The 57,671-nt window shown below is 68.3% G+C and carries 49 protein-coding genes, 1 tRNA gene and 1 pseudogene (1 of these 51 running past the window's edge); 22 read left to right on the top strand and 29 right to left on the bottom strand.

Annotated features, from left to right (window positions below; all coding sequences use genetic code 11):
- Positions 1 to 1,895, bottom strand: partial view of a VWA domain-containing protein gene (locus ACFVJX_RS27590; protein ID WP_384124677.1) — the 5' portion only. It extends 64 nt beyond the left edge of the window; 1,895 of the gene's 1,959 nt are visible here — the first part of the coding sequence; it begins with the start codon at positions 1,893 to 1,895; its stop codon lies off the left edge, out of view.
- Positions 1,896 to 2,047: 152 nt separating this feature from the next.
- Positions 2,048 to 2,182 (bottom strand): DLW-39 family protein, encoded by a 135-nt coding sequence (locus ACFVJX_RS27585; protein ID WP_003958712.1) that lies wholly within the window; start codon positions 2,180 to 2,182, stop codon positions 2,048 to 2,050.
- Between the two features lie 306 nt (positions 2,183 to 2,488).
- Between ACFVJX_RS27585 and ACFVJX_RS27580 the strand changes: the two genes are divergently transcribed.
- Positions 2,489 to 2,860, top strand: coding sequence for a DUF6344 domain-containing protein (locus ACFVJX_RS27580; RefSeq protein WP_384124679.1), 372 nt, complete (start codon positions 2,489 to 2,491; stop codon positions 2,858 to 2,860).
- A 442-nt stretch (positions 2,861 to 3,302) separates the two neighbouring features.
- Here the strand turns inward: ACFVJX_RS27580 and ACFVJX_RS27575 are convergent.
- From ACFVJX_RS27575 to dnaA, 9 genes are all read right to left on the bottom strand, one after another.
- Positions 3,303 to 3,376 (bottom strand) — tRNA-Ile (locus tag ACFVJX_RS27575).
- A gap of 70 nt (positions 3,377 to 3,446) precedes the next feature.
- Entirely contained in the window at positions 3,447 to 4,058 is a 612-nt protein-coding gene (locus tag ACFVJX_RS27570; RefSeq protein ID WP_384124681.1) for a DUF3566 domain-containing protein, read from the bottom strand.
- A 93-nt stretch (positions 4,059 to 4,151) separates the two neighbouring features.
- On the bottom strand, positions 4,152 to 6,794 hold the full coding sequence (gene gyrA, locus ACFVJX_RS27565) for a DNA gyrase subunit A (RefSeq protein ID WP_384124683.1): 2,643 nt from the start codon (positions 6,792 to 6,794) through the stop codon (positions 4,152 to 4,154).
- A 67-nt stretch (positions 6,795 to 6,861) separates the two neighbouring features.
- Positions 6,862 to 8,949: a DNA topoisomerase (ATP-hydrolyzing) subunit B gene (gene gyrB, locus ACFVJX_RS27560; protein ID WP_384124684.1), complete on the bottom strand. Its 2,088-nt coding sequence runs from the start codon at positions 8,947 to 8,949 to the stop codon at positions 6,862 to 6,864.
- A gap of 392 nt (positions 8,950 to 9,341) precedes the next feature.
- On the bottom strand, positions 9,342 to 9,920 hold the full coding sequence (locus ACFVJX_RS27555; protein ID WP_384124686.1) for a DUF721 domain-containing protein: 579 nt from the start codon (positions 9,918 to 9,920) through the stop codon (positions 9,342 to 9,344).
- Positions 9,917 to 11,047, bottom strand: coding sequence for a DNA replication/repair protein RecF (recF, locus tag ACFVJX_RS27550; RefSeq protein WP_384124688.1), 1,131 nt, complete (start codon positions 11,045 to 11,047; stop codon positions 9,917 to 9,919). Before recF ends, ACFVJX_RS27555 begins: the two co-directional genes overlap by 4 nt.
- Positions 11,048 to 11,147: 100 nt before the next feature.
- Positions 11,148 to 12,026, bottom strand: coding sequence for a phosphogluconate dehydrogenase (NAD(+)-dependent, decarboxylating) (gnd, locus tag ACFVJX_RS27545; RefSeq protein WP_384124690.1), 879 nt, complete (start codon positions 12,024 to 12,026; stop codon positions 11,148 to 11,150).
- 131 nt (positions 12,027 to 12,157) lie between these two features.
- Positions 12,158 to 13,288, bottom strand: a complete 1,131-nt coding sequence (gene dnaN / locus ACFVJX_RS27540) for a DNA polymerase III subunit beta (RefSeq protein WP_384124922.1) — start codon at positions 13,286 to 13,288, stop codon at positions 12,158 to 12,160.
- Between the two features lie 993 nt (positions 13,289 to 14,281).
- Entirely contained in the window at positions 14,282 to 16,087 is a 1,806-nt protein-coding gene (gene dnaA / locus ACFVJX_RS27535) for a chromosomal replication initiator protein DnaA (RefSeq protein ID WP_384124692.1), read from the bottom strand.
- 381 nt (positions 16,088 to 16,468) lie between these two features.
- Between dnaA and rpmH the strand changes: the two genes are divergently transcribed.
- The 9 genes from rpmH to ACFVJX_RS27490 all read left to right on the top strand — a co-directional run bounded on the left by rpmH (position 16,469) and on the right by ACFVJX_RS27490 (position 23,259).
- Positions 16,469 to 16,606 carry a 50S ribosomal protein L34 gene (gene rpmH / locus ACFVJX_RS27530; RefSeq protein ID WP_010985740.1) on the top strand — a complete coding sequence of 46 codons (138 nt, stop codon included), beginning with the start codon at positions 16,469 to 16,471 and terminating at the stop codon, positions 16,604 to 16,606.
- Positions 16,607 to 16,627: 21 nt separating this feature from the next.
- Positions 16,628 to 16,999, top strand: coding sequence for a ribonuclease P protein component (rnpA, locus tag ACFVJX_RS27525; protein ID WP_384124695.1), 372 nt, complete (start codon positions 16,628 to 16,630; stop codon positions 16,997 to 16,999).
- Positions 16,996 to 17,355 (top strand): membrane protein insertion efficiency factor YidD, encoded by a 360-nt coding sequence (gene yidD / locus ACFVJX_RS27520; protein ID WP_384124697.1) that lies wholly within the window; start codon positions 16,996 to 16,998, stop codon positions 17,353 to 17,355. Before rnpA ends, yidD begins: the two co-directional genes overlap by 4 nt.
- A gap of 3 nt (positions 17,356 to 17,358) precedes the next feature.
- Positions 17,359 to 18,621, top strand: a complete 1,263-nt coding sequence (gene yidC, locus ACFVJX_RS27515; protein ID WP_384124699.1) for a membrane protein insertase YidC — start codon at positions 17,359 to 17,361, stop codon at positions 18,619 to 18,621.
- Positions 18,622 to 18,635: 14 nt separating this feature from the next.
- Positions 18,636 to 19,145 carry a protein jag gene (locus ACFVJX_RS27510; protein ID WP_384124701.1) on the top strand — a complete coding sequence of 170 codons (510 nt, stop codon included), beginning with the start codon at positions 18,636 to 18,638 and terminating at the stop codon, positions 19,143 to 19,145.
- Positions 19,146 to 19,253: 108 nt separating this feature from the next.
- Positions 19,254 to 19,970, top strand: coding sequence for a 16S rRNA (guanine(527)-N(7))-methyltransferase RsmG (gene rsmG / locus ACFVJX_RS27505; RefSeq protein WP_384124703.1), 717 nt, complete (start codon positions 19,254 to 19,256; stop codon positions 19,968 to 19,970).
- Positions 19,971 to 20,261: 291 nt separating this feature from the next.
- The gene (locus tag ACFVJX_RS27500; protein WP_384124924.1) at positions 20,262 to 21,338 is read left to right on the top strand and encodes a ParA family protein; all 1,077 of its coding nucleotides are present in this window, start codon (positions 20,262 to 20,264) and stop codon (positions 21,336 to 21,338) included.
- On the top strand, positions 21,335 to 22,423 hold the full coding sequence (locus ACFVJX_RS27495) for a ParB/RepB/Spo0J family partition protein (protein WP_384124705.1): 1,089 nt from the start codon (positions 21,335 to 21,337) through the stop codon (positions 22,421 to 22,423). Before ACFVJX_RS27500 ends, ACFVJX_RS27495 begins: the two co-directional genes overlap by 4 nt.
- A 218-nt stretch (positions 22,424 to 22,641) precedes the next feature.
- Entirely contained in the window at positions 22,642 to 23,259 is a 618-nt protein-coding gene (locus tag ACFVJX_RS27490) for a GNAT family N-acetyltransferase (protein ID WP_384124707.1), read from the top strand.
- Between the two features lie 81 nt (positions 23,260 to 23,340).
- Here ACFVJX_RS27490 and trxA read toward each other — a convergent pair whose 3' ends face one another.
- The 7 genes from trxA to ACFVJX_RS27455 form a co-directional block, all read right to left on the bottom strand.
- Entirely contained in the window at positions 23,341 to 23,673 is a 333-nt protein-coding gene (gene trxA / locus ACFVJX_RS27485; RefSeq protein WP_384124709.1) for a thioredoxin, read from the bottom strand.
- A 42-nt stretch (positions 23,674 to 23,715) separates the two neighbouring features.
- Positions 23,716 to 24,678, bottom strand: coding sequence for a thioredoxin-disulfide reductase (gene trxB / locus ACFVJX_RS27480; protein ID WP_384124711.1), 963 nt, complete (start codon positions 24,676 to 24,678; stop codon positions 23,716 to 23,718).
- 134 nt (positions 24,679 to 24,812) lie between these two features.
- The gene (locus ACFVJX_RS27475; protein WP_384124713.1) at positions 24,813 to 25,790 is read right to left on the bottom strand and encodes an anti-sigma factor family protein; all 978 of its coding nucleotides are present in this window, start codon (positions 25,788 to 25,790) and stop codon (positions 24,813 to 24,815) included.
- Positions 25,787 to 26,494: an RNA polymerase sigma factor SigM gene (gene sigM / locus ACFVJX_RS27470; RefSeq protein WP_384124715.1), complete on the bottom strand. Its 708-nt coding sequence runs from the start codon at positions 26,492 to 26,494 to the stop codon at positions 25,787 to 25,789. Before sigM ends, ACFVJX_RS27475 begins: the two co-directional genes overlap by 4 nt.
- Before the next feature lie 70 nt (positions 26,495 to 26,564).
- A complete protein-coding gene (locus ACFVJX_RS27465) occupies positions 26,565 to 28,283 on the bottom strand; it encodes a serine/threonine protein kinase (RefSeq protein ID WP_384124716.1) in 1,719 nt (572 codons plus the stop codon).
- A 128-nt stretch (positions 28,284 to 28,411) separates the two neighbouring features.
- Positions 28,412 to 30,583 carry a murein biosynthesis integral membrane protein MurJ gene (murJ, locus tag ACFVJX_RS27460; protein WP_384124718.1) on the bottom strand — a complete coding sequence of 724 codons (2,172 nt, stop codon included), beginning with the start codon at positions 30,581 to 30,583 and terminating at the stop codon, positions 28,412 to 28,414.
- A gap of 49 nt (positions 30,584 to 30,632) precedes the next feature.
- Complete coding sequence (locus ACFVJX_RS27455; RefSeq protein WP_384124720.1) at positions 30,633 to 32,930, bottom strand: DUF6049 family protein; 2,298 nt, start codon at positions 32,928 to 32,930, stop codon at positions 30,633 to 30,635.
- A gap of 181 nt (positions 32,931 to 33,111) precedes the next feature.
- On the opposite strand from ACFVJX_RS27455, the gene ACFVJX_RS27450 reads away from it, so the two are divergent.
- Positions 33,112 to 34,554: a CCA tRNA nucleotidyltransferase gene (locus ACFVJX_RS27450; protein WP_384124722.1), complete on the top strand. Its 1,443-nt coding sequence runs from the start codon at positions 33,112 to 33,114 to the stop codon at positions 34,552 to 34,554.
- Positions 34,555 to 34,688: 134 nt separating this feature from the next.
- On the opposite strand, the gene ACFVJX_RS27445 is transcribed toward ACFVJX_RS27450, so the two are convergent.
- The 4 genes from ACFVJX_RS27445 to ACFVJX_RS27430 form a co-directional block, all read right to left on the bottom strand.
- Complete coding sequence (locus ACFVJX_RS27445) at positions 34,689 to 35,453, bottom strand: hypothetical protein (RefSeq protein WP_384124724.1); 765 nt, start codon at positions 35,451 to 35,453, stop codon at positions 34,689 to 34,691.
- Positions 35,454 to 35,501: 48 nt separating this feature from the next.
- On the bottom strand, positions 35,502 to 36,770 hold the full coding sequence (locus ACFVJX_RS27440) for an MFS transporter (RefSeq protein ID WP_384124726.1): 1,269 nt from the start codon (positions 36,768 to 36,770) through the stop codon (positions 35,502 to 35,504).
- A gap of 124 nt (positions 36,771 to 36,894) precedes the next feature.
- Positions 36,895 to 37,977, bottom strand: coding sequence for an inositol-3-phosphate synthase (locus tag ACFVJX_RS27435; RefSeq protein ID WP_384124728.1), 1,083 nt, complete (start codon positions 37,975 to 37,977; stop codon positions 36,895 to 36,897).
- Positions 37,978 to 38,038: 61 nt separating this feature from the next.
- Positions 38,039 to 38,749 carry a PadR family transcriptional regulator gene (locus ACFVJX_RS27430; RefSeq protein ID WP_384124730.1) on the bottom strand — a complete coding sequence of 237 codons (711 nt, stop codon included), beginning with the start codon at positions 38,747 to 38,749 and terminating at the stop codon, positions 38,039 to 38,041.
- A 402-nt stretch (positions 38,750 to 39,151) separates the two neighbouring features.
- On the opposite strand from ACFVJX_RS27430, the gene ACFVJX_RS27425 reads away from it, so the two are divergent.
- Together ACFVJX_RS27425 and ACFVJX_RS27420 are read left to right on the top strand one after the other, a co-directional pair.
- Positions 39,152 to 41,878, top strand: coding sequence for a transglycosylase domain-containing protein (locus tag ACFVJX_RS27425; RefSeq protein ID WP_384124732.1), 2,727 nt, complete (start codon positions 39,152 to 39,154; stop codon positions 41,876 to 41,878).
- Positions 41,879 to 42,013: 135 nt separating this feature from the next.
- Complete coding sequence (locus ACFVJX_RS27420; RefSeq protein ID WP_384124734.1) at positions 42,014 to 43,510, top strand: glycosyltransferase family 87 protein; 1,497 nt, start codon at positions 42,014 to 42,016, stop codon at positions 43,508 to 43,510.
- 55 nt (positions 43,511 to 43,565) lie between these two features.
- Here the strand turns inward: ACFVJX_RS27420 and ACFVJX_RS27415 are convergent, their stop codons facing one another.
- From ACFVJX_RS27415 to ACFVJX_RS27405, 3 genes are all read right to left on the bottom strand, one after another.
- Positions 43,566 to 44,597: an alanine racemase gene (locus ACFVJX_RS27415; RefSeq protein WP_123524850.1), complete on the bottom strand. Its 1,032-nt coding sequence runs from the start codon at positions 44,595 to 44,597 to the stop codon at positions 43,566 to 43,568.
- Positions 44,598 to 44,736: 139 nt separating this feature from the next.
- Complete coding sequence (locus ACFVJX_RS27410) at positions 44,737 to 45,855, bottom strand: lipid II:glycine glycyltransferase FemX (RefSeq protein ID WP_384124737.1); 1,119 nt, start codon at positions 45,853 to 45,855, stop codon at positions 44,737 to 44,739.
- A 191-nt stretch (positions 45,856 to 46,046) separates the two neighbouring features.
- Complete coding sequence (locus tag ACFVJX_RS27405) at positions 46,047 to 46,361, bottom strand: hypothetical protein (protein ID WP_384124739.1); 315 nt, start codon at positions 46,359 to 46,361, stop codon at positions 46,047 to 46,049.
- A gap of 278 nt (positions 46,362 to 46,639) precedes the next feature.
- On the opposite strand from ACFVJX_RS27405, the gene rpsF reads away from it, so the two are divergent.
- From rpsF to rplI, 4 genes are all read left to right on the top strand, one after another.
- Positions 46,640 to 46,930: a 30S ribosomal protein S6 gene (gene rpsF / locus ACFVJX_RS27400; protein WP_018101872.1), complete on the top strand. Its 291-nt coding sequence runs from the start codon at positions 46,640 to 46,642 to the stop codon at positions 46,928 to 46,930.
- Between the two features lie 74 nt (positions 46,931 to 47,004).
- Entirely contained in the window at positions 47,005 to 47,637 is a 633-nt protein-coding gene (locus ACFVJX_RS27395) for a single-stranded DNA-binding protein (RefSeq protein ID WP_384124741.1), read from the top strand.
- 44 nt (positions 47,638 to 47,681) lie between these two features.
- On the top strand, positions 47,682 to 47,918 hold the full coding sequence (gene rpsR, locus ACFVJX_RS27390; protein WP_003967857.1) for a 30S ribosomal protein S18: 237 nt from the start codon (positions 47,682 to 47,684) through the stop codon (positions 47,916 to 47,918).
- Positions 47,919 to 47,936: 18 nt separating this feature from the next.
- Positions 47,937 to 48,383, top strand: coding sequence for a 50S ribosomal protein L9 (gene rplI / locus ACFVJX_RS27385; RefSeq protein WP_145764537.1), 447 nt, complete (start codon positions 47,937 to 47,939; stop codon positions 48,381 to 48,383).
- A gap of 125 nt (positions 48,384 to 48,508) precedes the next feature.
- Here the strand turns inward: rplI and ACFVJX_RS27380 are convergent, their stop codons facing one another.
- Entirely contained in the window at positions 48,509 to 49,846 is a 1,338-nt protein-coding gene (locus tag ACFVJX_RS27380) for an MATE family efflux transporter (RefSeq protein ID WP_384124744.1), read from the bottom strand.
- A gap of 459 nt (positions 49,847 to 50,305) precedes the next feature.
- Between ACFVJX_RS27380 and dnaB the strand changes: the two genes are divergently transcribed.
- Entirely contained in the window at positions 50,306 to 51,784 is a 1,479-nt protein-coding gene (dnaB, locus tag ACFVJX_RS27375) for a replicative DNA helicase (protein ID WP_384124746.1), read from the top strand.
- A 223-nt stretch (positions 51,785 to 52,007) separates the two neighbouring features.
- Here the strand turns inward: dnaB and ACFVJX_RS27370 are convergent, their stop codons facing one another.
- Positions 52,008 to 52,919 (bottom strand): LysR substrate-binding domain-containing protein, encoded by a 912-nt coding sequence (locus tag ACFVJX_RS27370; RefSeq protein WP_384124748.1) that lies wholly within the window; start codon positions 52,917 to 52,919, stop codon positions 52,008 to 52,010.
- Positions 52,920 to 53,063: 144 nt separating this feature from the next.
- Between ACFVJX_RS27370 and ACFVJX_RS27365 the strand changes: the two genes are divergently transcribed.
- From ACFVJX_RS27365 to ACFVJX_RS27355, 3 genes and pseudogenes are all read left to right on the top strand, one after another.
- The gene (locus ACFVJX_RS27365; RefSeq protein WP_384124750.1) at positions 53,064 to 53,987 is read left to right on the top strand and encodes an SDR family oxidoreductase; all 924 of its coding nucleotides are present in this window, start codon (positions 53,064 to 53,066) and stop codon (positions 53,985 to 53,987) included.
- Between the two features lie 232 nt (positions 53,988 to 54,219).
- The gene (locus tag ACFVJX_RS27360) at positions 54,220 to 54,495 is read left to right on the top strand and encodes a LysR family transcriptional regulator (protein WP_384124752.1); all 276 of its coding nucleotides are present in this window, start codon (positions 54,220 to 54,222) and stop codon (positions 54,493 to 54,495) included.
- Positions 54,458 to 55,180 (top strand): annotated as a pseudogene (locus tag ACFVJX_RS27355) (GNAT family N-acetyltransferase); the annotation flags it as partial. The gene ACFVJX_RS27360 and the pseudogene ACFVJX_RS27355, both read left to right, overlap by 38 nt.
- 246 nt (positions 55,181 to 55,426) lie before the next feature.
- Here ACFVJX_RS27355 and ACFVJX_RS27350 read toward each other — a convergent pair.
- Together ACFVJX_RS27350 and ACFVJX_RS27345 are read right to left on the bottom strand one after the other, a co-directional pair.
- Positions 55,427 to 55,993, bottom strand: a complete 567-nt coding sequence (locus ACFVJX_RS27350; RefSeq protein ID WP_384124754.1) for a dihydrofolate reductase family protein — start codon at positions 55,991 to 55,993, stop codon at positions 55,427 to 55,429.
- A gap of 230 nt (positions 55,994 to 56,223) precedes the next feature.
- Positions 56,224 to 57,129, bottom strand: coding sequence for an NADP-dependent oxidoreductase (locus tag ACFVJX_RS27345; RefSeq protein ID WP_384124756.1), 906 nt, complete (start codon positions 57,127 to 57,129; stop codon positions 56,224 to 56,226).
- 114 nt (positions 57,130 to 57,243) lie between these two features.
- Here ACFVJX_RS27345 and ACFVJX_RS27340 point away from each other — a divergent pair.
- The coding region (locus ACFVJX_RS27340; protein ID WP_385745977.1) for a MerR family transcriptional regulator at positions 57,244 to 57,671 on the top strand (428 nt) is incomplete at its 3' end.

Here is a 57,671-nt window from a genome sequence, read left to right as displayed (position 1 = left end):
GCGACCAGTGCTGCCATGACGGCCGCCCCGGCAGCAGCCGCGATGCCGGTCCATCCTGCCCCTCCGGCACCACCGCTGTCTGCGGACGCGATCGAATCGTCCCTCTTGTCCGCATCATCGCCCTCGTGCTCACCGGTGGCACCGCCGGACCCGGCCCGCACCGGGGCTCCGTGCTGCGGCCCGGTCCGTTCGGCGCCGAGCACCGACACCCGCAGCACCAGAGCGATCTGCGGATTCTCCGCGATCTCGGCCGCGTGCGCGCCCAGTGTCACCGAAATGTAGAAGTCGCCCCCCGCGTGCACCGGCTGGACGTTGCCCCGGTTCTCGTAGCGGTTGGTCCAGGACACCGGGACCCCGCCCATCCGGAGGGCCGACGGGCGGCCGTTGTACATCGTCGTCGAGGTGAACTCGCCGCCGCCGGTGAGCGGGTGGCGAGCCGGCGTGTAGAGCCGGGTCGCCCCGTAGGAGTACGTGGCGGAGGGGCGTTCCACGGTCGGCTCGTTCGCGAACTCCACGTCGTAGCGCACCTGCTGCCCCCAGCCGGCCGGAACCCTGTACCAGAGGGTCTGGGACGGCAGGATCCGGTCGCGCCACACGCCCTGGCCGATCGGCTCGGCGTCGTTGAAGCCGGTGCCGCCCCGCACATCCCGGGGGTCGCCCGCCGGCAGCGTGGCGTCCTTGCCTCCCCTGCCGTACTCCGCCTGCGACTGGGCGGGCATCACACCCGCCTTCAGGGGCGCCTCGACCCCGTACACGAGCTCCAGCGGCCAGCGCGCGGCGTCGGAGCCCCGCTTGCTCCTGCGCTCCACCACCAGCCGGTACCGGCCCGCGCGGTCGCAGCGACGGCTGCTGTCCGCCGAGCGGATACGGGCGAGGGCCGACGTCAGCGGCGCGGCCCCCTCCTTCTGCTGGAAGTGCTCGGTGTCCGTAGCGCAGGAGCTGTGGTCGTCGTACTCGAGCCCCGTGCTCAACGCGTCGAAGGTGTCGATGGCCGCCCCTGGCTGCGGCACCGCCGTCGCCGCGAAGTCCGCGGTGGACACGGCGTCCAGATCCACGGCGTAGTACCGCTTCTCGCCCGGTCCGATGGTGTCCAGATACTGCCCGGGTACGAGCACGGGGGCGCGGTCGGCCGTGGCCGCGCCCGCCACCCGCTCACCCCGGAAGCGGTATCCGTCGGCGGAGAGCTGCGCGGCGCGCTGGAGCTGACGGGTCAGCGCCTTGGCGTCGGGGGCGTCGTAGTAGCGGCCGCTGCCCGCGTTCGCGATGCATTCGAGCTGCTTGCGGGCCGCGCCCTTCACCTGGAAGCCGACGGTGTCGATCCGGAGGCCGACCCCCTCCTTGCCGAGCTGTTCGGCGATCTCGCAGGGCTGTGGCGTACCGCAGTTGTCCTCGCCGTCGGAGATCAGCAGGATCGTTCGCGTACCGATGGCACCACCGGCCGGCTCCGGCAGGTCACGTGCCGCCTTCCTGAGCGACAGGCCGATGGGGGTGTCGCCCATGGGCCGCACACCAGCGACCGCCCGCTTCACCGCGGCCCGGTCGAGCTTCTGCACCGGGCGCACCAGCCGGGTGTCCGTGCAGCCCTGCGGCCGGTCGGCGCCGTACACCCGCAGGCCGGTGGGATAGCCGTCCGGGAGGCCGTCCACGACCGTGCCGACGGCCGTGCGGGCGCTCTCCATCCTGGTCCGGCCCGTGCCGTCGTCGTCCCCCATGGAGCCGGACGAGTCGAGCACCATCACCAGGCTGCCGCTCCCGCCGGAGCCGCTCGCCCCCGAGGCCGCGGGAGCCGCTCCGGGCGCCGCCACGGCCGGCAGCACGCCCGCCACCAGGACGAACAGCGCCCCGACGGTCCATGTCGCCGCCCATGCCGTGCGGCGGTGGTTGCGTGCCCTCATCCGTGCCCCCTCGACCGAGCCCACCGGCTTCTTTGCTCAAGCAACCTATTGATTTGCGTAGGTGAACTCAAGAGCACAGGTGTCACGGTCCCGCAACAGCACGAGGCCCCGGCCGCTCGAAGCGACCGGGGCCCGCGACAGGCTGTTCTGCCTCACACACCCGAACCTGCGGGCACGGAGTCAGTCGCCTCCGTCCACAGATCCTGCTCGGCGCGATCCGCCTGGATCTGGCGGTACACGAGGAGCCCGCCGATGGCGGCCAGTGCGACCAGGAGAAGCTTCTTCACCGCGCGACCTCGTCTTTCGTTGGCGTAGGGGACTTCTGCCGCCCGACTATACACACCGGCCGATATCGACCGGTGACCTCCCCGCAACCCAACTGGGGCCTACGGAAAAGCGATCGTCGGAGGATCGGACCACCCGTGTCAGGCCCTCCGGAGAGGGTCCCGGACCGCCCGATCGGAACCGGTTGAACCATACGAGTGGTGTTCATCTGAACATCGGCGGATCGGCGGCGTCGGTCCACGAAATCGCGGGCCGGATCCACATCATCGGAAAGGTAAGCAAACCGGACCACCTGAAAGTGAGGGGCCATGAGCACCCACACGGCCAAGAACATCTGGACCGCCTTCATCACCGCGTTCTTCGCACTTCTCGCCGCGCTCGGCCTCGCCGCCTCCACGGCGTCGGCCACGGAAGCCACGGTCACGGAGCCGGCGGCCACGACCCACGAGCACACGGGTGCGACCGCCGCAACCGCAACCACACCGTCGGTCCGATGGACCCTTCCGCGTGACCGGGCGCTGCCACCCACGATGAAGCAGCGCATCCGCGCCGAGGCGCACGGCTCCTCACCCGCCACCCGCCACCTGTCCGCAGACACGACGGACACCGCGAACACCACCAGCACCGCCCGCGCCTCGCACGGAGCCCCGGCGGGGGACGCGTCCCTGCTGCCACCCTGAGAGCCCCGCACCTGACCTCCAGAGCCCCCGGGCCGGTTCACACCGGACGGGGGCTTTCCCGTGCGCCCACGACGACCGCCGGGGGCGCCAGGGCGCCGGGGTGCTGGGGCGCCGGGGACTGGGGACGGCGCGGCCAGGCGGTGGGCCAGGGCGCTGAGGGCGGCCGGGCGCAAGGGGCGGCCGGAGCCCCGACACCGCCCCACGCAACCGGAGTTCGGCCCGCGGCGTCCGGGCGCGGGGTCCGCAGAGAAGCACGACGGGAGGGAGTTCACGGGCCTTCCGCCACCCGCACCCGCACCGGGACGCCGGGACGCCGGCACCAGCCCCCGTTCGCGCAGCCCCGTAACGCGCAGCCCCGTAACGCCAGCCCGTACGCCCAGGACCCCGCACACGCAGAAGGCCCGGTCTCTCCGAAGAGAGGCCGGGCCTTCTGTTGTCACTGTGGGGCTAACAGGATTTGAACCTGTGGCCTCATCCTTATCAGGGATGCGCTCTAACCAACTGAGCTATAGCCCCGCCGCGCTGTGCGCTGACTTCTGAAGATTAGCGCACGTCGTGGCCAGTCCCAAAATCGATACCCGCGTCGCTACTCGTCCTCGGCCAGCGTGAGCTCGACACCGCCCACGAAGCCCGCCGACAAGTTGTAGATGAAGGCGCCGAGCGTCGCCAGCGCGGTGGCCAGCACCACATCGATCACCGCGATGACCGAGGTGAAGATGAGGACGCGCGGCAGTGAGAGGAACGCCTGCAGATCGAAGCCGCTGCCCTCGTTGGATCCGGTGGCCTCACTGATCGTGCCGCCCACGGTGGAGAAGACGCCCATCGCGTCCATCACCATCCACAGGACCGCCGAGGCCACCACCGTGCAGATGCCGAGCGCGATGGACAGCAGGAAGCTGACCTTCATCACCGACCACGGATCGGCCTTGGCCACCCGCAGACGCGCCTTACGGGTACGCGGTGTGGTCCGCGCCCCCGTCCGCGGTTTGCGGGACGCCTGTGCCGTGCCAACGCCCGGCATGCCGCCCTGCTGTGCCCCGCGCGGCGGCTGGCCACCCTGTGTCCCGCCCGGGGGCGAGGGGTAGGCCTGGGGCGGGTGGTACGGGCCCGCCTGACCCGGTGCGGGTTCCCGCTCACCGGGCAGCGGCCCGGCCGCGTAACCCTCGTACTGGGGCTGCGGGCCCCGGGTATCCGTCACAGTGCCCCCTTGGGAGTCCGTGGCAGGGCCACGGGCACCGTTCGCGCCGGCTCCGGAAGCGGCCGAACCGGCGCCCGTGGCTCCACTCACGCTCTACTCCTCGTGCTCCCCGGTCGAAGGCGTCGTGCCCTCGACTGTGCTTTCGGCAGCCGCGTCGGCCGTACCGGCCTCGGCGTGCTCGCCGTCTGCGTCCGAGTCGACGGGACCGTCGACCTCTTCGGCCTCGCGACCCGCCTCGGCGTTACGAGCGATCCCGACAACGGCATCGCGCTTGCCCAGATTGATCAGTTGGACGCCCATGGTGTCACGGCCCGTCTCCCTGACTTCATTGACTCGCGTACGAATCACACCGCCGCCGAGCGTGATGGCAAGGATCTCATCCGTAGCCTCGACCACCAGCGCACCGACCAGTGAGCCCCGGTCCTCGACGATCTTGGCGGCCTTGATGCCCAGGCCGCCGCGACCCTGAACGCGGTACTCGTCGACGGGGGTCCGCTTCGCGTACCCGCCGTCAGTGGCAGTGAACACGAAAGTACCGGGCCTGACGACATTCATCGAGAGAAGTTCGTCTCCCTCGCGGAAACTCATTCCCTTGACACCCGAAGTGGCGCGGCCCATCGGGCGCAGCGCGTCGTCCGTCGCGGTGAACCTGATCGACTGGGCCTTCTTGCTGATGAGCAGCAGATCGTCATCGGACGACACCAGTTCCGCGCCGATCAGCTCGTCGTCCGAGCCGTCCGGTGTCTCACGCAGGTTGATGGCGATGACACCACCGGCACGCGGGGAGTCGTAGTCCTTCAGCGCGGTCTTCTTCACGAGACCGCCCTTCGTGGCCAGGATCAGGTACGGGGCGGCGTCGTAGTCGCGGATCGCCAGGATCTGCGCGATCTGCTCGTCCGGCTGGAAGGCCAGCAGGTTGGCGACGTGCTGACCGCGGGCGTCGCGGCCGGCGTCCGGCAGCTCGTACGCCTTCGCCCGGTAGACGCGGCCCTTGTTGGTGAAGAACAGCAGCCAGTGGTGCGTCGTCGACACGAAGAAGTGGTCGACGATGTCGTCTTCCCTGAGCTTCGTGCCGCGCACGCCCTTGCCGCCGCGCTTCTGCGAGCGGTAGTCGTCCGTCTTGGTGCGCTTCACGTAGCCGCCGCGGGAGATCGTGACGACGATGTCCTCCTCGGCGATCAGGTCCTCGATGGACATGTCACCGTCGAAGGGCACCAGCTTGGAGCGTCGGTCGTCGCCGAACTTGTCGACGATCGCCGCCAGCTCCTCGCTGACGATCTGCCGCTGCCGCTCGGGCGACACCAGGATCGCGTTGTACTCGTTGATCTTCGCCTGGAGCTCGTCGTGCTCGGCGGTGATCTTCTGGTGCTCCAGCGCGGCCAGCCGGCGCAGCTGCATCTCCAGGATCGCGTTCGCCTGGATCTCGTCGATCTCCAGGAGGCCCATCAGGCCCTCCCGCGCGATCTCCACGGTGTTGCTGCGCCGGATGAGGGCGATGACCTCGTCGATCGCGTCCAGGGCCTTGAGCAGGCCGCGCAGGATGTGCGCCCGCTCCTCGGCCTTGCGCAGCCGGAATTTCGTACGCCGGACGATGACCTCGATCTGGTGCGTCACCCAGTGGCGGATGAACGCGTCGATCGACAGGGTGCGCGGCACCCCGTCCACCAGCGCCAGCATGTTGGCGCCGAAGTTGGTCTGCAGATCGGTGTGCTTGTACAGGTTGTTCAGTACGACCTTGGCGACCGCGTCCCGCTTGAGCACGACGACCAGGCGCTGGCCCGTACGCGACGAGGTCTCGTCACGGACGTCGGCGATGCCGCCGACCTTGCCGTCCTTGACCAGGTCGGCGATCTTCTGCGCGAGGTTGTCGGGGTTGGTCTGGTACGGGAGCTCCGTGACCACCAGGCACTGGCGGTTCTGGATCTCCTCGACCGCCACGACCGCGCGCATCGTGATCGAGCCACGGCCGGTGCGGTACGCCTCCTCGATGCCCTTGCGGCCCACGACGAGGGCACCGGTCGGGAAGTCCGGTCCCTTGATCCGCTCGATCAGGGCGTCCAGGAGCTCCTCCTGCGAGGCCTCCGGGTGCTCCAGGTACCACTGCGCACCCGAGGCGACCTCGCGCAGGTTGTGCGGCGGGATGTTGGTCGCCATACCGACCGCGATGCCCGCGGAACCGTTGACCAGCAGGTTCGGGAAGCGCGCCGGCAGGACCGTCGGCTCCTGGTTGCGGCCGTCGTAGTTGTCCTGGAAGTCGACGGTCTCCTCGTCGATGTCCCGGACCATCTCCATGGACAGCGGCATCATCTTGCACTCGGTGTACCGCATGGCGGCGGCCGGGTCGTTGCCCGGGGAACCGAAGTTGCCGTTGGAGTCCACCAGCGGCATGCGCATCGACCAGTGCTGCGCCAGGCGGACCAGGGCGTCGTAGATCGAGGAGTCGCCGTGCGGGTGGTAGGTACCCATGACGTCACCGACGACGCGGGCGCACTTGTAGAAGCCCTTCTCGGGCCGGTAACCGCCGTCGTACATCGCGTACAGGACCCGGCGGTGGACGGGCTTCAGGCCGTCCCGCACATCGGGCAGCGCACGCGACACGATGACGGACATCGCGTAGTCGAGATAGGAGCGCTGCATCTCCGTCTCGAGCCCGACGGGCTCGACACGCATGCCCACGCCCTCTACGGGCGGGACCTCTTCGGGCGTCACGGGGGCGGGGGTGTTCTCGTCGGCCATTGCTGGTCAAAGTCCTTTCGCGCTGCGGCTTGGAGGGTCGCCGGACCCTCCTCCTTGTACGGCCGACTCAGATGTCGAGGAAGCGGACGTCCTTGGCGTTGCGCTGGATGAACGAGCGCCGCGCCTCGACGTCCTCACCCATCAGCACCGAGAACAGGTCGTCGGCCTGCGCCGCGTCGTCGAGCGTGACCTGGCCGAGGACACGGTGGTCGACGTCCATCGTGGTGACGCGCAGCTCCTCGGCGTTCATCTCGCCGAGGCCCTTGAAGCGCTGGATCGAGTCTTCCTTGATCCGCTTGCCGTTCTGCTTGCCGAGTGCCACGAGGGCGTCGCGCTCGCGGTCCGAGTACGCGTACTCGAAGTCGTCCCGGCCCCACTTGATCTTGTAGAGCGGCGGGCGCGAGAGGTAGACGTGCCCGGCCTCGACCAGCGGTCGCATGAAGCGGAAGAGGAACGTGAGCAGCAGGGTGTTGATGTGCTGGCCGTCGACGTCGGCGTCCGCCATCAGAATGATCTTGTGATAGCGGAGCTTCTCGATGTCGAAGTCCTCGTGGACCCCGGTGCCGAAGGCCGAGATCAGCGCCTGGACCTCGGTGTTCTGAAGGATCTTGTCGATCCGGGCCTTCTCGACGTTCAGGATCTTGCCGCGGATCGGCAGGATGGCCTGGTACATCGGGTTACGGCCGGACTTCGCCGAACCGCCGGCGGAGTCACCCTCGACGATGAAGATCTCGCACTTCGTCGGGTCGTTGGACTGGCAGTCGCTGAGCTTGCCCGGCAGCGAGGCGCTCTCCAGGAGCCCCTTGCGCCGGGTCAGGTCACGCGCCTTGCGGGCCGCCACGCGGGCGGTCGAGGCGGCGATGCCCTTGCGGATGATGTCGGCGGCCTCGTTGGGGTTCCGGTCGAACCAGTCCGTGAGCTGCTCGTGGACGACCTTCTGCACGAAGGTCTTGGCCTCCGTGTTGCCCAGCTTGGTCTTCGTCTGGCCCTCGAACTGCGGCTCGCCCAGCTTCACCGAGATGATCGCCGTCAGACCCTCGCGGACGTCCTCACCGGTGAGGTTGTCGTCCTTCTCGCGCAGCAGCTTCTTGTCGCGCGCGTACCGGTTCACCAGCGAGGTCAGCGCCGCACGGAAGCCCTCCTCGTGCGTACCGCCCTCGTGCGTGTGGATCGCGTTGGCGAAGGAGTAGACACCCTCGCTGTACTGCGTGTTCCACTGCATGGCGATCTCGGCGGAGAGGAGACGGTCCTTGTCCTCGGCCTCGATGTCGATCACCGACTGGTGGATGACATCGCCCTTGCGGGAGTTCAGGTACTTCACGAAATCGACGATGCCGTTTTCGTAGTGGTACGTGACCGTCCGGTTCGGCTCCTCCTCGGGAACGTCGACCGCCTCGACGCTGTCCGCGCCGGCCGTCGCCTTCGCCGACTCCCGCTCGTCGGTGAGCTTGAGGGTGAGGCCCTTGTTGAGGAAGGCCATCTCCTGGAAGCGGCGCGAGAGGGTCTCGAAGGAGTACTCGGTCGTCTCGAAGATGTCGCCGTCGGCCCAGAAGGTGACGGACGTGCCCGTCTCGTCGGTGGCCTCGTTACGGGCCAGCGGGGCCGTCGGGACACCGAGCTTGTAGTCCTGGGTCCAGCGGTAGCCGTCCGTCTTGACCTCGACGGAGACCCGGGTGGACAGAGCGTTGACGACGGACACACCGACGCCGTGCAGACCACCGGAGACGGCGTAACCGCCGCCGCCGAACTTTCCGCCCGCGTGCAGGACGGTGAGCACGACCTCGACGGCCGGCTTGCCTTCGGACGGCACGATGCCGACCGGGATACCGCGGCCGTTGTCGACCACGCGCACCCCGCCGTCGGCGAGGATCGTGACGTCGATGGTGTCCGCGTGCCCGGCCATCGCCTCGTCGACCGAGTTGTCGACGACCTCCTGCACCAGGTGGTGCAGTCCTCGCTCACCGGTCGAGCCGATGTACATGCCAGGCCGCTTGCGGACCGCGTCCAGGCCCTCCAGGACGGTGATCGCGCTGGCGTCGTACGAGGCTGTCACCTCGTTCGAGGCGACAGCGACGACGCTCTCACCGGGGGTGGACGGGATGTTCTCGTTGGGGTTGCCGGAATCGGCCACGAAGCGCCCTTTCTGGCACAGCACAGGCCGTTCTCCGGGCAGGCGGGAGCGGCTGCGTCGTTCGGCTTGTATCGACGAATCCCGCAAGGACGCGGGATTGTCCACCAGTCTACCGGTAGCGCCGACCCGAATGGGGGTTTGCCGGTACCTGAGTCCGCATGTGCCGCCCTGAATGAGCGCCTGACGACTCCCCATATTCGGGAAGGGGCCTCAAGAGGCTCACACGGGCGTTGAGCGCTTCGGCCTGTCAACCTCCCGCTACCGTGAGGGACGTCCCCTCGGCACCATGCGGTTTCCACGGCCGCGCAGCCGTACGACAAGGGGTCCGACGCCTCGGGAACAACCGGGGTCCACCCGGCCGCCGCCCTCCTGGACAGGGCCGGGACACCACCCCCGGAAAACGGTAAAAGGCCAGGTCAGCCGTAGGTGTCGCCCGGGCCCTTACTGCCCGGAGCACGCAGCGGACCGAATCTGCGCTGGGGGCCGCCCGGCCCCATCACCTTGATCATCCGCACGGTGCCGTGCCCCAGGTCCGCGTTGAGCCGGGCCACCAGCTGAGGCGCCAGCAGCCGCAGCTGCGTCGCCCACGCCGTCGAATCGCACTGCACCGTCAGCACCCGCTCCGCGGGATCGTCGTCGTAACGCAACGGCACACAATGATTGGCCAGATCATCACCTACGATCTGCGGCCAGCGGCCCATCACACCGCCCACCGCCGCCGGCGCCTCCCAGCCCCGTTCGGTGATCAGACGGTTGATCGCCGCACCGAGCGGCAGCGGATCCCGGCCGTCCGCCCGTGCCCCGGACCGCAGCCCGCCGCCCCTTCTGGCCTGCTTCTTCTGCTGGGCGGCATCACCACGCGCCCGCGCCTGCTCCTTCGCCGCACGCAGCGCCACCCGCGCCAGGTCCACCCCCGAGGGTTCCGGCGCCTTCGCCTCCGCGGAGGAGGGCTCGCGCGGCCCCTCCGGTCCTGTGCCCTCTGTGCCGCTGCTCACAGCCGTTCCACCTCGCCGGCGGACACCGCGTAACGCGTGCCCGCGAGCACCCCCGGCACGTCGTCGTCGACCGCGGCCGTCACCAGGACCTGTTCGCCCGGGGCCACCAGCTCCGCCAACCGCTCACGGCGGCGCGCGTCCAGCTCGGCGAAGACGTCGTCCAGGACCAGGACGGGTTCGTTGCCCTCGGAACGCAGCAGATCGTACGAGGCCAGCCGCAGGGCCAGCGCGTACGACCACGACTCCCCGTGGCTCGCGTAACCCTTGGCGGGCATGGACCGCAGCCCCAGCACCAGATCGTCCCGGTGCGGACCGACCAGCGTCACTCCGCGCTCGATCTCCTGCTTGCGCACCTCGGCGAGGGCCGCGATCAGCTGCGCGTACAGCTCCTCGCGCGTACGGGCGGGATCCACCTCCGCACCCACCGAACTGCGGTACTCGAGCGTCACGGGGCCGCCACCGGGCGCCACGTCCGCGTACGCCTTGTCGGTGAGCGGCTGCATCGTCGCGATCAGGTCCAGCCGCTGCGCCAGCAGCTCGGCACCCACCCGGCCCAGGTGCTGGTCCCACACGTCGAGCGTCGACAGGTCCATCGACCGGCCGCCGTGTCTGCGCGCCATCGCCGCCGACTTCAGCAGCGTGTTCCGCTGTTTGAGCACCCGCTCGTAGTCCGAACGCACCCCGGCCATCCGCGGCGAACGGGCCGTGACCAGCTCGTCCAGGAACCGGCGGCGCTCGCCCGGATCACCCTTCACCAGCGCGAGGTCCTCCGGCGCGAACAGCACCGTGCGCACGATGCCCAGCACGTCACGCGGCCTGACCTGCGACGACCTGTTGATCCGGGCCCGATTGGCCTTGCCTGGGTTCAGCTCCAGCTCAACCAGCTGCGAGCGCTCGCCCTGGGTGACGGCGGCCCTGATGACGGCCCGCTCCGCGCCCATGCGCACCAGTGGCGCGTCGGAGGAGACCCGGTGACTGCCGAGCGTCGCGAGATAGCCGACGGCCTCGACCAGGTTCGTCTTGCCCTGGCCGTTGGCCCCCACGAACGCGGTGACGCCCGGGTCGAGAGGCACCTCGACCCGGGCGTACGAGCGGAAGTCGGCCAGCGACAGATGCGTGACATGCATGGTGTACGCCGACCTTTCCGGCTTCCTGCTCCGTGCTGCGTAGTGCGGGCGGACGCTCCGGCCCGGCCCTCGTTGCCGCTACTTCTTGCTCTCGACGCTGCTACTTCTTGTTCTCGACCGCGTGGCCACCGAACTGGTTGCGCAGCGCGGCGATCATCTTCATCTGCGGGGAGTCGTCCTGGCGCGAGGCGAACCGGGCGAAGAGCGACGCAGTGATCGCGGGCAGCGGCACCGCGTTGTCGATCGCGGCCTCCACCGTCCAGCGGCCCTCTCCGGAGTCCGCTGCGAAGCCGCGGAGCTTGTCCAGGTGCTCGTCGTCGTCCAGCGCGTTGACCGCCAGGTCGAGCAGCCAGGAGCGGATGACGGTGCCCTCCTGCCAGGAGCGGAAGACCTCGCGCACATCGGTGACGGAGTCGACCTTCTCCAGGAGCTCCCAGCCTTCGGCGTAGGCCTGCATCATGGCGTACTCGATGCCGTTGTGAACCATCTTGGCGAAGTGGCCGGCGCCGACCTTGCCGGCGTGCACGGAACCGAAGTCGCCGTCGGGCTTGAGCGCGTCGAAGACCGGCTGGACCTTCGCGACGTTCTCCTCGGTGCCGCCGTACATCAGCGCGTAGCCGTTCTCCAGGCCCCAGACACCGCCGGAGACGCCGCAGTCGACGAAGCCGATGTCCTTGATGCCCAGCTCGACGGCGTGCTTCTCGTCGTCGGTCCAGCGGGAGTTCCCGCCGTCCACGACGACGTCACCGGGCGAGAGCAGATCGGCGAGCTCGTCGATCGTGGACTGGGTCGCGGCGCCGGCGGGGACCATCACCCACACGACCCGGGGGCCCTTCAGCTTGCCCACAAGCTCTTCGAGGCTGTGGACATCGGCGACGTCCGGGTTGCGGTCGTAACCGATGACGGTGTGGCCTGCGCGGCGGATGCGCTCGCGCATGTTGCCGCCCATCTTGCCGAGGCCGACGAGACCGATCTCCATCAGAGATTCCTTAAGCGTTGTGCCGATTCGTACCCGAGACCGAGCCTACGCCCGGCCGGGGACAGGACGACGGGCATGCTCGGCGCTGAGCGTGCCCGTCGGGGCCTGCCGTGACAGGACCGGTGGCCGGATCAGCCGGAGAGGCGGACCGGCATGATCAGGTACTTGTACGCGTCGTCCGCCTCGGCGTCCACGGCCGGCCGGCCGCTGAGCAGCGCGGGCTTGGTGGACGTCGTGAAGGAGAGCTGGGCGACCGGGGAGTCGATCGCGCTCAGGCCGTCCAGCAGGAAGGTCGGGTTGAAGGCGATCGAGATGTCGTCGCCCTCCAGGACCGCGTCCACGCGCTCCACAGCCTGTGCGTCGTCGCTGGAACCCGCTTCCAGGATCAGCACACCCTGCTCGAAGCTGAGCCGCACCGGGGTGTTCCGCTCGGCGACCAGCGCGACGCGCTTGACGGCCTCGACGAACGGGGCGGTCTCGATGACCGCGACCGTGTTGAACTCCGTCGGGAAGAGCGTGCGGTACTTCGGCAGATCGCCTTCGAGCAGCCGGGTGGTCGTCCGCCGGCCCGCGCCCTCGAAGCCGATGAGCCCCTCACCGGCGCCGGAGCCCGACAGCGCCAGCGTCACCGTGTCACCGCTGGTGAGCGCCTTGGCGGTGTCCAGCAGCGTCTTGGCGGGCACCAGGGCGACGGCGGATGCGTCGGCGTTCTCCGGCTTCCAGAGGAACTCGCGGACCGCGAAGCGGTAGCGGTCGGTGGAGGCCAGGGTGACGGTGTCGCCCTCGATCTCGATGCGCACACCGGTGAGCACGGGCAGCGTGTCGTCCCGGCCCGCGGCGATGGCGACCTGAGCGGCTGCCGAGGCGAAGACCTCGCCGGGAACCGTGCCGGTCGCCGTCGGCATCTGCGGCAGCGCCGGGTACTCCTCCACAGGGAGGGTGTGGAGTGTGAATCGCGAGGAGCCGCAGGCCACCGTCGCCCGTACACCGTCTGTGGAGATCTCCACCGGACGGTTGGGCAGGGCGCGGCAGATGTCGGCGAGCAGGCGGCCGGAGACCAGCACCGTGCCGTCCTCCTCGATCTCCGCGTCCACCGAGACCTTGGCCGAGACCTCGTAGTCGAAGCTCGAGAAGCTGAGGGCCCCGTCCTCAGCCTTCAGCAGAAGGCCCGCGAGAACGGGCGCCGGCGGACGGGCCGGGAGGCTACGGGCCACCCAGGCCACAGCCTCCGCGAGTACATCGCGCTCCACCCGGATCTTCACCGGAACCGCCTCCTGCTGTTGCTCGCTCGCCCTGCTGGCCTCGTCGTCTGGATCGGGTCGCTCCACCCATGACAGGGGGAGGACGCCGGGGACCAGTCTGACGTACGGCACCGACACTCGGTGCTGCTCGGGGTCAAGTCGCGACAAGAGGTTCGGGGAGCTCCGGCGCCGAGTTGTGCACAGGCCCCACTTCGAAGCGGATTCCGGGCTAACTAGAGGTAGCAGTAGTAGTAGGGCCTGTGGAAACCGTGGATAACCCCGTTTTCGCAGGTCAGGCCCTATTTTTTGTCCACCGACCCTGTGGGCGGAACCGGTGGACAACCCCGGGTTTCTGTGGACACCCGAAAGTTCTGCACAACCGGTGCACAGGGCAGGGGGGTTTCTCCCCAGGTCTGTCCCCAGCTTTACCCAGCTTCCCCACAGCCCAACCGGCCCTCTTGGTGTGACGCCTTTCACTCGGTGCGGTGAAAGCGGGTGTTGCGTTGCCGAACAGTGGACAGAGGTGTGGAGAAGCCTGCAGAAACTGGGGACAAGAGCCTCCGGCCTGTGGGCCGCCGGTGGACAACGACGACGGCCTCCTGTGGACGAATATTTTGTCCACAGGCTGTGGATCATCGTTGACCACAAATCCCCAGGCCTCTGAGCTGGCCTGATGGAGTATCGGCTGCCGTGCCTGTGGAAGCAGTATGGACAACTTTTCAATCCCCAGGCTGTGGAGGGGAAAAACTGCCCGGATCTGTGGAGAACGGCACCTCAGCGGCAGGTATTCGAACAGCCGGGAGGGCCGGAAGCCTCCGCGAACCTCGTGCGCGACGGCTCGGGGCGCCTTCCGAGGCCGATTCGGAGGGCCTTCAGGGCTGCGGGCCGAGAACGGAGAAGGGCGCTGCGGGGACCCGATGGGTCTCCACAGCGCCCTTTCGGTGCGTGGCGGCGTGCTGGTGCCGGTGTGTGGCCGGCGGGATGGCGTGGCGGCGTGCCGGTGCGTGTGGCCCGTCAGCCGTTCTTGATGCGGTTGGTGAGCTCGGTGACCTGGTTGTAGATGGACCGGCGCTCAGCCATCAGCGCCCGGATCTTGCGGTCGGCGTGCATCACGGTCGTATGGTCGCGGCCGCCGAACTGCGCACCGATCTTGGGCAGCGAGAGATCCGTCAGCTCACGGCACAGGTACATGGCGATCTGGCGTGCCGTCACCAGCACGCGGCTGCGGGAGGATCCGCACAGGTCCTCCACCGTCAGGCCGAAGTAGTCCGCGGTCGCCGCCATGATGGCCGTGGCGGTGATCTCCGGGGCGGAGTCCTCGCCGCCGGGGATCAGGTCCTTCAGCACGATCTCGGTCAGACCGAGGTCCACCGGCTGGCGGTTGAGGCTGGCGAAGGCGGTGACCCGGATGAGCGCGCCCTCCAGCTCCCTGATGTTGCGCGAGATGCGGGAGGCGATGAACTCCAGGACCTCGGGCGGAGCGTTGAGCTGCTCCTGTACCGCCTTCTTACGGAGGATCGCGATACGCGTCTCCAGCTCCGGAGGCTGCACATCGGTGGTCAGGCCCCACTCGAAACGGTTCCGCAGCCGGTCCTCCAGGGTGACCAGCTGCTTGGGCGGCCGGTCCGAGGACAGCACGATCTGCTTGTTGGCGTTGTGGAGCGTATTGAAGGTGTGGAAGAACTCCTCCTGCGTCGACTCCTTGCTCGCCAGGAACTGGATGTCGTCGACCAGCAGGATGTCGACGTCGCGGTACCGCTTGCGGAAGGTGTCCCCCTTGCCGTCACGGATCGAGTTGATGAACTCGTTGGTGAACTCCTCCGAGCTCACGTACCGCACCCGGGTGCCGGGGTAGAGGCTGCGGGCGTAGTGCCCGATGGCGTGCAGCAGGTGGGTCTTGCCGAGCCCGGACTCCCCGTAGATGAAGAGCGGGTTGTACGCCTTGGCGGGCGCCTCGGCGACCGCGACGGCCGCGGCGTGCGCGAAGCGGTTCGATGCCCCGATGACGAAGGTGTCGAAGAGGTACTTCGGGTTCAGCCGGGCGTGCGGCTCACCGGGGCCGGGCGCCGGTGCGGGCTGCGCGCCCATCGGTCCCGGTACGCCGCCGGGCCGGCCCGTCCCGCTGCCCTGCCGGTGCTGGGGCTCCTGCATGTCGTGGCGCTCGGGCCGCTGGGACTCGTAGCTCTGGCGCTCGGGCGGCTGCTGGCGGTAGTCGTGCTGAGGCTGCTGCTGCGAGCGGCCGCCTCCGTACGGCTCGCGCCAGTGCTCACCTGAGGTGTCGCGGTCCTGGAACCCGCCGAGCCGGGGCTGCTGCCAGGACAGGTCCTCCTGGGTGCGGGGCCAGGCGCCGGGCTCGGGGCGCTGCTGCTGGTAGTCGGGGTACGCGGGCCGGGCCGTCGGCATGCCGTCGTCCGAGGACCGGTGGCCGTAGTTGTCGTACGCGTCGTTGTGCTGCCGCTCGTCGTGCTGCGGTCCCTGGTAGCGGTGCTGCTGCTGCGGCTGCTGGGACTGGTGCATGGGGGGTGCCGGCGGGGTCGGCGGCTCGTTGGCGGAGTCGTCGACCGTGATCGCGATCCGGATCGGGCGACCGCACTCGCGGCTCAGCGTCTCGCTGATGAGCGGAGCGAGCCGGCCCTCCAGGACGCGCTTTCCCCATTCATTGGGGACGGCGAGCAGTGCGGTGTCGGCCACCAGGGCGAGCGGCTGGCAGCGCTCGATCCACTGCTTGTCCTTCGGTTCGATGCCCTGCTGGCCCTCCCCGAGGAGTTGCTCCAGCACTCGTGGCCACACTGCGGCAAGATCGGCAGGTACGTCAGCCACAAGGCACGCTCTCTCGCTGGTCCCACGAATGTGTGTTTCTCGGGACGGGGTGGGTCGGGATGGGTGAGGACCGGCAGGCGGGAAGAAAAAGAACCGGGGTTCGGCCACGGTAGTCAGGCGGAGCCGCGCGGTTCAAGTCGTTGTCCACAGGCTGTGCACAATGGGGGGTGACGTAAGGCTGGTTTGACCGGATGGCGTAGCCGCGCGTACCGTGACCAGGTCGAGTTGTCGATGGCTGCTGCCGCCTGCCTCCGATGGGCAAAGATCACGATCTGTGATTGTGAAGCGGTGCACTAGGGCGTTTACGCGAGTCTCTCGTGGGCGCACGGTGACAGCCAGGCGATGTCCCGCCAACACACGAATCATTTCTGGAGCCCCCGAGTGAGCAAGCGCACCTTCCAGCCGAACAACCGTCGTCGCGCGAAGACCCACGGTTTCCGCCTGCGTATGCGGACCCGTGCCGGCCGCGCGATCCTCGCGTCCCGCCGCGGCAAGGGTCGCGCCAGCCTGTCCGCCTGATCGCGTACAGGTCGTCATGACGTGCTGCCTACCGAGAATCGGCTGAGGCGGCGCGAGGACTTCGCGACCGCAGTACGACGAGGACGCAGGGCCGGCCGCCCGCTACTCGTCGTCCATCTACGTAGCGGTGCAACGGACCCGCACGTGACTGGGGAGGCTGCTCCCCCGCCGCGTGCGGGTTTCGTTGTCAGTAAAGCTGTGGGTGGTGCGGTCGTCCGCACAGCGGTGAAGCGAAGGCTTCGCCATCTGGTCCGAGAACGACTGGCCCTGCTGCCCCCCGGTAGCCTGGTTGTCGTACGCGCGTTGCCCGGCTCGGGCGACGCCGACCATGAACAGCTGGCCCGAGACCTGGACGCCGCCCTCCAGCGGCTACTGGGAGGGGGCGTGCGATGAAGTACCCGCTGCTGGCTCTCATCAAGCTGTACCAGTGGACGATCAGCCCACTTCTCGGGCCTGTCTGCCGTTACTACCCGTCGTGTTCCCACTATGGATATACGGCGATCGACCGGCACGGAGCGATCAAGGGCACGGCGCTGACAGCCTGGCGCATCCTGCGATGCAATCCGTGGTCACCCGGCGGCGTGGATTACGTTCCGCCACGCAAACGTCCGCGTTGGCACGAACTGCTGCGAGATTTCCTTCGCGGCGGTAAGGGCGGGGACTCCGCCGCTGATGTGCCTCCCGGGGGATCGGCCACCGATCTTCCGAGCTCGGCCGCAGAGACTTCGCCCAATGCTCAAGGAGCCTGATTAGTGGACACGATTGCCAGTCTGTTCAGCTTCATCACATGGCCTGTTTCCTGGGTCATCGTCCAGTTCCACAGTTTGTACGGGGCGATCTTCGGCCCCGACACGGGATGGGCCTGGGGTCTCTCCATCGTGTCCCTCGTGGTCCTGATCCGTATCTGTCTGGTCCCGCTGTTCGTCAAGCAGATCAAGTCGACGCGGAACATGCAGGTGCTCCAGCCGAAGATGAAGGCGATCCAGGAGCGCTACAAGAGCGACAAGCAGCGTCAGTCCGAAGAGATGATGAAGCTGTACAAGGAGACGGGTACCAACCCGTTGTCCTCGTGCCTGCCCATCCTGGCGCAGTCGCCGTTCTTCTTCGCCCTGTACCACGTGCTCTCGGCCATCGCGTCGAACAAGAAGATCGGTGTCATCGACCAGTCGCTGCTCGACAGCGCGCGTCAGGCCCACATCTTCGGTGCTCCGCTGGCCGCCAAGTTCATGGACAGTGCGGACAAGGTCGATGCGCTCGGCGCCTCGCTGACCGACGTGCGGGTGATCACCGCGGTCATGATCGTGATGATGTCGGCCTCGCAGTTCTTCACCCAGCGCCAGCTGATGACGAAGAACGTCGACCTGACGGTCAAGACGCCGTACATGCAGCAGCAGAAGATGCTGATGTACATCTTCCCGCTGATCTTCGCCGTCATGGGCATCAACTTCCCCGTCGGTGTCCTCATCTACTGGCTGACCACCAACGTCTGGACCATGGGTCAGCAGATGTACGTGATCAACCAGAACCCGACGCCGGGAAGCAAGGCGCAGGACCAGTACCTGGGACGTCTGCTGAAGAGCGTGACCACCCACGGTGAGGTTCGCGGCAGGACGAAGCGCAATACGGTCAAGCGGATCGTGTCCAAGGGCGCGGACCGCAATGACATCGAGCGGAAGTTCATCACTGGACTGGCCAAGCTCGGCCTCGCCGCCCAGGAGGACGGCACGGTGGTGAAGAGCGACACCGCTGTGGCCGACGCCGAGGGCGGAGCCGCGCAGCGGCGTCAGCAGCCGAAGCGCCAGACCAAGGCCAAGCGTCATACCGGTGCGGGCCAGCAGGGTGCGGCAAAGGACACTGACTCCAGTGAGTCGGATGCCAAGCCCTCTCTGCAGAAGAAGGCCTCGCAGGACGACAAGCCCAAGCCGGCGGGCAAGCCCACGTCCGGTGCCTCACGCCAAGCCAAGTCCGGACAGCGCAAGGGCCCGCAGCGGCCCAAGCACCCGTCCAAGAAGTAAGAAGGAGTCCATCCGTGACGGAAGGCACCACCTCCACGGCCGCTGAGGGCAGCGACACCTTGACCCGCCTTGAGCAGGAAGGGGAGATCGCAGCGGACTACCTTGAGGGCCTGCTCGACATCGCCGACCTCGATGGCGACATCGACATGGACGTCGAGGCGGACCGCGCCGCGGTTTCGATCATCAGCGAATCGGCACGTGAACTGCAGAAGCTCGTGGGCCGCGACGGTGAGGTGCTGGAGGCACTCCAGGAGCTGACACGGCTGGCTGTGCACCGGGAGACCGGTGACCGGAGCCGTCTGATGCTCGACATCGCGGGTTTCCGGGCGCAGAAGCGCACGGAGCTCGCCGAGCTCGGTGCCAAGGCCGCGGACGAGGTCAAGAACTCGGGTGAGCCGGTGAAGCTGGACCCGATGACGCCGTTCGAGCGCAAGGTTGTGCACGACGCGGTCGCTGCCGCTGGTCTGCGCAGCGAATCGGAGGGCGAGGAGCCGCAGCGCTTCGTCGTCGTCCTGCCGGCCTGACCGGCTCTTCTCCTGTCGGCCCCGTCTGTTCGCAGGCGGGGCCGATCTTTGTCAGCCTGATAGTCAGCCACCCATGGTGCGGTAATGCGGTATGGAAGGACGGTTCCCGTGACGGAGGAAGTAGAGCTTCCCCAGGCGCCCGACGAGGCCCGGGAGGTATTCGGTGAGTGCTTTCCTGAGGCCGTCCGGTACGCGGAACTGCTGGCCGATGCGGGGGTCAAACGAGGTCTGATCGGTCCACGCGAGGTGCCGCGGCTGTGGGAGAGGCACCTGCTGAACTGTGCGGTTCTCTCCGAGGTAGTTCCCGAGGGCGTTACGGTCTGCGATGTGGGCTCGGGCGCCGGGCTTCCCGGGATTCCGCTGGCGCTCGTGCGGCCGGATCTGAAGATCACGCTGCTGGAGCCGTTGCTGCGGCGGACGAACTTCCTCCAGGAGGTCGTCGAGCTGCTGGGGCTGGATCATGTGACGGTCCTCCGCGGCCGGGCCGAGGAGGTACTGGGGACGCTTCAGCCGGTTCATGTGGTGACGGCCCGGGCCGTGGCTCCGCTGGACCGGCTGGCGGGCTGGGGAGTGCCGCTGCTTCGCCCCTACGGAGAGATGCTGGCGCTCAAGGGTGATACCGCCGCCGAGGAGATCAATGGCGCGAGAGCGGCCCTGAGCAAGCTCGGCGTGCTGGAGACCGAGGTGCTGCACGTGGGCGAGGGCGTCGTCGATCCGTTGTCCACGGTGGTGCGAGTGGTGGTGGGTGAGAGCCCCGGTGGTGTGAGGTTCGCCGCAAAGCGAGCCAAGGCCGCGCGCGTCAGCCGGACCCGCCGTCGCCGCTGATCCATCGATCACACTGCGCGCGCGACCGTTACATACCGTTTGATCCTTATATCGGTGATGCTTCGGCTGGTGAGCCGTACGTACCCCGCGCGGAGTGTCGTGCCCCTGTAGCTACGCTGCAGGGGCATCGTGTTTCACGTGAAACGTCGCTCTCTGCTGCATGGAATTATCGGCCGCGGTCGTGCGGCTGCCACGCCTCGCCATCGCAGGCCCGTTAGGGCTACGGAGTTGTCCACAGAAGTGGATTCATCCACAGAAGAGCGGGCCTCGCTGGTTCGCGACCCCGAAAGCATGGCAGGCTCTGCTCATTGCGAGCCTGAAGTCGAGGAGAGTGAATCCTTGCGGTCCGACGCCAACATCGCGGGACCGATGACCGATCCGGTCCCCGGTCCCCGATCCGAATCGGCGGTGGACGGTGTTTCACGTGAAACACCGCCACCGATGGACGACACACCCATCGGTCGTGCGGCCCAGCTGGCGGTCGAGGCCCTCGGCCGCGCCGGCGAGGGGCTGCCGCGACCTGACCAGACACGCGTCATGGTGGTGGCCAACCAGAAGGGCGGGGTGGGTAAGACCACCTCGACGGTCAACCTTGCCGCGTCGCTTGCCCTTCATGGGGCCCGTGTTCTGGTGGTCGACCTGGACCCGCAGGGGAACGCCTCTACGGCCCTCGGGATCGACCACCATGCCGAGGTCCCCTCGATCTACGACGTTCTGGTGGAGAGCAAGCCGCTCTCGGACGTGGTTCAACCCGTCCCGGACGTCGAAGGTCTCTTCTGCGCCCCAGCCACCATCGATCTCGCCGGTGCGGAGATCGAGCTGGTGTCGCTGGTGGCGCGGGAGAGTCGACTTCAGCGGGCGATCCAGGCCTACGAGCAGCCGTTGGACTACATCCTCATCGACTGCCCGCCTTCGCTCGGCCTGCTGACGGTCAACGCCCTGGTGGCTGGTGCAGAAGTACTGATCCCGATCCAGTGCGAGTACTACGCGCTGGAGGGGCTGGGTCAGCTGCTGCGCAACGTCGATCTGGTCCGGGGGCACCTCAACCCGGATCTCCACGTGTCGACGATCCTGCTCACCATGTACGACGGCCGGACCCGGCTCGCCTCACAGGTAGCGGAGGAGGTGCGCAGCCACTTCGGAAAGGAGGTGCTGCGCACGAGCATCCCTCGGTCGGTACGCATCTCGGAGGCGCCGAGCTACGGGCAGACCGTCCTCACCTACGACCCGGGCTCCAGCGGCTCTCTGTCGTACCTTGAGGCGGCCCGTGAGATCGCTCTGCGCGGGGTCGGGGTGCAGTACGAGGCTCAGCAAGCCCACACGGGCGGTCGGAACAGCCAGCAGAACACTTCGGAGGGGATCCAGTGAGCGAGCGTCGTAGAGGGTTGGGGCGAGGGCTCGGTGCGCTGATCCCCGCCGCCCCGCAGGAGAAGCAGGTGCCGTCCCCCGGTGGGGCCGCGTCATCGACCGGGGCGGCTCCGGTTCTGACGGCCGAGCGCGGGGTGGCGGCTGCCAAGGTGACCTCGCTCGGCGCGGTGCCTGAGCCGAGTGCGCCCCCTTCGGAGCCGAGCGCGTCCGCTGGGCCGGGCGAGGTCGCGGGAGCGTTCTTCGCCGAGATCCTTCTTGACTCGATCACGCCGAACCCTCGTCAGCCCCGAGAGGTGTTCGACGAGGATGCTCTGGCCGAGCTGGTCACCTCCATCAAGGAGGTCGGTCTTCTCCAGCCCGTCGTCGTACGGCAGATCGGGCCTGAGCGCTTTGAGCTCATCATGGGTGAGCGGCGCTGGAGGGCTTGCCGTGAGGCTGGCCTGGAGCGGATTCCCTCCATCGTCCGCGCTACGGACGACGAGAAGCTGCTCCTGGACGCGCTTCTGGAGAACCTGCACCGGGCCCAGCTCAACCCGTTGGAGGAAGCGGCGGCGTACGACCAGCTGCTCAAGGAATTCAAGTGCACGCATGACCAGTTGGCCGACCGCATCGGTCGGTCCCGGCCGCAGGTGTCCAACACCCTGCGTCTGCTGAGGCTGTCGCCTCCGGTGCAGCGAAGGGTCGCGGCCGGAGTGCTCTCGGCCGGGCACGCCCGTGCGCTGCTGTCGGTGGACGATTCCGAGGAGCAGGACAAGCTGGCGCATCGCATCGTGGCTGAGGGGCTCTCGGTCCGTGCGGTGGAGGAGATCGTGACGCTCATGGGCTCCAGGCCCACGAGCGCCTCCAAGGCCAAGGGCCCCCGAGCGGGTGGTCGGCTGTCTCCCGCCCTGTCCGATCTGGCATCTCGGCTCTCGGACCGATTCGAGACCCGGGTGAAGGTCGATCTCGGGCAGAAGAAGGGCAAGATCGTCGTCGAGTTCGCCTCGATGGAGGATCTGGACCGCATCCTCGGCAGCCTCGCGCCGGGCGAGGGCCGTGTGCTGGACCGCAGCCCGGAGGAGTCCGCAGAGGACGACGAGAGCTGAGGTTTCTGGCACCGGGCGGGCTGGGTTCCTGAATGATGGAACCCAGCCCGCCCTTTGCGTTCCCTCACTGCCCTTTGCTTTCTCTCGGTGTCGGCTTGATCCCTCGGTGGATACGATGCGTTCTGGGAGGCCACATCCAGTTGATCCACCTCCGAGAACGGAGTGCACCGACCCGTCGCACGGGCTGCGGCGGGCGAGGGAAGTGAGGAACAGCCTTCATGGGGCGTCGGCTCGCACCGCTCACGCTGGACAACCTTTCCGATCTCCCTGAGCGCTGCCGCTCGTGTGTCTTCTGGGAGCTCGATCCGGTACGCGGGGCGGCTGCGGTCAAGGCCGGACGGCCCGGGCAGGAGAAGGAGGCCTGGATCTCCAGCGTTCTGCTGGAGTGGGGATCCTGCGGCCGCGTCGTCTATGTCGATGATGTGCCGGTGGGCTTCGTGCTCTACGCGCCGCCGGCCTACGTGCCGCGGGCGGCGTCCTTCCCGACCAGCCCTGTCTCCCCCGATGCCGTCCAGCTGATGACTGCCTTGATCCTTCCCGGGTACCAGGGGCAGGGGCTGGGACGGGTCATGGTGCAGACCGTTGCCAAGGATCTGCTCAGTCGCGGATTCAAGGCGATCGAAGTTTTCGGGGATGCCCGCTGGAAGGAGCCCGCCTGTCTGCTACCGGCGGACCATCTGCTGGCGGTGGGCTTCAAGACAGTGCGACCGCATCCGTCTCATCCGAGGTTGAGGCTGGAGCTGCGCACAACGCTTTCGTGGAAGGAAGACGTAGAGCTGGCCCTGGATCGGCTGCTGGGGGCGGTCCAGAAGGATCCGGTGCTGCGGCCACTGTGATCCGCAGGTGCGACAACGTGAAACGGGCCCACCCCGAGGGGGTGGGCCCGTTTCACGTGAAACAGCGGACAGCGTTCTTCCTCAGCCGGCGATGAAGCCTTCGAGGTCGCGAAGGATCGCGGCCTTCGGCTTGGCGCCGACGATGGTCTTGGCGACCTCGCCGCCCTGGTAGACGTTCAGCGTCGGGATGGACATGACGCCGTACTTGGCAGCGGTGGCCGGGTTCTCGTCGATGTTGAGCTTGACGATCTCGATCTGGTCACCGTGCTCGGCCGCGATGGCCTCCAGGGAGGGGGCGATCTGGCGGCAGGGACCGCACCAGGCGGCCCAGAAGTCCACCAGTACAGGCTTATCGCTCTTCAGGACGACCTCGTCGAACGAGTCGTCGGTTACGTGCTTCAAGGCGCCGGCCACGGCGGCCTCCTTAACTTCGCGGGGGTGTGGGTGAGGCGTGGATCAGACGGTGGCTGCGGCAGCCTTCTCCTCGTCACCGAGTGCGGCAAGGAAGCGCTCGGCGTCGAGTGCGGCGGAGCAGCCGGTGCCGGCAGCTGTGATGGCCTGTCGGTAGGTGTGGTCGACGACGTCTCCGGCGCCGAACACTCCGGTGAGGTTGGTGCGGGTCGAGGGGGCTTCGACCTTGAGGTAACCCTCGTCGTCGAGGTCGAGCTGGCCCTTGAAGAGCTCGGTGCGCGGGTCATGGCCGACTGCGATGAAGAGGCCGGTGACGGGGAGCTCCGACGTCTCGCCGGTCTTGGTGTTGCGCAGGGTCAGACCGGAGAGCTTCTGCTCGCCGTGGACTCCGGCGACCTCGCTGTCCCAAGCGAACTTGATCTTCGGGTCGTCGAAGGCGCGGTCCTGCATGGCCTTGGAGGCACGCAGTGAGTCCCGGCGGTGGACGATGGTGACGGACTTGGCGAAGCGGGAGAGGAACGTTGCCTCCTCCATCGCGGTGTCGCCACCGCCGACCACGGCAATGTCCTGGTCCTTGAAGAAGAACCCGTCACAGGTCGCGCACCAGGAGACGCCGCGTCCCGAGAGGGCGTCCTCGTTGGGCAGGCCGAGCTTGCGGTGCTGCGAGCCGGTGGTGACGATGATGGCCTTGGCGCGGTGCACCGTGCCCGCCGTGTCGGTGACGGTCTTGATGTCACCGGTGAGGTCGACGGAGACCACGTCGTCGGGGATGAGCTCGGCACCGAACCGCTCGGCCTGGGCGCGCATGTTGTCCATGAGCTCCGGGCCCATGATTCCGTCCTGGAATCCGGGGAAGTTCTCCACGTCGGTCGTGTTCATCAGCGCGCCACCGGCGGTGACGGCACCCTCGAAGACCAGCGGCTTCAGCGAGGCGCGCGCGGTGTAGAGGGCGGCTGTGTAGCCGGCGGGGCCGGAGCCGATGATGATCACATTACGCACGTCGCTCACGGGTTTCTTCCTCGTCTCTGCAGACTGCCTACTGTCCACGCCTACTGGGGGTCGGTTCAACGACTCTCACCCCACCCAACGGATCCTACGGGGGATGCATTCCCGACGTGCCGGGGCGGCATCCTGCGGGATCCTCAAGGGCGCGCGTAGGCGTGGGTCAGCAGGAGCTTCCCCTTGGGGGCAGGGTCTGCGCCGACGCATGCGGCATCGACGATGTAGGCCTCCACGCGGCTCGGGTCCGTGGGGTGAGGCAGGACGACGAGGAAGACGTCTGTGCCCTTGTAGGTGCCCTTGTCGACCGCGAGAGCGGCGGTGTTCCGCCCGATGCCCTGCTCAACGCAGGAAGGGACGGGCACGGCGGGGGCACGGAGCGGTGCCTGCGGCGATGCGGAGCCGGGAGGTGCCGTCTCCGGGGAGGATTTCGTGTCCATGGACGGCGCCTGCTTGCCACCGTCGGATTCCTTCGGGCTCGATGTGTCCGAGCTCAGGAGGCTGTGGACGTGCTCTCCGAGCGTGGACTGCGAGAACGTTTGTGAGGCGGCCTTCGAGGCGTCTTCCTTGCGCTCCGCGGTACTGAGGTCGGCGGAGTTCTGCGATGAGGTGACGTTCTGCAGCAGGAAGACGCTCAAGCCCACCACTGCGGCGCCCAGTGCGGTGCCGAGTACCGCCGTGCGGCGGCGACGCCGTACCGGTCGGCGACCGGGGCCGGTCGCGGCCCGGGGATGCCCGGCGGGACGGTCCGTGGACTCCTGTGCCGTGGCAACGTGCTCTGTTTCACGTGAAACATCAGCTGTCGCTTCACGTGAAACATCGGCCGTCGCTTCACGTGAAACACCCGGCTCCGCGTCGGCCGTGCTGCGGGCCGAACGGGCTTCGTCAGCCAGGGCGGCATCAATGCGGTCCGCTATGTCGACGGGCATGGCCTGCGGGGCAGGCATGGAGCCGAGCAGACCGCGAATCTCCTCCAGAGAGGCCTGAACGTCGGAGCAGAGTTCGCAGCCATCGACGTGGCGGCGGACATCCGCTGTGCGGGACGGCGGGAGTACGCCCTCGGTGAGGTCGGAGATCTCCGAGACATCCGGGTGCTGGGTCATGTCAGCCGTCGATGTCATGTGCGCCCACCTCCGCCCTTCACTCCAGCTGGATCGCTCGTTCCCGCATCTCTTGGTCCCGCTGCCGGTGGGACGGATGGTCTCGCCGTCCGGTTCCTTTCCCCGCCCCTCTCCTTGCTGCCACCGTTCTCGCTGCGGAGATGAGTGAGGAGTGGAGCCAGCCGGGCACGGCCCCGGGCGCAACGGCTCTTCACCGTGCCGACGGGAACATCGAGGATGCGGCCCGCCTCGGCCACCGGGTAACCCTGCATATCGACCAGGACGAGTGCCGCGCGTTGCTCGGCGGGGAGAGTCGCGAGGGCCGCGGAGAGTTCACGGTGCAGATCCTGCCGCTCGGCCGGAGCCTCGGCGGACTCGTGCGGTTCCAGGAGCTGGTCGAGCCGCTCCGGGTCGTTGACGGGCGAGGTCTTGCGTGACGCAGCCTTGCGGACCCGGTCGAGGCAGGCGTTGACCGTGATGCGGTGCAGCCAGGTGGTGACGGCGGACTGGCCACGGAAGGTATGGGCGGCGCGGAAGGCGGAGACCAGGGCGTCCTGCACGGCGTCGGCCGCTTCCTCCCGGTCGCCCAGTGTCCTCAGGGCCACGGCCCACAGCCGGTCACGATGACGTCGTACGAGCTCACCGAAGGCATCCGGTTCACCGGCTACGTGGCGAGCGAGGAGGTCTGAGTCGCTGAGTTGCTCGGACGGCTCGGCGGCGGCCACCTCCCCTCCCTCCCTCTCTGGGTCAAGGTGCGTCTGTCTATCACGTTCCTGCGGGCACGGGCAGGGGCGGTCAGCCGAGAACTGAGATCTCCGAGATACCTCCGCGGTAGCCACTGCCGGTGTCGTCCGACGGAAGCTCCGTGATGTGGATCAGGACGTAGCGGGTTCGGACCGGCTTGGCGAGGGACTTCTTGAGCTTGCCCGCCACCGTTCCGAGCTGGGTGAGGTGCTGCGGGAAGTCCGCCAGGGAAGAGGGGGCGGAGGCATTCTCGTCGGCTGCCAGCACCTCGACCTTCTGACCGCTGCGGTACATGGTGATGTCGAGGCCCGAGACGTCCTTCACGCTGCCCAGGTCAACGACTATGCCGCTGCCGTCCTTGCGCGGGGCGAGGTTGCCGAAGTTCGCGTAGCCCTGGTAGCGCGGAGTGATCCACGAGGTGTCCGGCTTGCCGTCGATGGCGTTCGGTACGTCCTCCTGCTTGATCCCCGACCCGCTGGGCATGAACTCCGCCGCATCGGTGATTCGCAGCGGCACGGCGGGTGGCCGCGCGGCGCCGTCACCGCTCTTCGGGTCGGTCTGTGTGGTGCCCGGGTCGCCGGAGTTGTTGTCGTGTTTGAGGAGCGTCTCCGCGAGCTGCCAGCTACCGAGGCCCAGTGCGGCGATGAGCAGCGCGGACACGGCCCATTTCAGGGCCTTCCCGGTGCGGCTCTGCAGCGGGGCGGGAGGCGCTGTGATCACTGGCTGCGTGACGCCGGGGACAGGACCGGCCGGGCGGCCGTACGTGCCCTGCTGGTAGGTGGTCCGCTGGTATTCGGGCGGTGCGGTGAACGTGGGCTCGGGCGGGCGGATGCGCGGCATCGCCGCGACGGCCTTGGCGAGCTCGTCAGGCGTGGTGCACGGCTGTTCCTGGCGGGAGGCCGTGGCTCCGTCGTTGGCGAGTGCCCGCATGGCGATCTCGGAGAGACCGCGGTGGACGCCGGCCCGCACCTGGTCGGGTGGGATCAGACCGACGCCCTTGGGAAGCCCGGTGAGGCCGTAGGCATCGCTCTCGTACGGCCAGCGCTGGGTCAGCGCGGCGTAGAGCAGGGCACCGATCGCCTCGGTATCGGCACGCTGGGGGCCCTCGGATGTGATGCCGCGCAGCGCTGCGTTCACCGCGAGGCCGCGGATCCGGTACTGGCCCGAGGAGCTGCGGAGCACCGCTCCGGGGGTGAGCCTGAGATGGGCCAGCCCCTCACGGTGTGCGGCCGCCATGGCCTGGGAGATCTGGCTGACGAGCTGGTACGCGTCGTGAGCGTCCATCGGGCCCGCGCCCAGCAGGGCGGTGAGCTCGGTGGCGTCCGGAAGCCATTCATGGACGACGTAGACGAGGTCGTTCTCCTCCACGGCGTCGAGGACCTGCACGAAGCGGGGGTCGCCGAGCAGGGCGGAGGAGCGGGCCGCGGCCAGTACGGAGCGGGCTCGCGGGTGGTCGGCGGGAAGGAGATGGACACCTACCGCGCGCCGCAGTTTCTCGTCGACAGCTCGCCAGCTGCTGAACCCGTCCAGTCGGGTGACGCACTCCTCGAGCCGGTAGCGCCCGGCAAGTTTGTGACCGCTGTGCAGATCAGGCGGTGACATGGCGGCGTCGGAGCCCGCCGGCTCGTCCGCCGCTTCCTGGGAGTCCGCGCCCGTTTGGTCCTGAGCTTCTGCCGTGCCGTCGGTCGTGGCCTCGTCCGCCTTGGCGGACAGCGGCTTGTCGCCGCTGTTGTCGGCCACGTCAACGGCAGCCGTGCTACGTTCCGCCACCGTCGTTCCTGCCTCCCCATCCGTTGCGCGATGCCAGCCAGCTCTGCACAGTCACGCCAATTGTGCCCATACTCCGGCACCATGCACGACACACGGGGACCGGCGATGGTTGTGCGGGCCGGTGATCCTCAGCGGCCGAGCCTGCCCCTGATCATGCCGACCATGCCGTTGATCTCTTCGATCCGCATCCGCTTCGCCGCGACGACGAAGACTCCCAGCAGCACGATTCCACCGCAGAGCAACGCGAGGAGCGAGCCCGAGGCGCCGTCGCCGAGCGCGTGGAGCAGAGCGAATCCCACAGCACCGGCGATCACAGCCGCGGGGATCGCGGCCAGGCACAGCCGGGCGTAGGTGCGCAGGACGTGCGCGCCGTCCAGGTCTCCGCCCAGCCGGTTGCGGAGCCGCCGCCACGCGATACCGACGCCGACGGCGTAGGCGAGGCCGTACGAGGCCGCCATGCCGACCACGGCCCACTGAGCGGGCAGAACCAGGTAGCAGATGGCCGAGGCGGCCGCGTTGACCAGGGCGACGATGACGGTGTTGTAGAAGGGCGTGCGGGTGTCCTCGTACGCGTAGAACCCTCGCAGCACCACGTACTGCACGGAGTAGGGAATCAGCCCGAGGCCGAAGGCCATCAGGATGAAGCCCATGGAGCGGGCGGCCTCGGGGCCGCTGGAGGCATAGAGAAGGGTGCAGATCGGAACACCCAGGGCGAGGAACGCGAAGGCGACCGGCACGATGGCCACGGCGGAGTTGCGCAGGCCCTGCGAGATGTCGTCGCGGACCGCGCCCGGGTCGTTGTCGTGTGCGGCGCGGGAGATACGGGGCAGCAGGGCGGCCATGACCGAGACGGTGATGATCGCCTGCGGCATGCCCCAGATCAGCTGGGCGTTGGAGTAGGCCAGAAAACCCGCCCCGTTCCTGCCGGACTCCTTGCCGGCGGAAGTCGCCAGCTGCGTGACGACGAGGACACCGGCCTGGTTGGCGAAGACGAACAGGACGGTCCACTTGGCCAGCTTGACCGTCTTGCCGAGTCCGTGGCCCTTCCAGTCGAAGCGTGGACGGAACCGGAAGCCCGCCTCGCGCAGGTACGGGATCATGGCCAGGGCCTGCACGATCAGGCCCAGCAGGGTGCCGATACCCAGCAGGCGGACACCCTCCGGCGGGATCGTCTGGACGCCCATGTGGGATTCGTGGGAGGTGCCGTAGACCCAGATGAACATGCCGAACGTGAAGATCATGACGATGTTGTTGAGGACCGGGGTCCACATCATCGCGCCGAACTTCCCGCGGGCGTTGAGGATCTGGCCCATCACGACATGCACGCCCATGAAGAAGATCGTGGGCAGGCAGTACCGGGCGAAGGTCGTGGCAACGTTGTTGGCCGCGGGGTCGTCCGCGATCGTCTGGGACATCAGACGGATGAGCCACGGAGCGGCGAATACCGCGATGCTCACGATCACGCCGAGCGCGACCATCACGAGGGTCAGCAGCCGGTTCGCATAGGCCTCGCCCCCGTCCGCGTCGTCCTTCATGGAGCGGACGAGCTGGGGGACGAACACCGAGTTGAGGCCGCCGCCCACGGTGAGGATGTAGATCATCGTCGGCAGCGTGTACGCGATGGTGAAGCTGTCGCCGAGCAGGGCCGCGCCGAGCGCCGCGGTGATCACCAGGCTTCGTACGAACCCGGTGAGGCGTGAGACGAGTGTGCCGGCCGCCATGACCGCACTGGACTTCAGCAGGCTCGATGCCCGGCCGCCACCGCCGGACTTCTGCGGCGCCGGCACGGGAGCCGGGACCGGATCGGGCCGGGCCGGGCCGGTGGGCTGCCCCGCGGGGCCTTCCTGGTCCCGGAAGAGGTGGGCGAACGCATCGGTCTCGTCGCCGGTGGCCGACGCCTGGGTGACGAGGTCGTCCACACCGACGAACTGGGTGGTCGCGGCGTCGTCGCCGTACGGCAGGTGCCGGGAGGGACCGTCGGGCTCGGGCGGCGGGGTCTGTGCCCAGATCCTGGGGTCGGGGGCGTAGGCGGCCGCGGGCGGCTGCTGGTAGAGAGGCTGGGACTGCTGATAGGTGCCAGGGGGCGGCGGCGGATGCGCGGCGCGGTCGTACAGCGCCTCACCGACCGGATCCTGGGCGGAGAGGTCCTGGGACCGATAAGGGTCGTAGTCGTACGCGGCCTGCAGATACGGATCGGGTGCCGGTGGCACCTCCTCCGGTCCAGGAGGCACCGGAGGACCGCCGGAAGACCCAGCTCCGCCCGTACCCTGACCGCGATCACCGTCGTACGGCGCGTTCATCGAAACCCCACCTCATCGTCCCCGGCCGACCGGCCACGACAGACATCGCTCAACGGTCCACTTTCTCACCCGTGCCCGACGGCTCCGCGCTTTCGGGACCGGTGTCCGGCGTCGGGTCACTCGGCTGCTCGGGTTCACTGCCGTCGTCGCCCGCCGCGCCGCCCGCGTTGGCGCGCTTGCGATGTGCATACATCCTGATCCCGGCGAGGACCAGCAGCAGCAGCCCACCGGCGATCACGAGCAGCACGGTCGGCGTGATCTCGGACACCTTCGCGGTGAAGTTCATCTCCGCGCCGTACGGTGTCCCGTCCTCGGTGTACAGCTGCGCGGTCATCTGGACCTGGCCGTTGATGTTGGCCGCGGCGTCGAACTTCACGGACTGACTGTGCCCGCCGGCGATCTGGATCGGCTGTTCCGCCACGGCGCCGCCGTCGTTCAGCTTGAGGCGGGTCGCGTTCTCCGACCTCAGTCGGAGCACCAGATGGTCGACGTCCTGCAACAGTCTGTTCTGCACCGTCACGGGGATCGTGGCGCTGCGGCCGGACAGAGTGACATCGGACTTCGAGATGAGCTGGACCTCGTTGACGAGGCCCTGCAGATACATGCGCACCGAGTCGCGGTACTGCTGGGCCTCCAGGGGCTTGCCCCGCCACGACGTCGACATGGAGCGGTTGACCGCGTTGCCGAAGGGGGTCACCACCCGCTCGGGTTGGGTGAGGATGACCTGGAAGTTGTTGAGCGAGGCCTGGGTGGACTTGATGTCCTGGAAGGCCTGGGTGGGCAGCTCCTGGCTGCGCAGCTTCTTCGGGTACTGGGAGGCCCGGGGGACCTCGGTGGTCGCCTTCGCGTCGGGTTTCGCCTCCGCCGCCTGCACCAGCCCCTGGGACTGCGTCCAGCGGCCGTCGTCGAGGGCGTGCAGGGCACGGGCCATCGACTGGGCCTGGGCGACCGACGGCATCCGCTGCGGTACGACGACGACGCTTCGGTCCTTGTCCGTGTCCTGCTCGGCCAGGGAGAGCGTGAGGGCAAGGAACTTCTGCACGGCGAGCGTGGAGTCCCCGGTCTTCGTCATGTTGCCCTGGAAGGCCGTGGAGAGACGCTCGTCGGACACCACGGCGTTCGTGCCGCCGCCGATCGGCCGGGCCGCGGACGGCGTGTACGCGAGGCCACCGGTCTCCTGGAGGCTGTCGCTCCGGGCGATCACGTTGTGTGCACCGGCCGAGGTGGCGACGTCCACGACGGACGGATCGATGGCACCGTCTACCGGCCACGCGAAGTCCGTCGACGGCTTCAGGTGCAGGATCGTCTGCACCGTCGTCACGGCCACCTCGCTGGCGTTCTGGAGGTGGCTGAGGGTGCCCGACACGTTCTTGCCGCGGTGCGCGATCGACGCCAGATCGGGATCCCCGAACGGCAGCGCCACGACCTTGCCCTCCGACACCGCCGCTTCCAGTGAGGTGAGCCACTGCTTGGCGACGTTCTGGTTCGTACCGGCGATCGTGGTGTCACCGGACTTGACCCGGTAGTCCTTGGTCATCGCGTCGACGCTGGCCAGCAGATCCGGATCGATGACCCAGGTCACCGGCAGCTGCCTTCCCAGCGACACCATCTGTTCCAGACGCCCGCCCGGCGCGATCTCGGCCGCCAGGTCGTCGTCGGCGAACACCGGGGTCTGCTGCGAGTCCGATCCGGTCTCGGCGGTGAGGTGCGCCGCTGCGATCAGCGGCCAGGCGTAGCTGACGCGGGGCTTGGAGTCGCGGTCCTCGCTCTGCCAGGGCAGGAACGTCCGCTGGATCCCGAGCACCTGGTCGTACTGGGCGTGGGGCGTTTGGCCCGACAAGGAGACGCCGAGCTGGTACACGCCGTCGTCGCCGAGCCCCAGCTTGCTGACGGGCACGGACAGCGTGAAGTCCTGGCTGATCCCGGAGGCGAGCTTGGCGATCTTGACCGTGTACTTGCCGCCGACCGGATAAGGATCGGCACCGGGCAGATAGCCCGTGCGTCGGCCGGCGGTGTCGATCGAGGTCCTGCTGAAGAGCCGGGGCCCCACCCGCAGATCGACCTGTGCCGCGCTGACGGTCTCCTTGCTCTTGTTGGTCAGGGTGCCGGAGATGGTGACTGTGTCCCCCTTCACAGGGGCGCTCGGTGTCACCGTGTCCAGGGAGACCGCGACCGTGCTGGAACCCGCCGGAGCCTTGTCCGCCACACCGGCCTGCGCCTTTGGCGCGGCCGCCCCTGCCAGCAGGGCCGCGACGAGCGGGGCCCCGGCAAGCACAGAGGCTGTGCGCCGCAGCCATCGGCGGGCAGGAGAGGGATTCATCCCCTGGAAGTCTGCCGCCTCGGCCACGCCTACCCGTCCCTCGTCGTCGTCAGCTGTTGTTGATCGTCGTCCGTTGCTGCGTCCCCGCATGGTAACGATGTGCGCGGGGGCTAAGTGCTGGGGAGTACGGCACATGATCGGCAGAGTCTCGCAGGGCAGAAGGAAACCATGACGCCCGGGCCGGTCCGGGCACGTACCCTTTTCTGTTGTGCCGAACGCCAATGAAGACAACTCCAGTGCCCTGACCCAGGTGCAGCACCGCGCAGTCAGTGAACTGCTCCGGGTGTCCCCGGTCGCCGACGATCTCGCCCGCCGATTCCAGGATGCCGGATTCAGTCTCGCCCTGGTCGGCGGCTCGGTCCGCGACGCGCTTCTCGGCAGGCTCGGAAACGACCTGGACTTCACGACCGACGCCCGCCCCGAGGACGTCCTGAAGATCGTCCGGCCATGGGCGGACTCGGTGTGGGAGGTCGGGATCGCCTTTGGCACGGTGGGCGCTCAGAAGCACGGCTACCAGATCGAAGTCACCACATACCGGTCCGAGGCGTACGACCGAACCTCCCGCAAGCCGGAGGTTTCCTACGGTGACTCCATCGAGGAGGACCTCGTCCGCCGTGATTTCACGGTCAACGCGATGGCCGTGGCGCTGCCGGAAAAGGACTTCATCGATCCGCACGGTGGCATCGAGGACCTGGCGAAGCGCGTCCTGCGCACCCCCGGAACGCCCGAGGAATCCTTCTCCGACGACCCGCTGCGGATGCTGCGCGCAGCCCGTTTCGCCGCGCAGCTGGACTTCGAAGTGGCACCCGATGTGGTCGCCGCGATGACGGAAATGGCGGGCCGGATCGAGATCGTCTCCGCCGAGCGGGTCCGTGAGGAGCTCAACAAGCTTCTGCTCTCCACCCACCCCAGGAAGGGGCTGGCGCTCCTCGTCGACACCGGACTGGCTCAGGAAGTGCTTCCCGAACTCCCCGCGCTCCGGCTCGAAAGTGACGAGCATCACCGCCACAAAGATGTGTACGAGCACTCTCTGACCGTTCTGGAGCAGGCGATCGACCTCGAGGAGGACGGCCCGGACCTCGTTCTGCGTCTTGCCGCCCTGCTGCATGACATCGGTAAGCCGAGGACCCGGCGCTTCGAGAAGGACGGCCGTGTCTCCTTCCACCACCACGAGGTGGTCGGCGCCAAGATGGTCCGGAAGCGGATGACCGAACTCAAGTACTCCAACGACATGGTCAAGGACGTCTCGAAGCTGGTGGAGCTGCATCTGCGTTTCCACGGCTACGGCGACGGGGAGTGGACCGACTCGGCGGTCCGCCGCTATGTGCGCGATGCCGGCCCCCTGCTGGAGCGGCTGCACAAGCTCACCCGCTCCGACTGCACCACGCGCAACAAGCGCAAGGCCGCCGCCCTCTCGCGGACCTATGACGCGTTGGAGGAGCGCATTGCGCAACTGCAGGACAAGGAAGAGCTCGACGCGATCCGGCCTGACCTGGACGGCAACGAGATCATGCAGGTCCTGAGCGTGGGTCCGGGGCCGGTCATCGGCAAGGCGTATGCGTTCCTGCTGGAACTGCGCCTGGAGAACGGGCCGATGGAACATGACGCGGCGGTGGCGGAGCTCAAGAAGTGGTGGGAAGCGCAGAGCTGAGACCCGCGAGGGTCGTCCGCTCCGGAGCCGTGGCGGTCATGTTTCACGTGAAACATGACCGCCAACGCATACGCCGAGGGCGCTGTTTCACGTGAAACAGCGCCCTCGACCGGTCTTGTTCGGGATACCGGGATTCAGCTGCCCGGCTTGATCGGCGTGAGGCAGAGCACCACACTGCTCCGGCTCTTCCGGCTACCGGACGTCTCGGTGTACGCCACGTACTTCTCCGCGTCGCAGAGATCGGTGTCGGAGGTCTTGTCGTGCACCGCGGCGACCTTGAACTCGGCGGCGGACGAACCGCAGTCGGCGGACTTCATGTCCGGGCTGAGGTTGGTCCCCTTGTTCTCCAGGCAGTCGCCGACCGCTGCGGCCTTGGCGTCGGACTCGAATATCTTGTCCCAGCCGAACTTCAGGCCCGCCAGGGCGCCGAGAGCCACCACGATGATGATGATGTTGCGCGCCGCGAGAAAGGCCTTCTTGCCGCCGGACATGTTCTGCGCCGGTCCCTGCGGGGGCATCCCCTGCGGGGGCGGACCGCCGGGCTGGCCGCCCCAGGGCTGCTGACCCTGATGCGGAGGATAGGGCTGCTGCGGGGCGCCGTACCCCGGCTGCTGCTGCGGGGCGCTGTACCCCGGCTGCTGCTGCGGGGCGCTGTACCCCGGCTGCTGCTGCGGAGCGCCGTAACCCGGCTGCTGCTGCGGAGCGCCGTAACCCGGCTGCTGCTGCGGGGCGCTGTACCCCGGCTCCTGCTGCGGGGCGCCGTGCCCCGGCTGCTGTTGGGGATAGCCGTACCCGGGCTGCTGCTGTTGGGGATAGCCATACCCCGGCTGCTGCTGCGGGTACGGCTGCTGAGGCTGCTGGCCGTATGGGCCGGCGCCTGGCTGAGGCGGATAGGTCATGCGAGTACCCCCGTGAATCGTGCACTGTCTCTTCTTGACGCGGGCACGCTATAGGACCTCGCCGGTCCGACTCCAGCGGAACATGGTCAGGGCCACGGCGGCGTAGAGGACGGCCACCCCGATCACCACCGCGGCCGACCTCCCGTCAGGAGGCAGCAGCAGGGCGGAGACCCCGGCCGCACCTACGAAGGCCACGTTGAACAGCACGTCGTACAGCGAGAAGACCCGGCCGCGGAAGGCGTCGTCCACCGACGTCTGCACCACCGTGTCCGTCGCGATCTTCGCCCCTTGGGTGACCAGCCCGAGCACGAACGCGGCGACGAGCATCGGTGCGGGGGTGAACCACAGTCCCAGTGCCGGTTCGAGGACGGCGGCTGACCCCGCGCACACCATCATCCAGCGGAACCGGCCGAGCCGCGCCACGGCCCACGGGGTCACTACCGCCGCCGCGAAGAAGCCCGCACCGGAGACGCCCACTGCCAGTCCCAGCAGTGCCAGTCCGCGCGAGTCGCTGTCGGCCCAGGCATACCGGCACAGCATCAGGACCGTCACCGTCAGCGCCCCGTAACAGAAGCGGATCACCGTCATGGCGCCCAGCGCCCGGGCGGCGTTCCTGCGCTCCGCGAGATGGCGCAGCCCGTCTCCGAGCCCGCGCGCGGTAGTGGCCAGGGCCTTGCTCAGGCGGAGGCGGCCGCCGCTCGGCTCCGGGCCGAGGAGCCCGGCGGCGAGGCTCAGCGAGGCGACGGCGGAGGCCAGGTAGAGCGCCGCTCCCAGCAGCACCACGGCCGCGTCGGAGTCCGACAGGAGAAGTCGCACGACGAAGGCGAGGCCGCCACCGGCCGTCGCGGCGAGGGTGCCCGCGGTCGGCGAGAGCGAGTTGGCCATCACCAGCCGGTCCCGGTCCACGACGCGCGGCAGTGCGGCCGAGAGTCCGGCCAGGACGAAGCGGTTGACCGCGGTGACGCACAACGCGGAGGCGTAGAAGAGCCAGTCGGGGGCGGAGCCGAGGATCAGGAGGGCCGTGCAGCAGGCGAGCGCGGCGCGCAGCAGGTTGCCGTAGAGGAAGACCTGGCGACGGGGCCAGCGGTCCAGGAGCACCCCGGCGAACGGGCCGATGAGCGAGTAGGGCAGCAGGAGTACCGCCATCGCGGAGGCGATGGCGCCCGCCGACGTCTGTTTCTCCGGGGAGAAGACGACGTGCGCCGCGAGGGCCACCTGATAGACGCCGTCGGCCGACTGGGAGAGGACCCGTACGGCCAGCAGGCGGCGGAAGTTCCGAAGGCGCAGGAGAACGCGCAGGTCACGCACGACGGGCATGGGAGCAAGGGTCACATACGTTGAGGGTCCCCGGGCGGATTGCCCGGGGACCCTCAGAGGTGCGGGAGCCGGGGAGCGTTGCCGCTCCCCGACGCGCCGCGCCGACGCTTCGTGTCAGGTGACGCTACTGGGAGACCTCACCGCGGATGAACTTCTCGACGTTCTCGCGTGCCTCGTCGTCGAAGTACTGGACCGGCGGGGACTTCATGAAGTACGAGGACGCGGAGAGGATCGGGCCGCCGATGCCGCGGTCCTTGGCGATCTTCGCAGCGCGGACGGCGTCGATGATGACACCGGCCGAGTTCGGGGAGTCCCACACCTCGAGCTTGTACTCAAGGTTCAGCGGGACGTCACCGAAGGCGCGGCCCTCGAGGCGCACGTACGCCCACTTGCGGTCGTCCAGCCAGGCCACGTAGTCCGACGGGCCGATGTGGACGTTGTCCGCACCGAGGTCGCGGTCACGGATCTGCGAGGTGACGGCCTGCGTCTTGGAGATCTTCTTGGACTCCAGGCGCTCACGCTCGAGCATGTTCTTGAAGTCCATGTTGCCGCCGACGTTCAGCTGCATCGTGCGGTCCAGGACGACGCCCCGGTCCTCGAACAGCTTCGCCATCACGCGGTGCGTGATGGTGGCGCCGACCTGCGACTTGATGTCGTCGCCGACGATCGGGACACCGGCCTCGGTGAACTTGTCCGCCCACTCCTTGGTACCGGCGATGAAGACCGGGAGGGCGTTGACGAACGCGACCTTGGCGTCGATGGCGCACTGCGCGTAGAACTTCGCAGCGACCTCGGAACCGACGGGCAGGTAGCAGACCAGAACGTCGACCTTGCGGTCCTTGAGGATCTGGACGATGTCGACCGGGGCCTCGGCGGACTCCTCGATGGTCTGGCGGTAGTACTTGCCCAGGCCGTCGTGGGTGTGGCCGCGCTGGACGGTGACGCCGGCGTTCGGCACGTCGCAGAGCTTGATGGTGTTGTTCTCGCTGGCGCCGATGGCGTCCGAGAGGTCGAGGCCGACCTTCTTCGCGTCGACGTCGAAGGCGGCGACGAACTCGACGTCCCGGACGTGGTACTCGCCGAACTGGACGTGCATCAGACCGGGCACCTTGCCGGCCGGATCGGCGTCCTTGTAGTACTCGACGCCCTGGACCAGCGAGGCGGCGCAGTTGCCCACGCCGACGATGGCTACGCGAACCGAACCCATTCCGGTTGCTCCCTGTGTGTAATGGATGTTCCTGATGAGGCCCCGCGGATCTGCGGGGAACTCACTTGGCGGTGTCGCCGGACGGATCCGGAGGGGTGTGACCCCTCCGGGGCAGGCCATCCGGCTCTCCTGCGGTGTTCTGCTGAGCTGAGCCCTCGGGCGAGGATCGTCGCTGATCCCGTCCCGACCGCTCGCTCTCGATGAGCTCGTTCAGCCAGCGCACTTCGCGCTCCACGGACTCCATGCCGTGTCGCTGAAGCTCAAGTGTGTAGTCGTCGAGCCGCTCGCGGGTGCGGGCCAGAGAGGCGCTCATCTTCTCGAGGCGTTCCTCCAGCCGGCTGCGACGGCCTTCGAGCACCCGCATCCGCACCTCGTGCTCCGTCTGTCCGAAGAAGGCGAAACGAGCAGCGAAGTGCTCGTCCTCCCAGGAGTCGGGGCCGGTGTGCGAGAGCAGCTCTTCGAAGTGCTCCTTACCTTCGGCCGTCAACCGATAGACGATCTTGGCGCGGCGACCTGCCAGAGAAGAGGCAGGGGCAGGGGCGACCGCACGGCCGGAGCCGGGCGGAAGCTCTGCCGGAGCGTTTCCCGGTTCCTCGATCAACCAGCCGTTGGCGACCAGCGTCTTGAGGCAGGGATAGAGGGTCCCGTAGCTGAAGGCACGGAAGATCCCCAGTGAGGTATTGAGACGTTTGCGCAGCTCATAGCCGTGCATCGGGGACTCGCGGAGCAGTCCGAGGACAGCGAACTCGAGGATGCCGGAGCGTCTGCTCAACCTCGCCTCCTCCTTCTCCGAGTGGTGTCGCTTGTCCCTGTGCCGAGCTGATGTACCGAGTCGATGTACCGAGCTGATGTATCGACTCGATACATCAGCACGATAGATCGGACTCAGCGCCGGAACAAGGGGTGCCTTAGTGAACGGCGTCACATCACTAATTCGTAGGAACCGACTTGCGTAATTTGAGGTGAAGTTCGGTCCTAGGAGGGTTTTGACCGTGCGTAGTCTGTGCGGCATGCAGACCACCGGGAACCGTGTGACGCCCGACCGCGTCAGTCTCCGCGGACTGACCCGACGCACTGCGGACGAACCTGTCGCAGCGCCGGTCGGTAATTCGGGGGGACCGGATCTCAACTGCCGCTTCCAGGCGTTCTCGCCTGCCCGAGGAGTAGTCGTTCGATGAGCGAGCACCGTCGCAAAACGCCGCAACCGCAAGGTGGCGGGCGCGCCGCGGCCAGACGAGCCGCCCAGCAGTCCCCAGGACGCCGCTCGGCACCGTCACGCGGAGTCACTTCCGAATCACCTTCCGGTTCGTACGGCGAGGAGACCCCGTACGGCGGGCGCGCCGCCGCGAGACGAGCCGCCCAGCGCGGTGGCGGTGGCGGCCGCGGAGGTTCCGACGGCGGAGGGCGGCGTCGCGGCGGCGGCGACGGTGGCTCGGAGGGCCCCGGCCGGGGCCGTGGGCGCGGAAGCCAGCGCCCGGTCAAGAAGCGCTTCATCGACTACCCGCGCGCCGGTAAGTACGGCGTGCGGCGCTGGGTGCCGTCGTGGAGGCTGGTCTCCAGCCTGTGCATCGGCTTCCTGGGCCTCCTGATGGGCATCGCCGGCCTTGCGTACGCGATGGTCGCCAAGCCCGAGGTGAACGATGCCGCGAAGGCGGAGAACAACGTCTACTACTGGGCCGACGGCACGCAGATGGTCGCGACCGGAGGTGAGGTCAACCGCCAGGTCATCGCCTACGAGCAGATTCCCGAAGCGATGCGCAACGCGGTCATCTCCGCGGAGAACAAGACCTTCGACCACGACAAGGGCATCGACCCGATGGGTATCGGCCGGGCCCTGTGGAACATGGCCAAGGGCGGCCAGACGCAGGGTGGCTCGACCATCACGCAGCAGTACGTGAAGAACTCGCGGCTCTCCCAGGAACAGACCCTGAGCCGTAAGTTCGAGGAGCTCTTCATCACGCTGAAGGTCGGCAAGCAGGAGAGCAAGAAGAAGGTCATGGCCGGGTACCTCAACGTCTCGTACTACGGACGAGGCGCCTCGGGTCTTCAGGCGGCGGCCCGTACGTACTACGGCAAGGACGCCACGAAGCTGAACCCGAGCGAGTGCGCCTTCCTGGCGACCCTGCTCAAGGGGGCCAGCTACTACGACCCGGCGGGCGCCCCGGAAGTCGACTCGAAGCAGGCCACGGCGGCGAAGAACCTGGACCGGGCCACCAAGCGCTGGGAATGGATCCTCGACGAAGAGGTGAAGGACGGCCGGATGAAGCAGTCCGAGCGCGCCAAGTACAAGAAGTTCCCGATGCCGGACCCGCCGAAGAAGGATGCCCAGCTGGGCGGTCAGACCGGCTACCTGGTCGACCTCGCCAGGTCGTACTTCCTCAACAACAACGACAGGCACGTCACCCGCGAAATGCTCGACCAGGGCGGGTACGAGATCCACACGACCTTCGACAAGAAGAAGGTCAACCAGCTCAACGCGGCGGTCAAGAAGGTCTACGACGACAAGATCGACCCCAAGAAGCGTCCGGACAAGGACACGAACGTCCAGTTCGGTGGCGGGTCGGTCGATCCGGAGACCGGTGCCATCAAGGCGATCTACGGCGGCAAGGACGCGACCCAGCACTACACCAACAACGCCGACCCCACCGGCGCCGCGGTCGGGTCGACGTTCAAGCCCTTCGTGCTGGCCGCCGCGATGGAGCACGGCAAACGCAACCCGACACTCCCTGCGGACCAGGACGATTCGGTGCGCGAGAAGGTCTCGCCGCTGAGCGTCTACAACGGCGACGACAAGCTGAAGATCAAGAAGTACGACGGTGAGGTCTGGACCAACGAGAAGGGCCAGGAGTGGTTGCAGACCAACGACGGCCACCACTCCGAGGGCAACATCACCCTTCGTAAGGCCATGGAGGTCTCTGCCAACTCCCCCTACGTCCAGCTGGGTATGGACGTGGGTACGGACAAGGTGAAGGAGGCGGCGATGGCCGCCGGCCTCAAGGACGACGACAACATGGCGAACTCGACCGTGCCGTCCTTCTCCATCGGTACGTCCTCGCCGAGTGTGATCCGCATGGCCGGCGCGTACGCCACGTTCGCCGCCAGCGGCCAGCAGCGCGAGCCGTTCTCGGTCACCGAGGTGAAGAAGCTCGGCGAAGTGATCTACCAGCACAAGACGGTCACCAAGCGCGCTTTCGACACCTCGGTCGCCGACAACGTGACCGACGTCCTCAAGAACGTCGTCGATCACGGAACGGGTACGCCCGCCAAGCTCCCGGGCCGCGACGTGGCGGGCAAGACGGGTACGACGGACGACAACCTCTCGGCCTGGTTCGTCGGCTACACCCCGCAGTTGTCGACCGCGATCAGCATGTACCGGCTGGACGACAACGAGAAGCACAAGAACCGCAAGTTCGAGAAGATGTACGGGACCGGCGGCGAGGAGAAGATCCACGGTGCCTCGTTCCCGGCCCAGATCTGGCACGACTACATGGACGACGCGATGAAGGGCCAGGAGGCCGTCCCCTTCCCGAAGGCGGAGCCGATCGGCGAGAAGGTCTACGGCGGCGGTGCGAGCAGCCCCAAGCCGACGCCCACCATCACGCCGTCCGACACGCCCTCTGCGTCGCCGTCCGACTCCCCGTCGCCGAGCACTCCGTCCTCTCCGTCGCCCGACCCGACGGAGACGTGCGGTACCTGGGGCTGGGACTGCCAGGACAACGGCGGTACGTCCGACGGTGCGGACAACGGCGGCGCCGATCAGGGCGCGACCGGCGGGGAGACGGGTGGCACACCCGGTACCTCGACCGGCGGTGAGGCCGACGGCGGTGCCGGCGGCTCCAGTCCGACCCCGGGCGACGGGGGCAACGACAACGGCGGCATCTTCGGTGGCCGGTCCGGGTAGCGCCCGGCAGGCAGTACACCCCGCCCGGCCCGCAGGCCGGCGCGAGGCGACCGGAGAGCGTTGAAGAGGGCCGCCGCACCGCAGGGTGCGGCGGCCCTCGACGTATCCACAGTGCGGTACGGCAGGATGTGCGGCATGCCAAGTGCAGAAGACACGAGCGTGCATCACGAACGGTCCGTCGTACGGCCCACGCGCGAGGACGAGGTAGCCGCGGCCGGCAGCGAGCTGATCGGTGGGAGGTCGGGGCGCTGGGCGCGGCTCGGCACCACCGCCCTCACCCCGGTGGGAGCCGTCGCCCTGGTGGCGCTGGGGATGTTCGCGCTCGGCATGGTGCAGAAGCTGCCCTGCTACAACTGGGCCTGGTTCAGGGGGGCGGGCTCCCAGTACACCCACGCCTGCTATTCGGACATCCCGCACCTGTTCGCCGGACGAGGCTTCTCCGACGGTCTGGTGCCGTACTTCGACCGGCTGCCCGGCGATATGCAGTACCTGGAGTACCCCGTGCTGACGGGGGTGTTCATGCAGATCGCCGCCTGGCTGACCCCGGGCGGTTCGATCCAGCACCAGGAACAGGCGTACTGGATGGTCAACGCCGGGATGCTGATGATCTGCACCGCGATCATCGCCGTCTGTGTCGGACGTACGCACCGCCGTCGCCCCTGGGACGGCCTCCTGGTGGCCCTCGCGCCCGCTTTCGCCCTCACCGCGACGATCAACTGGGACCTGCTGGCCGTCGCCCTCACGGCCGCGGCGATGCTCATGTGGTCCAGGAGCCGGCCGCTGGCGTTCGGCATCCTCATCGGGCTGGCCACGGCCGCCAAGCTGTATCCCGTGCTGCTGCTGGGCCCGGCCTTCGTGCTGTGCTGGCGGGCGGGGAAATGGCGCGAGTTCGGGGTGGCGACGTTCGGCGCGGTGGCGTCCTGGCTGGTGGTGAACCTGCCGGTGATGGTGTTCGCACCCGAGGGGTGGAAGAAGTTCTACACCTTCAGCGAGGAGCGCTCGATCGACTTCGGCTCCTTCTGGCTGATCATCACGCAGCGCACCGGCAGCTCCATCGAGGTCAGCACGGTCAACACCGTCTCCACACTGACCACGGTCGGGCTGTGCGCCGCCATCGGCGCGCTGGCGCTGACGGCGCCGCGCAGGCCCCGGTTCGCACAGCTCGCGTTCCTCGTCGTCGCGGTGTTCATCCTCGTCAACAAGGTCTACTCACCGCAGTACGTGCTGTGGCTGATCCCCCTCGCCGCGCTGGCCCGGCCGCGCTGGCGGGACTTCCTGATCTGGCAGGCGTGCGAGGTCATGTACTTCCTGGGGATCTGGATGTACCTCGCCTACACGACGAGCGGTGACAAGCACCAGGGGCTGCCGACGGAGGGCTATCAGCTGGCGATCGCCCTGCACCTGCTGGGCACGCTGTACCTCTGCGCCGTGGTCGTACGGGACATCCTGATGCCGGAACGGGACGGCGTGCGGCGCGACGGATCGGACGATCCGTCGGGCGGGGTGCTCGACGGGGCGGAGGATGTCTTCGTGCTGGGGCACGCGGCCGCGCATCCGCCGCGGCATGCCGCGTTCACGGCCGCGGAACCGCGCGTGGAGTGGGGCACCCGGGGCACGACGGCCGCCGACTGAGCGGACCGACGGAGCATGCTCCGGGGCCGCCGGCGCACCGGCGGCCCCGGGCGGCTCAGCGGTCGACGAGCCGGTCGAACTGCGTGGTGGTGTGGCGCAGATGGGCCACCAGCTCGTCGCCGACCCTCGGTTCCTCGGCGTCCGAGGGCACGAACAGGATCGACACCTGCATGTGCGGCGGCTCGGCGAACCAGCGCTGCTTGCCGGACCAGACGAACGGCGACAGGTTCCGGTTGACGGTGGCCAGGCCCGCGCGGGCGACCCCCTTGGCCCGCGGCATCACGCCGTGCAGCGCCTTCGGGGCCTCCAGGCCCACCCCGTGCGACGTACCGCCCGCCACGACCACCAGCCAGCCGTCGGAGGCCGCCTTCTGCTGCCGGTAGCCGAAGCGGTCACCCTTGACGACACGCGTGACGTCGAGCACCGCTCCCCGGTACTCCGTCGCCTCGTGATCGCCGAGCCAGAGACGGGTACCGATGCGGGCACGGAACCGGGTCTGCGGGAACTGCTGCTGGAGCCGGCCCAGTTCCTCGGCCCGCAGATGGCTGACGAACATGGTGTGCAGCGGCAGCCTGGCCGCCCGGAGGCGGTCCATCCAGGCGATGACCTCCTCGACCGCGTCCGAGCCGTCGGTGCGGTCCAGCGGCAGGTGCAGGGCGAAGCCTTCGAGACGCACGTCCTCGATGGCGGCGTGCAGCTGCCCGAGCTCCTCCTCCTTGACGCCGTGCCGCCTCATCGAGCTCATGCACTCGATGACGACCCGGGCGCCCACCAGGGCGTGCACCCCGTCCACGGACGACACGGAACGGATGACTCGGTCCGGCAGCGGCACCGGCTCCTCGCCCCGCCGGAACGGTGTGAGCACCAGCAGATCTCCGCTGAACCAGTCCTTGATCCGGGCTGCTTCGTAGGTGGTGCCGACCGCGAGCGTGTCGGAGCCGAAGCGGATCGCCTCGTCGGCCAGCCGCTCGTGGCCGAAGCCGTACCCGTTGCCCTTGCAGACCGGTACGAGGCCGGGGAACTGGTCGAGCACGGATTTCTGGTGCGCCCGCCAGCGCGCGGTGTCGACGTACAGGGAGAGCGCCATGGCCGGTCCGGAACCTTTCTGGTGGCTGCGGTGAGTCAGAGGTGGGAGGAACTGCTTGGAGAGCCCATTGAAACGAATGAAGCCGGTTTCGTCAGCCTCGCGCCATGGATCCTTCTGGCATGGGCCCTTCTGAGCTGGATCAGCGGCGGGACATGTAGATGTCGAGCGCCTTGTGCAGCAGCTTGTTGAGCGGGAAGTCCCACTCGCCGAGGTATTCCGCCGCCTGCCCACCGGTGCCGACCTTGAACTGGATCAGGCCGAAGAGGTGGTCGGTCTCGTCCAGCGAATCGGAGATGCCGCGCAGGTCGTAGACGGTGGCGCCCATGGCGTACGCGTCACGCAGCATCCGCCACTGCATCGCGTTCGATGGCCGGACCTCGCGCTTGTGATTGGCGGAGGCGCCGTAGGAGTACCAGACGTGTCCACCGACGATCAGCATGGTCGCGGCCGCGACGTTCTCGCCCTCGTGGCGGGCGAAGTAGAGCCGCATCCGGTTGGGGTCCTCGTTGTTGAGGGCCGTCCACATGCGCTGGAAGTAGCCGAGCGGGCGCGGGCGGAAGTGGTCTCGCTCGGCCGTGATCTCGTACAGCCGCTGCCACTCGGCGAGCTCCGCGTAGCTGCCCTGCACGACCTCGACACCGGCCTTCTCGGCCTTCTTGATGTTGCGTCGCCAGAGCTGGTTGAAGCCCTTGTGGACGTCTTCGAGCGAGCGGTTCGCCAGCGGTACCTGGAAGATGTAGCGGGGCTGCACGTCACCGAATCCGGCGCCGCCGTCCTCGCCCTGCTGCCAGCCCATCTTCCGCAGCCGGTCCGCGACTTCGAAGGCACGGGGCTCGATGTGGGTGGCCTCGACGTCGCGCAGGCGCTTCACGTCGGGGTCCTGGATGCCGGCCTTGATGGCGTGGGCGTCCCAGCGGCGGATGACGACCGGCGGGCCCATCTTCACCGAGAAGGCGCCCTGCTGCTTGAGGTGCGCCAGCATCGGCTGCAGCCACTCGGTCAGGTTCGGGGCGTACCAGTTGATGACCGGGCCCTCGGGCAGATAGGCGAGGTATCGCTTGATCTTCGGCAGCTGCCGGTAGAGCACCAGGCCGGCGCCCACGAGCTCGCCGTTCTTGTCGAACCAGCCCAGGCTCTCCGAGCGCCACTCGGCCTTCACATCCGCCCATGCCGGGACCTGCATGTGACTGGCCGCGGGCAGGCTCTGGATGTACGCCAGATGCTGCTCTCGGCTGATGGTCCTCAGGGTCAGGCTCATGCGGGGCGCTCCTCGGCAGGTGTGTCCCCATCGGTCAGGGGCTCCGGCTCTCGCGCCGAAGCCTACTGTGACCGGGAAGCGCGCGGTCTGGCCCTGTCCCGCCCGGACGGTTCCGGCGGGGGCGGCGGGGGGCGGTGTCCCGCCGCAGCACCGCCCCCGGGCCCGTGCCGGGACCGTCGGCCGCGGAGCGCTCAGCCCACCACGCCGCCGAAGAGACCGCCGTGGGCCATACCGAGGAAGAACCCGATGGCAGCGGCTCCGATGCCGAGGATCAGCGGGAACCTCTCCCGCGTCGTCGCGGAGATGTACAGCCCGTACGCACCGGTGAGAATGCCGACGAGCCCGGCCCACGAACTGATCAGATGCAGGTTGTGGAACATCGCCGTCACGAACGCCAGGGCGCCGAGAACCAGTGTCACGAGCACCAGGGCGTCCTGGAGAGGATGAGGCCTGCCGTCCGTGGCGAAGAGGGAGACGGTGGGACGGGATCGCACTGTGTGTGCCATGGATTACCTCCTGGCCGAAAGGCGACGCGTCGTGGCGCCGCTCACACCCGATGTGTACAGATTGCGTCTCCTGACCACCGGATTTCAACCGGAAGCCTGTCTGCGGGTACTCTGTACGGTCTGCACCGGTGTCTGCCCAGGCCAGCCAGTCAGCCCCTCCTCGAAGGAGGGCGTTGTCAGTGGCGGCTGTTCTACTCGGAGACACTGTTGCTTACGCATCACGACCCTCCTGCCACGGAACGACCGTGGCCGCTGAGTCCAAAGGAGGTGGGTTCCACATGCGTCACTACGAGGTGATGGTCATCCTCGACCCCGATCTCGAGGAGCGAGCAGTCTCCCCGCTGATCGAGAACTTCCTCTCCGTCGTCCGTGAGGGCGAAGGAAAGGTTGAGAAGGTCGACACCTGGGGCCGTCGTCGGCTCGCTTACGAGATCAAGAAGAAGCCCGAGGGCATCTACTCGGTCATCGACCTGCAGGCCGAGCCTGCGGTCGTCAAGGAGCTCGACCGCCAGATGAACCTGAACGAGTCGGTCCTCCGGACCAAGGTCCTCCGTCCCGAGATCCACTGAGCATCTAGCTCAGTGGTCATCGGGTTCGAGTAGCAGCAAGCAGCCAGAAGCAATCCCCGCCGAGAGGTTCACCCATGGCAGGCGAGACCGTCATCACGGTCGTCGGCAATCTCGTCGACGACCCCGAGCTGCGCTTCACCCCGTCCGGTGCGGCGGTCGCGAAGTTCCGCGTCGCGTCCACTCCCCGCATCTTCGACCGGCAGACCAATGAGTGGAAGGACGGCGAAGGCCTGTTCCTCACCTGCTCGGTCTGGCGGCAGGCGGCGGAGAACGTCGCCGAGTCGCTCACGCGAGGCATGCGCGTTGTCGTGCAGGGCCGGCTGAAGCAGCGGTCGTACGAAGACCGCGAGGGCGTCAAGCGCACGGTCTACGAGCTGGACGTCGAGGAAGTCGGCCCCAGTCTCAAGAACGCCACCGCCAAGGTCACCAAGACCACCGGTCGCGGTGGCCAGGGCGGCCAGGGCCAGGGTGGATACGGCGGCGGTCAGCAGGGTGGCGGTAACTGGGGCGGCGGTCCCGGTGCTGGTGGCCAGCAGGGCGGTGGCGGTGCTCCCGCCGACGACCCGTGGGCCACGAGCGCGCCGGCCGGCGGCCAGCAGGGCGGGGGCCAGCAGGGCGGCGGAGGTGGCTGGGGCGGAAGCTCCGGCGGCTCCGGCGGCTCTGGCGGTGCATCCGGCGGCGGCTACTCGGACGAGCCGCCCTTCTAAGGGCAGCTCGCACCCCCACTTCTTGATCACACAGGAGAAACACCATGGCGAAGCCGCCTGTGCGCAAGCCTAAGAAGAAGGTCTGCGCGTTCTGCAAGGACAAGACCCAGTACGTGGACTACAAGGACACGAACATGCTGCGGAAGTTCATTTCCGACCGTGGCAAGATCCGTGCCCGCCGCGTCACCGGCAACTGCACGCAGCACCAGCGTGACGTCGCCACGGCTGTCAAGAACAGCCGTGAGATGGCGCTGCTGCCCTACACGTCCACCGCGCGATAAGGGAAGGGTGACCGAATCATGAAGATCATCCTCACCCACGAGGTCTCCGGCCTCGGTGCTGCGGGCGACGTCGTTGACGTCAAGGACGGGTACGCCCGTAACTACCTGGTTCCGCGTGGCTTCGCCATTCGCTGGACCAAGGGTGGCGAGAAGGACGTGGCGCAGATCCGCCGCGCCCGCAAGATCCACGAGATCGCCACGATCGAGCAGGCCAACGAGATCAAGTCCAAGCTCGAGGCCGTGAAGGTCCGTCTGGCTGTTCGCTCCGGCGACGCCGGCCGTCTCTTCGGCTCCGTCACCCCGGCCGACATCGCCTCGGCGATCAAGGCCGCCGGTGGTCCGGACGTCGACAAGCGTCGCGTCGAGCTCGGCTCGCCGATCAAGACGCTCGGCGGACACCAGGTGTCCGTGCGTCTGCACCCCGAGGTCGCTGCGAAGCTCGGCATCGAGGTTGTTGCTGCCTGATTCAGGCCGCATCTCAGCAGAACAGTGAAGGGCCGCACCTCCTGAGGTGCGGCCCTTCACCGTTTCCGTATTCGGGGCGGCTCGGTTCCTTGCCTGTTTCACGTGAAACAGGCAAGGAACCCGGCTCAGCGAGCGGCGCCGGTGACCAGCCACTTGCCTGAGCGGGCGCGGAGCCAGAGCGTCGCCATGCGGACGACCATCATGAGGGCCATCGCGCACCACAGTGCGGTCAGCCCGCCGCCGAGCGCGGGAACGACCAGCGCCGCAGGGGCGAAGACGGCCAGGGTGATGAGCATGGCCCAGGCCAGATAAGGCCCGTCGCCTGCACCCATCAGTACACCGTCCAGGACGAAGACGATCCCGGCGATCGGTTGGGTCAGGGCCACCACGAGCAAGGCGGGGAAGAGGGTGTCCTGGACGGACTGGTCGCCGGTGAACAAGGGAACGAACAGCGGGCGGGCGAGGACGATGAGGGCTCCGAACACCACGCCGGAGGCGATGCCCCACTGGACCATGCGGTGGCAGGCCTCACGCGCACCCTTGGTGTCTTCCGCCCCCAGGTACCGGCCGATGATGGCCTGGCCGGCGATCGCGATGGCATCCAGCGCGAACGCCATCAGGCTCCAGAGCGAGAGAATGATCTGATGTGCGGCGATGTCGGTGTCGCCGAGCCGGGCTGCCACGGCGGTGGCGATGAGCAGGACGGCTCGGAGCGACAGCGTACGGACCAGGAGAGGGACCCCCGCCTGGGCGCTGGCCCTGATGCCTGCGACGTCCGGACGCAGTGAGGCGCCGTGCCGTCGGGCGCCGCGTACCACCACGACGAGATAGGCGACCGCCATCGCGACCTGTGCGATCACCGTGCCCCAGGCCGAACCGGCGATGCCGAGGCCGGCGCCGTAGACGAGGCCCGCGTTGAGGGCCGCGTTGGCGGCGAAACCACCGATGGCGACGTAGAGCGGAGTGCGGGTGTTCTGCAGCCCCCGGAGTACACCGGTCGCGGCCATCACCACGAGCATGGCCGGGATGCCGAGGCTGGAGATCCGCAGATAGGTGGTGGCGTAAGGGGCCGCGGTGTCGGAGGCGCCGAAGACGCCGACGAGCCAGGGCGCGAGAGGGAGAGCCAGCGCGATGACGGCGAGGCCGAGCAGGAGGGCCAGCCAGATACCGTCCATGCCCTGACGGATGGCCGAGGCCAGGTCCCCGGCGCCGACCCGTCGGGCCACCGCTGCCGTGGTGGCGTAGGCGAGGAAGACGAAAATGCTCACGGCGGTCGTGAGCAGCGCCGCGGCCACGGCCAGTCCGGCCAGTTGCGGTGTCCCGAGATGGCCGACGATGGCGCTGTCGACCATCACGAAGAGGGGCTCTGCCACGAGCGCGCCGAAGGCCGGAACCGCGAGCGCGATGATCTCTCGGTCGTGCCGACGGCGACTGGATGGCGGGCTCGCCGGTGCCTGGGTCATGGAGGCCAATCTAATCTTCCACAGGTAACAGATGCAATCCCTCAGTGATCCTTACATCTGTGGGGGTTCCGTGTTCTGCTGCGTGTGGGTCGCCATGATCTTGCGCCGACTCGAGAAGTTTTTCTCCCCCACAGCCAGTGGATGGGGAAAGTGCAGGTCAGGGCGGTGGTGGTGGGGGAGCTATGAGTTTGTCCACAGTGCTGTCCCCCGGTCCGTGCACAGGTTCTGCGTGGTTCTCCACAGCATCTGGTCCGTCGTCCACATGCCCTGTGGATAACCAGATTGGCTGACGGTGCCGGGCGGCCTAACGTGGTGCGGCGCCCCCACCCCGTTTCGGCCCTGGAAACCGACGGAACCCGACACACCGCAACCGGAGTCGGGCGTCTTGTTTGTCGGTGCCGTGCCGTAAGAAAGAGTGGCACGGCTAGGTCCGCGGAGCGGACGGGAGGAGGTGGCCGGATGAGTATCCCCGAGCCTTTGGACGACCCCTGGGCCGACACCGGTCCCAGTGACCGGCTGCCCGTCTCCCGCCAGCGCCGGGGAGAGGGCCGTGACCGCAGCGAGCAGCACGACCGCGGCCGGGAGAACAATGGCTGGGAGGGCGGCTCCCCGGGCTTCGAGCGGGTCCCGCCCCAGGACCTCGACGCGGAACAGTCCGTCCTCGGCGGCATGCTCCTGTCCAAGGACGCCATCGCCGACGTCGTGGAGATCATCAAGGGCCACGATTTCTACCGCCCCGCCCACGAGACCGTCTTCCAGGCGATCCTCGACCTCTACGCCAAGGGCGAGCCGGCCGACCCGATCACGGTGGCGGCCGAGCTCGTCAAGCGCGGCGAGATCACCAAGGTGGGCGGGGCCCCGTATCTGCACACCCTGGTCCAGTCGGTGCCGACCGCGGCCAACGCTTCGTACTACGCGGAGATCGTCCACGAGCGGGCGGTACTCCGGCGTCTCGTCGAGGCCGGCACCAAGATCACGCAGATGGGATACGCGGCGGACGGCGACGTCGACGACATCGTCAACTCCGCGCAGGCCGAGATCTACGCCGTCACCGAGCAGCGGACCAGCGAGGACTACCTGCCGCTCGGCGACATCATGGAGGGCGCGCTCGACGAGATCGAGGCGATCGGTTCACGCAGCGGCGAGATGACCGGCGTGCCCACGGGCTTCACCGACCTCGACGCGCTGACCAACGGCCTCCACCCGGGCCAGATGGTCGTCATCGCGGCCCGTCCCGCCATGGGTAAGTCCACGCTCGCACTGGACTTCGCCCGGGCCTGCTCGATCAAGAGCAATCTGCCCAGCGTGATCTTCTCCCTGGAAATGGGCCGCAACGAGATCGCGATGCGCCTGCTCTCCGCCGAGGCACGGGTGGCCTTGCACCACATGCGTTCCGGCACCATGACCGACGAGGACTGGACGCGGCTGGCGCGGCGGATGCCGGATGTCTCCGCCGCCCCGCTCTACATCGACGACTCACCGAACCTCTCGATGATGGAGATCCGGGCGAAGTGCCGTCGCCTCAAGCAGCGCAACGACCTCAAGCTCGTGGTCATCGACTACCTGCAGCTGATGCAGTCCGGTGGTTCGAAGCGGGCGGAGAGCCGTCAGCAGGAGGTCTCGGACATGTCCCGAAACCTCAAGCTGCTGGCCAAGGAGCTGCAGTTGCCGGTCATCGCGCTCTCCCAGCTGAACCGTGGCCCCGAACAGCGGACGGACAAGAAGCCGATGGTCTCCGACCTCCGTGAGTCCGGTTCCATCGAGCAGGACGCCGACATGGTGATCCTGCTGCACCGTGAGGACGCCTACGAGAAGGAGTCACCGCGGGCGGGCGAGGCGGACCTGATCGTCGCCAAGCACCGTAACGGTCCGACGGCGACGATCACCGTCGCCTTCCAGGGGCACTACTCGCGCTTCGTGGACATGGCGCAGACCTGACCGGAGTTGTAGGGGGCCGATTCAGTTCTGCGGCAGGCCGCCGGCCGCCTGGTCACCGGGATCGAAGGCGCCCGATCGGGCAGGCAGACCGCCGGCTCGTCGTGGCCGCCGACGCCGAGACCCACGGGCCGCTGATGCCGATGATCCGCAGTCGAGGCCAGGAGAGATCCGCAGCCGAGGCCAGGAGAGCCGTCGTTCATACAGGTAGGGCCCCTTGAAGGAGCTACACCCTTCGGAGTGCGTCGCGACCGGTGAGATGCGATCGGGCTGTTTCGAGGAAGGCTGATACCAGGCGGTTGCGCTCGTGGGCCCGGGTGGCGATCACCACGTCGCACGGTTCGATTCCTTGGACGGGAACGGTCGTCAGGTCGTGCCTGGGCGTGCTGTTCCCGTCGGCTGCCGGTGCCAGGGCGATGGCCTGGCCGCCGGCGATGGATTCGAGTTTGTCCGCGTGCGCCTCGACCAGTGGGCCGTCGGGTGCCGGGCGTCCGTCCGGTCGGGGGTCCAGGCGCCAGAAGGCGTCGTAGGCGGGGTCCGGGTAGCGGATGAGGGGTTCGTCTGCGAAGTCGTCGAGGGTGACCGACTCCCTGCCCGCGAGGCGGTGCGTCGTCGGCAGCAGGAGCACCCGGGGCTCCTGGTACAGGGGTGTCACCCGCAGCCGGTCGGTCGGGAACGGCTCTCGGGCGATGACCGCGTCCACGCGGTGGTCGAGCAGGGCCGTGTGGACATCGCTCCATTCCAGGTGCAGCGTGCTGACCTGGGCGTGAGGATGGCGGCTGCGCAGCTCACGTACTGCGGGGGTGATGATGAGTCCGCCCACGTACCCGATGGTGACGGCGCCGGATGCTGCTGCGGCGCGGGTCGTCGTCGCCGCCAGTTCCGCGGCACGCAGGAGCTCTGCCGCCTGGGGAAGGAACACCTGCCCGGCCGCGGTGAGGTGGCAGCCCCTGGTGGTGCGGTCGAGCAGACGGACGCCCAGCCGCTTCTCGAGACTCTGGATCTGGCGGCTCAGCGATGGTTGCGCAAGCCGCAGTTCGGCCGCTGCACGACGGAAGTTGCCGTGCTCGGCCACGACTGTGAAGTACCGCACCAGACGCAGGTCGAAGTCGACCAGGGGTACGTGGGCGTTGGGCACTTCCGCATCGTACTCGTGATACCTGATCCGTATCGCGTGGTGCGGAACAGGTCTTGGACGCCGAGTTCCCGCCGCTTCTACCGTCGAGGTACGGACCCGGCGTCGTGCGGCGGGCCGACTCGAATTCATTGGGGGATTCTCGTCGTGCGTGTTTTCGTCGCAGGGGCAACCGGGTACGTCGGATCGGCCATCGTGAGTGAGTTGCTGGAAGCGGGCCACGAGGTCGTGGGCCTGGCCCGTTCCGATGCCTCCGCCGCGACTCTGGCCGGGGCAGGCATCACGGTGCACCGAGGTGATCTCGGTGACCTGGACAGCTTGCGTGCCGGCGCGGCGAAGGCGGACGGGGTGGTCTTCGCCGCCAACCAGCACATCTCCGAGACCACCGACTCTGCCGCTCGTGCGCGGGTCGAGTTGAAAGCCGTGGAGGCGATCGGTTCGGAGTTGGAGCAGACCGGCAAGCCCTTCGTGGTCACGTCGGGGGTCATCGGCCGCACGCCGGGACAGGTGCTGACCGAGGAGACCCCGGCTGTTCCTCATGCCGTCACCGGCCTGCGGCTTCCGGTTGAGACGTCCGTTCTGGCCCTGGGTGGGCGCGGGGTGCGCTCGTCGTCGGTACGGCTGGCGCCGACCGTGCACGGTCGGGGGGACGCGCGCGGGTTCGTCTCGATGCTGATCGGTATCGCTCGCGCGAAGGGTGTCTCGGCCTATGTCGGCGAGGGGGCGAACCGCTGGTCGTCGGTGCACAGGCGTGATGCCGCGGTCCTGTTCCGGCTGGCCGTGGAATCCGCCCCGCCAGGCACCCCGTTGCACGCGGTCGCGGAGGAGGGCGTGCGGTTGCGGGACATCGCCGAGGCCATCGGCCGCCGGCTGAAGCTTCCGGCGGCGAGCCTGACGGCCGAGGAGGCGAACGGCCACTTCGGCCTTCTTGCCCCGCTGATGTCACTCGACAACCCGACGTCCAGCGCGCTGACCCGGGAGCGCTTCGGCTGGGTGCCCGTGCACCCCGGGCTGATCGCGGACATCGAGGACGGTCATTACTTCGAGGACGGCCACAAGGCAACGGCGTAAGGACGGTGGCGGTGGCGGTGCTGCCGAGCCCGCGCGCGAACCCTGTTGGGTGCAGATCCTTCAAGGAAAGCCCTGCCTGTATGAACTACGGCTCGGCGCGTGACCGGGTGATCGAACCGGCCACCAGGCGGGCATCGCCGCGATCCTTCACCCCCGATCTGGCAAGGGAGCTTCACGCGGGCACGAACGTAGCGCGCTCGGTGAAGGCTGCCGACGATCCGGGAGGGGGCTCATGGTGAGAGGGCTGAACGCCGCGCGGCATCGATCACGGCGAGTCTGCGGGGCGCCCGGGCCGGCCCAAGTGCCCGGCAGCGAGTCGAACGAACGCTTCGCTGCTGCCCTGCTGCCCTGCCCCACCCACACCGAAGCCGCCCGAGCCCTCGACATTCACCGGTCGACACCTACAACCCAGATCAACCGGTTTGAAAAGGCCCTGGGACGGCCTCTGATCAAACGTTCTGAACGGTGGCGCAGCCACCATCTTCGGCCGACTGGAGTCAGGAGATGAGGTCCGCGCCATCTTCTATGGCACGCCCAGCGGCCGTCTGACCCTCACCCCTCTCTCTGCCGAACAGGCCGCCGCCCTCGCCGACCACCTGGCGGGCCTCGGCCACTCCCCTTCGAGCGTCATCGCGGACCACGAAACTGCCACCCTCTTCGCCGAGATATGGCAGCAGTACGCGGGTGCAGCGGCGGTTTCCTTCTGGCGGACTCACCTTTACCGACTCGGCACACTCACCCCGCCGGAGCCGCACCCGGAGGGCCGGGGCAGGGCCGCGGGTGAGGAGAACCACGAGCACGTCGTGCGTTGGTGCCGCGGGTTCTGCGTCGATGTCGCAGAGAGCGTTTCAATGGCCGCTATCGACGCCGGCTCCTGGTCCGACACGCGTTTCGCGGATAAGGACTTCACATTCTGGGAGACCTCGGACGGCGTTCCCGTATCCATGGCGGGCTCGACGTCGTTGGTCGGCGGCATGATCCGGGTGGACCCCGTCTATACCCCGGCCCATCTTCGCGGCCGCGGCTACGCGGGCGCCGTGACAGTCGAGGCGAGCAGGGCCGCGCTGGCCGCTGGCGTCACGGACGTCGTCCTGTTCGCGGACCCGGCCAATCCCACCAGCAACGCGCTTTATCAACGCATCGGATACGTCCACGTCACCGACTTCACTGGGTACGAGTTCTCCGCTGCCGCACCGCAGGCGGGCCAAGTCCGAAAACGAGGGTGCGGCGCGACGGCTCACCCGGGCAAGTGCCACGAGCCTGAAACGGAAGACAGGTGTCGTGGCGTGATACAGCCTGGGAAAGCCCGTGTCATCGCTTCGCTGCCTGACACGGAAGGCCAGATCTTGCAGCCGTCGTCAGGTCTCGGATCTCGTGGCCGGATCTCCCGGGCGGCGTCTCCGCACACCCATCCAGGCCGTGAGGCAGCGGGAAGCTGCTCAGCGCTTCGTCTCGTACCTGGTCAGGACCACGCCGCCGGGGAGCGCCCGCGTCTCCACCAGTTGCAGGTTCACCCAGCTGTCCAGCGCGGTGAAGAACGGCGTGCCGCCGCCCACCAGGACCGGGTGGGCGGCGATCACGTACTCGTCGATCAGCCCCGCGCGCATGGCCGCCCCGGCGAGCGTCGCGCCGCCGATGTTCATCGGGCCGCCGTCCTCGGCCTTGAGCCGGGTGATCTCGGCGATCGCGTCGCCGCTGACCAGGCGGGTGTTCCAATCGGCCTTGCCGATCGTCGAGGAGAACACCACCTTCGGTGTGTCCCTCCAGTTCCGCGCGAACTCGGCCTCCGCCGGGGTGGCGTCGGGCTGCTGGTCGCCGGTCGGCCAGTAGGAGCTCATCGTCTCCCACAGCTTGCGCCCGTACAGCGACAGTCCACTCGCCTGCTCGTGTTCGAGCCACCACTGGAACAGCTCGTGGCTCGGCGGTCCGCTCCAGCCGATGTCGTCGCCGGGCGCGGCGATGTAGCCGTCCAGGGTCAGGTTCATGCCGTAGATGAGTTTCCGCATGGCCCAGCCTTCCGTCCGTGGGTGTCCGGGGGAACGGACCAGCGCGGCGCGGGAAACTCATCGGTGCGCGTTCCGGGGCTCGCCGGCGGTCCCCGTGCCCGGGACCCAGTGTGTTCCGGGCGACCGGCACGGGCAAGGCGCCTGATCTCGATCTCGCACCCGTGGTGCGCCTGCCGCCGCCCGGCCGGGGCTGAGTCCCTTCCCGCGTCCGCGGTGTACGGCAGGTGGGATCAGATGGTGACCACGATCTTCCCCTGCACGTGTCCGCGCTCGGAGTGGGCGTGCGCCTTCGCGATCTCCTCCAGGGGGTAGGTCTGCTCGATGCGCGGCGTGTAGCGGCCCTGCTCGCCGAGGGCAGCCGCGTCGGCCAGGAGCGTGGAGTCGTTGACCGCGTTGGCCACCCGGACGCCCAGGGGCTGTGCGTTCACGTGGTCGGCGACCGTCACCACGCGGTCCGGGTCGCCGGCGATCTCGACGAGATCGGCCAGGGAGCCGGAAGCGGCGGCATCGAGGACGAGGTCGACCCCGTTCGGGGCCAGGTCGGCGAGACGTTCCGCGAGGCCCGCACCGTAGGTCACGGGAAGGGCGCCCAGGGAGGTGAGATACGCGTGGTTGCGCTCACTGGCCGTCCCGATCACGGTCGCCCCCAGAGCGCGGGCGATCTCGACCGCCGCGCCGCCGACTCCTCCGGCAGCCCCCTCGATCAGCAGGGTGCGACCCGCCATCTCACCGAGCGCCTTGAGTCCGCTCAGCGCCGTCACGGACGCCAGGCCGGCCGCGGCAGCCTCCTCGTCGCTCCAGTTGGCGGGGGCCGGGGCCCAGGCCGAGAGGACCGCCAGCTCGGCCGTCGCGCCCGTCACTCCGCCCAGGCCGAAGACGCGGTCACCGATGCCGACCGAGGTGACTCCCTCACCGAGCTTGTCCACCAGGCCTACGGCGTCGCGTCCCGGGATCGCCGGCAGGTCGACCGGGAAGAAGTCGCGCACGGCTCCGCTGCGCACCTTCCAGTCGACGGGGTTGACGCCGGCCGCCGTGACCCGGACGCGGATCTCTCCGGGACCGGGCAGCGGGTCCGGGGCCTGCTCGACGACCAGGGTGTCCGTGCCGCCGTACTCGTGGTAGCGGGCTGCGCGCATGATGACCTGCCTTGTTTGTCCGGAGGGCTTGGTAAGCCTTGGTATCGACTACGCTAAAACCTGACGTTGACGTGAGGTGCAAGTCGCGGCGCCAGCCGGGTGACGGGAGGACACATGCGGATCGGCGAGGTGGCCCGCCAGGCCGGGGTGAGCGTGCGGGCCCTGCGCTACTACGGCGAGCAGGACCTGTTGCAGGCCGAGCGGAGCTCCGGCGGGCAGCGCGAGTATCCGGACTCCGCGGTCGACCGGGTCCACCTGATCCAGCAGCTGTTCGCTGCCGGGCTGCCGAGCAGGTCTGTGCGGGAGGTACTGCGCTGCGTGTACTCCGGAACGGTGTCGTCGGGCCTGCTGGATCAGCTGGAGAGCGAGCGCGCGCGGATCAGCGGACGGATCACCGAACTCCTCGCCGCGCGCGACCGGCTCGACGGCGTGATCGCCACCACGCGCAACCCGCCACCCGAGTGCACCCACGGACACGCGTTGGACGACTCGGCTCACAGCTTCCAGGACGCGACGCGGGGTGGTGGGGGGGGGGGGGGGGG

The organism is Streptomyces sp. NPDC127177, assembly GCF_042672475.1.
Taxonomy (GTDB): Bacteria; Actinomycetota; Actinomycetes; order Streptomycetales; family Streptomycetaceae; genus Streptomyces.
The sequence above is the reverse complement of the archived record's forward strand: the minus strand, read 5'-3'. Positions and strand labels throughout refer to the sequence as shown.

Coding starts and splice junctions, on each gene's coding strand:
- ACFVJX_RS27580 (WP_384124679.1), top strand. CDS start 2,489: ATGAGCACCCACACGGCCAAGAACATCTGGACCGCCTTCATCACCGCG.
- gyrA (WP_384124683.1), bottom strand. CDS start 6,794: ATGGCCGACGAGAACACCCCCGCCCCCGTGACGCCCGAAGAGGTCCCG.
- recF (WP_384124688.1), bottom strand. CDS start 11,047: ATGCATGTCACGCATCTGTCGCTGGCCGACTTCCGCTCGTACGCCCGG.
- gnd (WP_384124690.1), bottom strand. CDS start 12,026: ATGGAGATCGGTCTCGTCGGCCTCGGCAAGATGGGCGGCAACATGCGC.
- yidD (WP_384124697.1), top strand. CDS start 16,996: ATGAAGTACCCGCTGCTGGCTCTCATCAAGCTGTACCAGTGGACGATC.
- ACFVJX_RS27500 (WP_384124924.1), top strand. CDS start 20,262: ATGGCAGGCTCTGCTCATTGCGAGCCTGAAGTCGAGGAGAGTGAATCC.
- ACFVJX_RS27490 (WP_384124707.1), top strand. CDS start 22,642: ATGGGGCGTCGGCTCGCACCGCTCACGCTGGACAACCTTTCCGATCTC.
- ACFVJX_RS27475 (WP_384124713.1), bottom strand. CDS start 25,790: ATGACATCGACGGCTGACATGACCCAGCACCCGGATGTCTCGGAGATC.
- murJ (WP_384124718.1), bottom strand. CDS start 30,583: ATGAACGCGCCGTACGACGGTGATCGCGGTCAGGGTACGGGCGGAGCT.
- ACFVJX_RS27445 (WP_384124724.1), bottom strand. CDS start 35,453: ATGACCTATCCGCCTCAGCCAGGCGCCGGCCCATACGGCCAGCAGCCT.
- ACFVJX_RS27440 (WP_384124726.1), bottom strand. CDS start 36,770: ATGCCCGTCGTGCGTGACCTGCGCGTTCTCCTGCGCCTTCGGAACTTC.
- ACFVJX_RS27435 (WP_384124728.1), bottom strand. CDS start 37,977: ATGGGTTCGGTTCGCGTAGCCATCGTCGGCGTGGGCAACTGCGCCGCC.
- ACFVJX_RS27425 (WP_384124732.1), top strand. CDS start 39,152: ATGAGCGAGCACCGTCGCAAAACGCCGCAACCGCAAGGTGGCGGGCGC.
- ACFVJX_RS27420 (WP_384124734.1), top strand. CDS start 42,014: ATGCCAAGTGCAGAAGACACGAGCGTGCATCACGAACGGTCCGTCGTA.
- ACFVJX_RS27415 (WP_123524850.1), bottom strand. CDS start 44,597: ATGGCGCTCTCCCTGTACGTCGACACCGCGCGCTGGCGGGCGCACCAG.
- ACFVJX_RS27410 (WP_384124737.1), bottom strand. CDS start 45,855: ATGAGCCTGACCCTGAGGACCATCAGCCGAGAGCAGCATCTGGCGTAC.
- ACFVJX_RS27405 (WP_384124739.1), bottom strand. CDS start 46,361: ATGGCACACACAGTGCGATCCCGTCCCACCGTCTCCCTCTTCGCCACG.
- rpsF (WP_018101872.1), top strand. CDS start 46,640: ATGCGTCACTACGAGGTGATGGTCATCCTCGACCCCGATCTCGAGGAG.
- ACFVJX_RS27395 (WP_384124741.1), top strand. CDS start 47,005: ATGGCAGGCGAGACCGTCATCACGGTCGTCGGCAATCTCGTCGACGAC.
- rpsR (WP_003967857.1), top strand. CDS start 47,682: ATGGCGAAGCCGCCTGTGCGCAAGCCTAAGAAGAAGGTCTGCGCGTTC.
- rplI (WP_145764537.1), top strand. CDS start 47,937: ATGAAGATCATCCTCACCCACGAGGTCTCCGGCCTCGGTGCTGCGGGC.
- ACFVJX_RS27380 (WP_384124744.1), bottom strand. CDS start 49,846: ATGACCCAGGCACCGGCGAGCCCGCCATCCAGTCGCCGTCGGCACGAC.
- dnaB (WP_384124746.1), top strand. CDS start 50,306: ATGAGTATCCCCGAGCCTTTGGACGACCCCTGGGCCGACACCGGTCCC.
- ACFVJX_RS27360 (WP_384124752.1), top strand. CDS start 54,220: ATGGTGAGAGGGCTGAACGCCGCGCGGCATCGATCACGGCGAGTCTGC.
- ACFVJX_RS27350 (WP_384124754.1), bottom strand. CDS start 55,993: ATGCGGAAACTCATCTACGGCATGAACCTGACCCTGGACGGCTACATC.
- ACFVJX_RS27345 (WP_384124756.1), bottom strand. CDS start 57,129: ATGCGCGCAGCCCGCTACCACGAGTACGGCGGCACGGACACCCTGGTC.